Genomic DNA, 54,851 nt, shown 5'->3' on the forward strand with positions numbered 1-54,851 from the left:
CTCTCCATATGAAAAACCCTCTACCGGCGGCGTCAGCCGGCAGTCACCGCGAGGCCCCGCCATTGGCATTCAGTGGGGCCTCGCGCGGCATCAGAGCCGTGTCAAACAAGCGCGCTATTCGCCGCGGGTCGGCAATTCACGGCCACCTTCTTGCAAGCGCTGCAAAAACCTGTCCCGGCAGTCATAGCTGCAAAAACGGTAGACCTTTTCGCCGTCACGCACGGAAATATTGCCATCAACCGAAACATATGTGCCGCATTCGGGGTCTTTGACCATTTCACCCGCGGCCACCTTCCGTTCCAGATCAGCGGCGCTTTCTTCCTTGCTTGTCTTTTTTTTCTTGAGCACGTCATTGGCAAAAAGGCGGTACAGCACATAAACCGCCACAATCAGCACAAGCCATTTCAACATCCGTCATGCTCCTTCACCGTTGCCGGCCGCTTGCGCCTCAACAGAATGGCGCGTAATTCGCACAAACCCGGTGTGCGCCGGCCTTCGCGGAAGATGCCGCCCGAGGCCGCCTGTCAACGTAGCATAGAGGCCGGGGCGCGTCACTGAAAAATTCTGCGACCGTCCAGCCTGTAATCAAGGCGCGCCAGCCAGCGCGCCGCGTCCACTCCGTCAATAAGAACATGGGGCGCAATATCCAGCAGGGGCACCAGCGCAAAAGCCCGCTGAACCAGACGGGGGTGAGGCACACGGCAGGCCGGGTCGGAGCAGCATTCCTCGCCAAAAAGCAGCAGATCCGCATCAATGACGCGCGGGCCATAGCGCAGGGCCGGATCGGGGCTGCGCACGCGACCGAGGGAGCTTTCCAGATGGAGCATGGCCGCCAGCAAACTTTGCGGACGCCAGAACGGCGCAAGCAGAAGCTCCACAACCTGATTCAGAAACCAGGGCTGATGCGCATAGCCTTGAGGCTCTGTGCTGTAAAGAGGAGATGCCGCGCCCAGGCGCGCATCCGGCAGGCGGGAAAGGCCCTCGCGCGCCCGCGCCAGCATGTTTTCCGCATCGGAACAGTTGGACCCCAGGCCCACAAAGGCTTGAATATCCGCCTGTGAAGACACGCACCCTCCCTGGCCTCGCCTGATCGCCGCAAAGCGGCTTTGCCCTGTCCACGCGCCTTGCCGCGGCTGTCAGCTCTCGCCGGCGGCAGAGCGTTTTCACTGTGAAAATGCTTCAGGGGAGAGCATAACGCTTTTGCCGTCGCGAGAAAAGCCCGTCTGGCCGTATGAAAGTCTTTCACCTCCGGCACTTGCCCGGTGGCCGCAAGACGGCTAGCATGACGGCTATGAAAAAAAAGCAAGCTTCCCCTCCCCTTTCCAGCCAGCTTCCGCTCTGGCGTGACTATCTGCTGGCGCAGCGCGGGCTTTCGCCGCATACGGTGGAGTCCTATGGTCAGGATATGGAAAGCTTTTTTCTCTTTGAGGAAGAGCTCAGGCAGCGCGGCAGCCTTGAAACCGCCCCGGACGAGCAGGAAATTTTCCTTTATTTGTCCTGGCTGCGGGCCAAGGGCAATACCGGGCGCACTCTGGCCCGGCGGCTCTCCGCCCTGAGAGCCTTTTTTGCCTTTGCCGTGGAAGAGGGCGCGCTAAAAAAAAACCCGGCGCTTTTGCTGGAAAACCCCAAATTGCCCCAGTATCTGCCGGAGGTGCTCAGCCGTGAAGAGATGGAAAGGCTGCTGGCCCTGCCGGATATGGACGACAAAAGCGGCCGGCGCGACCGTTGCATGCTGGAGTTGCTGTACGCCGCCGGCCTGCGCGTTTCCGAGCTTTGCAATCTGAGCGTGGCTGACCTTGATCTGCAACGAGGCCTGGTGCGCATCTTCGGCAAGGGAGCCAAGGAGCGCCTGGCGCCCCTGCACGACATGATTCAGTCGCTGCTGGCCGACTATTTGCGCGCCTGGCGGCCGCTGTTTTCGCCCGGCGGCGATCAGCTTTTCGTCAACCGTTCGGGCCGCGCGCTGAGCAGGCAGTATATCTGGAAAATGGTAAAAAAATACGCCATACTGGCGGGCATCCGGCGTCCCATCTCGCCTCACACCTTCCGGCATTCCTTTGCCACCCACCTGCTGGAAGGCGGAGCGGATCTGCGCGCGGTGCAATTGCTGCTTGGGCATGCGGATATCAGCGCCACCGAAATTTATACCCATATTCAGGCGGAGCGCCTGCGCGGCATACACCGTCAATTTCATCCCCGGAGCCAGTTGTGAGCGCCGCCGCGACCACCCTGATCACCTGTCACGCCAATGCCGATTTTGACGCCTTCGCGGCCATGCTGGCCGCGCGTCATCTCTATGCGCCCTGTATGTTGCTTTTTCCCGGCAGCCAGGAGCGGGGCCTGCAAAAAATTTATGCCAGCCTGGATCGCGCAGCCTACGGATTTGTCGATATAGCCGACCTGCGCTGGGAGAATTTCAACCGCCTGGTGCTGGTGGATACCCGCCAGCGCGGCCGGGTGGGCCATGTGGCTCCCCTGCTGGAGCGCCCCGGCGTGCGGATAGAGGTCTGGGATCACCACCCTGACTCGCCGGACGACATGAAGGCGGATGCTGTGCAACTGGCCCATGTGGGCGCTGTGACCAGCCTGCTGGTTCAGGAATTGCGGACACGCGGCACGCGTCTTCCCCCCGCTGAAGCAACGCTGCTGGGGCTGGGCATTTACGGCGATACAGGCTCGTTCACCTATTCTTCCACCACGCCCGAAGACTTTCAGGCTGTCGCCTGGCTGCTGGGCCAGGGCATGGACGTCAATCAGATCAACGAAATGGCCGCCCACGAACTGACCAGCCTGCATGTTCAGGCCCTGAACAGCCTGCTGGAGTCGGCGCGCGCATACACGATCAATAACACGCAGGTTGTTCTGGCTGAAGCCTCTATGGAGCACTACCTGGGGGATTTCGCCTACCTGGCCCACCGGCTGATGGAAATGGAGAAGTTTTCCGCGCTTTTTGCCATCGGCATCATGGGAGATCGCATTCAGGTGGTGGCGCGCAGCCGCAGCGATACGGTGAATGTGGGGGATATCTGCGCCGAACTGGGCGGCGGCGGGCACGCCTACGCGGCCTCGGCCTCCATCCGTTCCATGACTATCAACGAAGTGCGTGAAACCATTCTGCGCCGCCTGTACGACCAGGCCAACCCTGACAAAACGGCGCGCGAATACATGTCGTCGCCGGCGGTGGGCATTGAATCCTCCTCCAGCATCCGCGAAGCTGACGAACTCATGCTCCATTTCGGTCTCAAAGCCGTGCCCGTGTTCCGGCCGGGCACGCGCGCCTGCGTGGGGCTGCTGGACGCGCAGACCGCGTCGCGGGCCAGCGCGCACGGTCTGGATTCTTCACTGGTGGAAGACTACATGCAGCGCCGTGTTCATGTGCTGCCGCCTGACGCCAGTCTGAAGGATCTCACCTCCATTATTGTGGACGCGCGTCAACGCTTGGTGCCCATTGTGGAAGGCGAAAAGGTGGTGGGCGTGGTCACCCGCACTGACCTGATCAATGTTTTTGCCGATGAGCCGGGCAGCCTGCTGGACAGAAAAAGCCAGAAAAGCATGGCGCGAAATGTGGGCAAGCTCATTCAGGATCGCCTACCGGCTGAAATTCGCAACCTCCTGCACCTGGCCGGGCAACTGGGCAGCAAGCTGGGCCTGCCCGTTTATGCCGTGGGCGGCTTTGTGCGCGACCTGCTGCTGAACAGGCCCAATCAGGACATTGATCTGGTGGTGGAGGGCAACGGCATCGCCCTGGCCAAAGCTCTGGCCGAAAAACTGCACGGACGGGTACGCGAACACCAAAAGTTTCTGACCTCGGTTGTGATCTTTCACGACGCCAGGGGGGCTGAATCGCGTATAGATGTGGCCACCGCACGTCTGGAATACTACGAATATCCGGCGGCTCTGCCCACGGTGGAACTCTCTTCCATCAAGATGGATCTTTTTCGGCGCGATTTTACCATCAATGCCCTGGCGGTGCGTCTGGACAGCATGCCTTTCGGCCAGTTGGTGGACTTTTTCGGCGGACAGCGCGACGTCAAGGAACGCGTCATCCGCGTGCTGCATACCCTGAGCTTTGTGGAAGACCCCACCCGCTGCCTCCGCGCGGTGCGTTTCGAGCAGCGCTACAACTTCCATATCGGCGCTGGCGCGGAAAAACTGATCAAGAACGTCCTCTCTCTCAAGCTTATGGACCGCCTTTCCGGATCGCGTCTGTTCAATGAGTACCAACATATCTGCGATGAAGACGACCCGCCGGCCTGCTTTTTTCGACTGGACGAACTGGGCGTTCTGCGGGCCATTTCTCCCACTCTCGCCCTGACGCCCGCCAAGCGATCTCTGCTGTGCCGCCTGCGGGAAATGCTCACATGGTATCGCCTGCTCTACTTTGATGAACCGGCGCAAGCCTGGCTGCTCTATTTTCTGGGGCTCAGTTTCAACCTGAACTATGCTGATACCCTGACCCATTTTCACCGCCTGGGGCTACCGGAAGTCAAAAAAGCCGACATTCTGGGACAACGCGAGCAAATGCGCGCGGTGCGCGGCAAATTGGAGGCATGGCAACGGCAGAATGATGCCGGCCGCCAGAGCAGGGTCAGCGCTTTGTGCGGCCTGCTGCGCTCCATTTCGCTGGAATGCCTGCTTTACATCATGGCTTCAACGGATAATCCGGGCCTTCAGAAAAATCTTTCGAGATACATCACGCAATGGCGAAGGGAAAAGGCCGATATTCGCGGGACCGACCTGCGCCGCCTGGGCATTGCCCCCGGCCCGCTTTACGGGCGCATTCTGAAAGCCGCGCTGGCGGCCAAGCTGGACGGCGAAGCGCCTGACGCCCAAAGTCAGCTCAAACTGGCCCGCGCGCTGCGGGAAAAGGCTGCGAGCGTGGCGGAAAAAACCTGACCGGATGCCGGCAATCAATGCTTGCCCCCCGACTTCATACACTATATGATACTTGAGTCATGAAACAACTTTGGGCGCCCTGGCGCATTGAGTACATTCTCGGTCCCAAACCTGACGCCTGCGTGTTCTGTCTGCCTGCCGGCACGGAAGAAGACGAAGAGCGCCTGGTGTTGCATCGCGGCGCGCGGGCATTTGTGATCATGAACAAATACCCCTATAATAACGGCCATATCATGGTCTGTCCGTATCGGCATGTCATGAATCTCGCCGACCTGCCCATTGAGGACTGCCATGAAATCATGGATCTGATCCGGCGCTGTACCGTGATCCTCAAGGAACACTTTAACTGCGAAGGCATCAACGTGGGCCTCAACCAGGGGCAAGCCGCCGGCGCGGGTGTGCGAGAGCACCTGCACTTTCATCTGGTGCCGCGCTGGAACGGCGATTCCTCGTTCATGGCCGTGTTTGACGAGGTGCGCACCATGCCGGAGCACCTCCGCAAAACGTATGCGGCATTGCGACCGCATTTCTCTTGTGGAGGGGACACAGCCTGAGCGCCCGTGTCGTTCCCGCGCAGGGCAACGCGGCTGGCGGAACTGCCGCATCCGCTCCACTGACGATGTGCTTAGCGTTTTACTTTCCGGGTAAAGCGATTTCTGAAACGCCTTGGAAATTTTGGGACAGCTTGTAGCCTCGAGGAGTACATTTATGCGGTATGTCAAGGTTCTGTTACTCGCCATTCTTTTCTTTCTTGCGCTGGTCTTCTTTTTCCAGAACCAGAACGCCCTTTCCCAGGATCTGGTGTTGACGCTCAATCTTTTCTTCCTGCCTCCCATGGCCTCCATTCCCCTGCCCTTCTATTTCATGATTCTGGCGGCCTTTTTTGTGGGGGCCGTGCTGGCGCTCGTCTTCCTTGTCTGGGATAAGGTCAATCTTTCCGCCCGTCTGATGAAAAGCAAATGGCGCGTCAGCAGCCTTGAACGCGAGGTGGAAAAACTGCGCAAGCAGCTGGGCGCGGAGGCGTCCCGCGGCTCATTTTTGCGCAAGACGCGCGCCACCCCCTCCGATGCCAGACAAAACGGCGAAAACAAATCAGCCGCCCTGCCGGAAGACGTGCTGGCGCCCGATCCCGACAAAGCCTGATTATTGACCCCGCCGAGCCGCGCCTGTTGCCGCCCGCGACGGGCGCGGCTCTTTCCATACGGTTTACGCGATGGCGCTCATGGGGTATCGTTTACTCTTAAACGATTTCATAACCCTTTAGCATAGCGCACTCCCATGGCCGACACTCACGCCAAACTGACGCCCATGTTTGAGCAGTACATGCGCATCAAGGCTGATTACCCTGATGCTCTGCTTTTTTACAGGATGGGCGATTTCTACGAACTTTTCTTTGACGACGCCGTTACCGCCGCGCGCGAACTTCAGATTGCGCTGACCAGCCGCAGCAAGGACAGCGAAAATCCCGTGCCCATGTGCGGCGTGCCCTGGCATGCCGTGCAGAGTTATGTGGCCCAACTCATTGACAGAGGCTTTCATGTGGCCATCTGTGACCAGACCGAAGACCCCAGGGCAGCCAAGGGGCTGGTCAAGCGGGCCGTCACCTGCGTGATTACGCCGGGTACGGTGCTGGAAGACGCCAATCTGAATACCAAGAGCCATAACTATCTGGGCGCTCTTTGTTACGATGCCGGACAGGGACGGGGCGGCTTCGCCTGGGCTGATATTTCCACCGGTCAGTGGTCGGGCGTTGAATTCAAACGTCAGGCCGAACTCTGGCAGTGGGCGCAAAAGCTCGCCCCGCGTGAGCTTCTGACGCCCGAAGGGCTGGATCTGCCGCCTCACTGTCTCTTGGAAGGCGTGCGCCTGGTGCGTATGCCCGCGGCGCATTTTGAACTCAGACGCGCCACGGAGCGGGTGCTCAGGGCGCAGGGCGTGCAGGAGGCCGCAGCTCTGGGCCTGCAGGACAAGAATGAGCTGATGCGCTCCTGCGGGGCGCTGCTGGCGTATCTGGATCAGACGCAGAAGCGCAACCCCGACCACCTCATGCCGTTCAGGCCACTGGACTTGAGTCGTCGCTTGCTGATCGACGAAGTGACCGAACGCAACCTTGAAATTTTCACCCGCCTTAATGGTCGCAAGGGCAAAGGCACATTGAGGCATGTGCTTGATGACACCATGACGCCCATGGGCGGACGTTTTCTGGAAGACATGCTGCGCCATCCCTGGCGCGAAGCCGGCCCCATCGCCCAAATTCAGGAAGCCGTGGCCTTTTTTCATGACGATGACCAACGACGGGCCGCGGTAAGGGAAAGCCTGCGAGCAGTGTATGATCTGGAGCGCCTCTCCACACGAATCAGCCTCAATCGCGGCGGCCCGCGCGATTTCATAGCCCTGCGCAACAGTCTTGTAGCCTTGCCCGGCGTGTATGCCGCCCTGATTAAAAATTCGGATCAGTCTTATACCACGGAAGCGCAGGCTTTGGGCCATGAACTGCCCCAAAGCCTCTGCCGCATTCTCAAAACCTGGGATCACCTTGAGGATTGCGCCGCCCTGCTGAACGCCGCTCTGGTCGACAGCCCGCCTGCCGTCATTACTGACGGCGGCCTGTTCAAAAGCGGTTACAATGATGAACTGGACAAACTGCTTGACCTGGTGGAGCACGGCGAACAAAAACTTCAAGCATTGCTTGAGGAAGAACAGCGAGAAACCGGCATCGCCAAGCTGAAAATGGGCTATAACCGTGTGTTCGGCTATTATTATGAGGTATCGCGCGCATCACATGCCGGCCCCATGCCTGAGCGCTTCATCCGTCGTCAAAGCCTGGCCAATGCCGAACGTTTTACCACGACCGCGCTCAAGGAACTGGAAGAAGAGCTGCTCTCCGCCGCGGACAGGCGCAAGAGCCTGGAGTACAAGATGTTCCAGGAACTGCGCGAGCACATGGCCCAGCAGCGGGAACGTATTGTGCACATGGCGGATCTGGTGGCTCAGCTGGATTACTGGCAAAGCCTTGCCCATGTGGGCCGTCAGAACAACTGGCGTCGCCCCCGCCTTACGGACGACGCGCATCTGGAGATTCGCGACGGCCGTCATCCTGTGGTGGAAGCCATGCTGGGCAGCGCCAATTTTGTGCCCAATAATTTCCGTCTGGATCACAAGCGCCGCCTCTGTCTGCTCACTGGTCCCAATATGGCGGGCAAATCCACAGTGCTGCGTCAGGTGGCCATTATCTGCCTGCTGGCGCAGATGGGCTCCATGGTGCCGGCTGCCGAAGCGACACTGGGTCTGGTGGATCGCCTTTTCTCCCGCGTGGGGGCTTCGGACAACCTGGCCCAGGGGCAGAGCACTTTCATGGTGGAAATGATGGAAACCGCGCGCATTCTGCGGCAGGCGACCCGGCGCAGCCTGGTTATTCTGGACGAGATCGGACGCGGAACCAGCACCTATGACGGTGTGGCTCTGGCATGGGCCGTGGTGGAAGACCTTGCCCAACGCGCGGGCGGCGATGTGCGCACGCTTTTCGCCACGCACTACCACGAGCTTACGGCGCTGGAGGGGCGCATTCCCGGCGTATTCACCATGAATATCGCCATTCGCGAATACAATAACGACATCCTTTTTCTGCACAAGCTGGTGCCCGGTCCGGCAGACCGGAGCTACGGCGTGGAGGTGGCGCGTCTGGCCGGTGTGCCTGTTCCCGTGGTGCAGCGGGCCAGAGCCATTCTGGCCGGTCTGGAGCGTGGTCGCGAAGGCGCGCGAAAAGCCGCGGCAGCGGCATCCATGCCGCTGCCGGGCCTGGACTTGCCGAAAAGCGGCAATAAAAACGCCACTGCGGACGCATTGCCGGAAATCAGCGCCGCACCACCCGCAGCGGAGCATCCCCTGGTTCTTCTGCTGCGTGACCTCGCGCCCGAAACGCTCAGCCCGCTGGACGCGCTCAAGCTTTTGATGGAATGGAAGCGGCTTTGGGGCGTCAATTCGGACGGCGACAGCGGCAAAACACGGATTGAAGAAACATGAGCGACGCCAATCCCTGGTCCGCCATTCAGTTCATTGCCGAAAAGCGTATCGAAGAGGCGCAGGCCAGGGGTGAGTTTGACAACCTCCCCGGTCGTGGCCGCCCGCTGGAACTGGAAGACATGAGCCATGTGCCCGAAGAACTGCGCATGGCCTATAAAATTCTGCGCAATGCGGGTTGTTTGCCGCCAGAACTGGCTGAGCGGAAAGAAATCAACCGTCTTGCGGATCTTCTGGAACAGTGCGAGGACGAGCAGGAGCGCGTCCGTCAGATGCAAAAGCTGCGCTTTATGACCCAGCGCGCGCAAATGCGGCATCAGCGTCCCATCCGCATTGAACAGGATGATCCCTATTACGCGCGTCTGCTGGAACGCCTGAGCGTTCTGGACAAACGCCGCTAAAGGCCCGTCGGAGTACTTTTACATGAAGTGGTCTGCTGACCGCCGCCGCGAGGCGCAAGCGCTGCTTGCTGGCGCGTTAAGCGCCCATGCTGACTGCCCCTGAATCTTGGCGTTATCAAAATTCAAAACTTCTAGTACAAGTCCGCGTCTGCGGGCATGCGTTCCCAGTGGATACGGCCCTTTTTACGGTACTTGCGCAACAGCACATAGACGCTGCCCGGCCCGCCGTCATGCGGCTGCGCAGTGCAGAAAGCAAGCACCACACGCTTGAAGGGCTCCTGGGTCAGCCAGCTTTGCAGTTTTTCCCGCAGCACTCCCATGCCGTCGGGCGAGTTGCGCCCACGCCCAGGCACCACCAGCACGGCACGCAAGCCCTTGTACCAGCAACCGCGCATGAAGCCGCGCAGAGCCTCAAAAGCCTGTACGGCATTGAGCCCGTGCAGGTCAAGATGCGCCTCCGGGCTCAGGCCGCCGGCGCGCAGTTTGTTCATGATCATCTGGTCCAGCCCCACCACATGGCCTTCCAGGTATTCGTCCGTAAAAGAAAGAGCGAACTCCAGCTTGCCGTCCATAAAATCCTGCAAACTCAGTTCCCCCTGAGGCGGCGGCGTGCCAGGCTGCGGCTCCGGGCTGACCTGTCGCCCCCGAACCCGCAAGGGACGCACCTGCCCCATGGCGCGCAAAAAGGCCGCGGCTTCTGCATCCTCAGGGCTGTCGCCTTTTTCGCAACGCGCAAGCGCCGCTTCGCCCTGCTGGGGCAGGGCATCACCCTCTTTCTCGTCACGCGACAAGGAATGGGCGTTTTTTTTCGAGCCGTCTTGTACGGCGGTCTGGCCCACGGCACGCTTTTTTTTACGTTCAACCGCTCCGGGCAAATCGCACTGTTCTTCCAGGCGAAAGCCACACGCACGGGCTTTTTGCTTTCCGCCGTTTTGCTGAACGTGACTCATGGCCCGCAGAAAAAGCGCGGAATCCTCGGGGGGCAACACAGCAGCATCAGCCTCAGGCTGAATGGCGGAAGCGCGCCTTTGTTTCCCGCTCTTTTCCTGTCGCGGTGCAGTTTCCTCCGCCGCGTTCTTCTTTTTGTCAGGGAAGGACTTGATGTCCAGCCCGCGAAACGGATTTTCAACAAAAGCATGATTGTCAGACATGGCGTTAAAACCGGACAGGTTTTCATAATGGTAAAAAAAGCCGCGGCAATGCCGCGGCTCAGCAAAAAACGACGGACAAAAAACTATGGCTTTGGAGTCGCGACCGGGGGCTGCGCATCCGGCGTCGCGGCAGGCCGCTGCGGCGCGGGTGTGGCCTGACCGGCTTTCGCATCCTGCGAGGGCGCTGGAACCACGGGCACAGGCGCCGAAGCGGCGGGTTCTTCGATCTTGACGTTAAGAATCGTGGATTCGCCGCTGGGGCGGGAGCTCGTCACATAGGTATAGCTCAGGGAAGTGATCACGAAGATGACGGCCATCAGCGTGGTGAGCTTGGCCAGAATGCCGCCCGCGCCGCCGCTGCCGAACACCGAGGTGTTGCCGCCGCCAAAAATGACGCCCATGCCTTCTTTGCCCGCCTGAAGCAGAACCAGAATGACCAGCAATACGCATACAATAATATGCAGCGTAAGAATAAGAGTCTGCACGAATTCCTCCTCGCCATCCGGCTCAACCCGGCGACGCGCCCAACAAGGATATGCCGAACGCCTTGCATACAATTACGAGGCAAGCCCGGCTGTCGCGGATATTCCATCCCCAATCGGCGACCGACCAAACCGCGTTCACCCGCCGCCTCATCCGCAAACGGCGAGACGCGGAACAGGCGTTTGCTACGATCCGATAATCTGTAGGAAACTTTGCGCCTCTAAAGAAGCGCCTCCTACCAGAAGACCATCCACATTGTCAAGCCCGACCAGGGTGGAGGCGTTGGTCGGCTTGACGCTGCCGCCATACAGAATGGGCAGCTCCGCCGCGGCATCACCCAGCATGCTTGCAAGCAGAGCGCGCAGGGTCGCGTGCGCCTCCTGCACCTCCACCGGACCGGCCACCTTGCCCGTGCCGATAGCCCAGACAGGCTCGTAGGCAATGGCCAGCCGCCCCGCAAGCGTTTCTCTCTGGGCGTCCGACAGATGCTCCAGGGCAGTGGAAAGCTGACGGGACAGCACGTCGCTGAGTTGACCATTTTCACGCTCATGCAGCATTTCACCCACGCAGAGCATGACCTTGAACCCCTGCTCCAGGGCAAAGACAGTCTTGCGGGCCACAAGTTCATCGCTTTCGCTGAAAACGTGGCGACGCTCGGAATGGCCGGCCAGAACCCAGGTCGCGCCCGCGTCATGCAGCATTGCCGTCGAAATTTCTCCGGTAAAGGCGCCCTGTTCGGCGGGGTAAAAATTCTGCCCGCCCGTCGCCAGATTCTCCTTGCCGGCAAAAGCCGCCGCCACGACATCCATAGCCGTAAACGGCGGAAAAACCAGCACCAGACGGTCATGCGGCGTGCCGTCAGCCAGTGCCGTCGACAATTCGGCGGCGGTTTGCGCGGCTTCACCGCAGGTTTTATACATCTTCCAGTTGGCGGCAATGATTTTTCGCATAACAGCACCTTTGGCCGGGGATCATTTTTGCAGGGAGCAGGCGTAAATCAGCGCGTCTTCGCCACTGTCCGCATAGTAGCGGGGGCGCACGCCAATCTGACGGAAACCGCAGCTCCGGTAGAGGGCAATGGCCGCGTGGTTGCCCACGCGCACTTCAAGCAAGGCCTTTTGCATACCCATTTTACGGGCCACTTGCAAGGCCGCGTCCAGAAGGCCGCGCCCAAAGCCTTTGCGGCGCTCTTCGGGCGTCACGGCCAGATTGAGTATTTCCAGCTCGTCAAGGGCATGATATACGGAAATATAGGCCAGCAGCTCCGGCCCCCGAAAAAGGCCGAATGCCGCAAAGGCCGGCTGCGCAAAGGCCGCGCGGCACTGCTCTTCAGTCCAGGGCAGGGAAAAGCAGCGCCGCTCAAGCGTGTGCACAAGCGCCGCATGGCTCGCGTCAAGACGCTGAAAAAACTGTGCCGAAGATGACGGAGTGGGAACGGAACCGCGCATGGATCAACGCCTCTACCCGGAATTGAAAAACGCCGCCTCTTTTCTGGAGGTGGTGGACAAGCGCAACACCCCGCTCTGCGTCATGGCTGAAAGGGATGTGCTGCGTCAGCGCCTGCGTCATCGGGCCGTCGCCCTGCTGATTCGCGACAGCGTGGGCCGGGCCTTGCTGACCTTTCGCGCGGGGCTGGGCTGGGGCTTCTCGTCATTTGCCCTGGTCAGCGCGGGGCAGGCCGCTGAAACACTGGCGCGCGGCATGCTGCGCGAGGAATGGCGCGAGGAAGGCGGCCGCCTGTCGCCCCTGGGCCTTTGCCCGCCCCGCCCGGAAAGCCGTCAGGCCTTTGTGGCCCTGTTTGAAGCGCGCCTGCCCGCCGCCCTGGCCGCGCAAAAAGCCCTTGATCCGGAACGGAACATGCTGCTTGATTATGACGAGCTCAAAGGTCTGCGCGCGCATTTCGCCGACCTGCTCTCTCCCTTCATGCGGGTGGCCATACAGGGCGGTTATGTGCGTCCGCGCTGAGGCAAGAAACGCCGAAAGCGAATTCAGGCCGTTTTTGCCAGCAGAGCCGTCATGGCGTCGTGCAGGCGACCGTTGCTTGCCAGCAGAGCCTCTCCAAAGCGCAGGGGCTCATTACGCAAATTGCTGACCTTCCCGCCCGCCTCCTCCACCAGAAGCCAGCCCGCCGCCAGATCCCAGGGTTTCAGCCCCGCCTCGTAAAACGCATCCAGACGTCCGCAGGCCAGATAGGCCAGATCCACAGATGCGGCCCCGATGCGTCGCACCCCCTGGCTGACAGGCAGAACAGCCGCGAGCCGTTCCAGCACTTCAGGCAGACGCTCTGCCACATCATAGGGAAACCCCGTGCCAACCAGGGCCCCGGCAAGCGTGTCGGCCCTGGATACGGCAATGGGCTGATTATTGCAAAAAGCCCCCTGTCCGCGCGCGGCCCAGAAGCATTCCTCAAGCATGGGCGTATTGACGACGCCCAGAACCACCCGTCCTTCCCGCCAGAGCGCCACGGAAGTGCCCACCTGGGGGATGCGGTGCACAAAGTTGGTTGTGCCGTCCACCGGATCAATAATCCAGCAGAGCGCGCCCGGTTCCTGATCCGCAACGCAGCTCTCCTCGGCCATGAAAGAAGCTTCGGGCAGCAGACCGGCCAGATTTTTCTTGAGAAAGGCCTCTACTTCCAGATCCGTTTCCGTTACCAGATCAATGCCGCCCTTGTGTCGCACATGGCGCGGGCCGGCCCAGCGCGCGCGGATGATCTCCCCGCTTCGGCGCACAATATTCACACATTCCCGCAAGATGGAAGCCGCCTGGAACATGGCGCAACCCCGCTAGTTGATGAAAACAGACTGATAGGCGCGCCGGTTGAGCATGGCCTTGGCTGTGCCGCGCAGAACCGTGGTCAGGGGGTCTTTATCCACAAAAACCTTGAGGCGGGTTTCACGGGCGATGAACTGATCTAGCCCCTTGAGCAGCGAACCGCCGCCGGCCATAAGCATGCCGTTACGGTAAATATCGGCGGAAAGCTCAGGCGGCGTTTTTTCCAGGGCGCGCAGCACAGTCTCAAGAATGGCATATATGGGCTCACGCAATGCCTCGCGGATGTGCCCCTCACCCACAGTGACCACTTTGGGCGTGCCCTGCACCAGATCCTTGCCGGAAACCTCCAGAGACGGCGCATTGGGCTGCGGCATGGCCGAACCCAGAATCTTCTTGACGTTCTCCGCCGTGTTTTCGCCCAGTTCCATGTGAAAAACGTCGCGCATATAGCGCTGCACAGCCATGTTCATGGCGTCGCCGGCCACGCGGATGGACTGAGCGGTGGCGATGCCCGCCAGAGATATGACAGCCACCTCGCTGGTGCCTCCCCCAATGTCCAGCACCAGATTGCCCAGCGGCTCATGGATGGGCAGATCAGCCCCGATGGCGGCGGCCATAGGCTCCTCCACCAGACTCACCTCAGCCGCGCCGGCCAGCAGGGCGGAGTCGATAACCGCCCTCTTTTCCACCTGCGTGATGCCCGTGGGAATGCAGATAACCATGGAGGGCTTGAGCAGGCGCAGTCCGTCAATGGCCTTGCGCACAAAATAGGCGATCATTTCGCGGGTGATGTCAAAGTCAGCGATGACGCCATTTTTCATGGGCCGGATGGTGCGAATGCGCCGGGGCGTGCGGCCCTGAAACTCCTTGGCGGCGGCGCCCACGGCCAACACGGCTTTTTTCTGCACATCAATGGCCACCACCGAAGGCTCATTGAGCACAATGCCGTGGGATCTGGTATAGAGCAGGGTGTTGGCCGTGCCCAGATCCATGGCGATATCCTTGGAGAAAAAGCGGAAAAAGCGCTGCAGAAACATGCTTACAGCTCTTTGTCGGGCGTCAGGGGCGCGCTGTCCGGATCATAGGCTTGCGGGCCGTCGCTGTGCACCCTGGCCTTGGGCAGCAGGGTTCTCAGGCGGGTTTTGAGGTACAGATTTTCCAGAAAAAGCGCCAGGTGATCCACTGACTGCCGCACGAAGCTGCGCATGCTCTCGTCAATCTGGCGGGGGCTGGTGTGCGCCAGACAAAGCACGCCGCGCGTGCTTTTGTTGACCATCACCGGCATGCACATGGCGGCCTGAAAATCAGGCATGTCCGGCAGTTTGCCAAACAGCACAGAAGCCGGAGCCCCATCCGCGCCTTCGGCCACCACAGGCTGGTCGTTGCGAAAGACCCAGCCGGTGATGCCGCTGCCCATAGGCAGGATCAGCGGTTCGCCCTCCGTCAGCAGCAGGCGGGCCGACTCGCATTCCACACAGTAGGTTTCGCCGGGCGCATCCACCGAAGCAAAGGCGCAGTAGTCGAAACCCGTAGCGTCGGCCAGAGTGCGCAGATAATTCTGCAAAAACTGCGGCCAGCGCCTGTAGCGAAAGCGCAAATCCTGAATAACGCCCAATTGCGCAAAATAACGCGGAATATCGCCGGCCAGCTCCTGCCGCCCCCGGCTGCTCTGCTGCCGGGAAATCAATTCCGCGAAGAGCTGGAGAATTTTATGATCCTTGTCTGAAAACGAGTACTGCCGCTTGCTGTCCACGCACAGCGCGCCGCCAGTGGGTACGGGGCAGCCCATAAAGGCTTTGATGCTGGCCTCCTCGCCGCCGGCGTAATAGCCCAGATTGCTCTGCCGCTGATCAAAATTGGGCGCCAGCAAGGGCTGCCGGTTGCGGATGATCCAGCCTACCAGCCCTCTGCCCGGCAATATGGCCGTATCAGAAGAAATCTTGTCGCCCAGGCTGAAAAAGGCGGCGAGATGGTGGGCCTCGCCATCCTCGTCGGGCAGAAAGAGCACGGCCGAATAGGCGTCAAAAACGCTGCAAACAATGCTTAAAATATGTTTTTCAAGGGAATGTGCGGTCATGGCGCGTGGGGTTGAAGGTGACGGGGAGCGGCCGTCGGGGCAAGAGGCCGCATGCGCAAACTTGTTGTAGCAAAGGGTTTCCGGCGTCGCAACTGCTTTCCCGCCCGGGGCCGGCCCTGTTTTGCAGGAGAAGCGATTGGGAAAATTTTCAAAGCCGCGCCGTGAGCACTAGAAATATTTTAGAAAAAAGGATAAAATATAAAAAAATGGCATCAGGACTTGTGGGATGATGAAATGGCAAGAGGTTTTCAGCAAAGACGGGCTGCCGTGGCGCGATGCGGCGAGATTGTCCGAGCCTGTTGCCGTCAGAGAACTGGACGAGCTCAAGCGCTTTCTGGACGCGGTGCACATCCGCTTCTGCCTGGCCAAACCCTATCAGGAAAACAAGAACTACCCGCTGGTGGAAGCGCGCGAACTGCTGCCGTCTTTTGACAATGACATGTTCGAGTATAAGGATCTGCCAGGCTTCGCCCTGGTGGCCTTTGCCCGCCAGCTCGACTACTTTTCCGAGATTTTTCAGTACGACAAGCTGCACCCGGTCATCACCGAGGCGGACGGGGCCTGCTGCCCTCTGGAAAACCAGGTCATTGAGCAGAACATTCAGACCCTGGCTTCCCGTCTGCCGCGCATTCATCAGGATGTTTTTCGCCAGCAGTTCCGTTATGCGGATACAGTGCTGCTGGATACCTATCCGGCCCTGATTCCCTATCTGCTGAATATGGACCGAGCGCAGGTTCTGGCCTGGGATGCGGACAAGTTTTTCCATCTGGCCGGGGTATTCGCCTCCTTTCCTTCCGACATTGACAGCGAACTCAAGCGCTTCGGCATTCGCATTGGCAAATTCGTTTATGGCGACAGCGATATGTACGAACGCAACCGCATGTTCGTCTATCAGTATCTGATGGAGCTGTACGGCTTTCCCATCGTGTCCGAGCGGCGCACCTCCAGCGCGCTTTTCGCCCGCAAGCTGCACAAGATGGGGGAGCGCTTTCTGCTGCGCGTCATGGGGCAGACCGACCGCACGTTGACCACCTACCTTTCCAATGGTGAAAACCGGCGCTATCCCCTGCTGGAAAAAATTGCTCTGGTGGCCGTGGATGAAGACCAGGAAGAAGCCCTGGGCATCATCGACCGGGATGGCTTTTTTCTGGACAAGGCCCGGCGTGTGGTCATCATGCGCGTCACCTACCGCCAGCACCGCTTCAACTCCAGCAACGTGCGTCAGGATCGCGCCCTTTCCGTGGCTCATCAGGAAGTGCTGCACCCGCTCACCGGCGAACCCCTGCGCGGCCTGAACATCATCAAGGACGCCAGCAATATGTTTTTGCGCCTCAACGACATCGTTCGGGGCGAATTTACGGGCCGCATTGTTTATAAGCGTACCGAAGTGGTGGAAAATACCGATACGGACGGAAAGCGCCTCAAATTCCTGTACACCTGGCTGACCAAGCACCAACGCCGGATGATCAGTTACAGCGACGAATTTTTCGCCAATGTCAGCAAGGTGCTGTCCGGCTATCTTTTCGATCCGGACAATGTGGAAATTTTCGACGGCATGCGTGATCTGTACCAGGAGGTATGCACGCGCTTCAGCTACATTCAGCAGGCCCGCCGGGTACGCATTTTGGAGGACATCTGCCAGCGAACCTTCAAGGGCGCGCGCATCACCTACCGGCAAATGATGCTTGAGGCCGTGGAGCTGCTCAATGAGCTTAAATTTGAAATCGTGAACTTTTTCCCGGCGCTGGTGGATGATATCATCAAGTGTGTGGAAAGAATTCTGCGCGACCGGTATTTGCAGCGCAATTATCTGGAAGCGCCTGAAAGCGCGCTGACCAAAGCCGGGCTGGAGATACGCAAGAATTACGGCAGACTGGTTTCTCTGCAGGATGGTTTCAAGGCGGTGCGCAAGGCGCGCCTTGGCACGGAAAGTAAAGTGATGAAGGATGTGACTGTGGCATGAGTGGACCTTTTTTTTATCTGCCGCCCGAAGCCTGGGGCCATGAGGTGAGCCTGGAAGGTCAGGAGGCCAGACATGTGGAGCGGGCGCTGCGCCTCGGGCCGGGGGCGGAAGTGGGCCTGCTGGATGGCTGTGGCCGCGCGGGGCGCTTTGTCATTCGCGCGACCTGCAAAAAAAACGTGCGTCTGGAATGCCTGGAAGAATCTTTCACCCCACAGCCCGCATCGCTCGCCGTTATGGCGCTGGCCTTCAGCAAGGCCGTGCGGCGCGGCTTTTTTATGGAAAAAGCCGCGGAACTGGGCGCGCATGCGGTCTGGCTCTGGCAGGGCGACCACAGCCAGGGCAAATTGCCGGCCGGCGCGCGCGAGTCGTGCCTGGGGCAGATGATCGCCGGCATCAAACAAAGCGGAAATCCCTGGCTGCCGGAAGTGCGCGTCCTGGGCCGCGGCGTTGAAGAGCTTGCCGAACTTTCCCGCGCCGCCGACCAGCGCATCCTGCCATGGGAAATGCAGAAAGACCTGCCCATGCTCACGCCGGATATGGCGGGCAGGCCGGGCCTTTCCGTCTATGCCATCGGGCCGGAGGGCGGTTTTTCCGGAAGAGAGCTGGATATACTGCGCGCGGCGGGCTTTAGCGCGGTCAGTCTGGGGGCCCGTGTGCTGCGGTGCGAAACGGCCGCCACCCTCTGTCTGGGCATCCACTGGTGGGCATCGCAACTGCCGGGCCGGGGCGTCGCCCGCGCGGAGGGCTGATCATGGCCGTCAGCAAACCCCTGCCGGAGCGCATGCGCCCGGACGACGTGGCGCAATTTCTGGGTCAGACCCATCTGACGGATCGCCTGCGCTCACTGATGCAGGCCAGGCGACTGCCCAGCCTGCTTTTCTTTGGCCCTCCCGGCTGCGGCAAGTCCACTCTGGCTTTGCTGCTTGCCAAATCCACGGGCAGAAAATACCTGCGTCTCAGCGCCCCGGAAGCGGGTCTGCAGCACTTGCGTCGCTCCCTGGCCGGCGTTGAAATTCTGGTGCTGGACGAACTGCACCGCTTTTCCAAGGCGCAGCAGGATTTTTTTCTGCCTCTGGTAGAGTCAGGCGAACTGACGCTGCTGGCCACCACCACGGAAAATCCCTCTTTCAGCGTCACCCGCCAACTGCTCTCCCGGCTGCATGTGCTGCGTCTGCGCCCCCTGGGGCGCTCCGAACTGATGCAGTTGGCGCGACGCGGCGCGCAGGCTCTTCAGGCGCAACTGGCCGACGATGTGCTGGACATGCTGGCGGGGGTGGCCCATGGCGACGCCCGCAGCCTGCTCAATCTGGTGGAATATGTGGCCGAACTGCCCGAAGACAGACAAAATCTGGAGCAAATCAAGACGGCATTGCCGGAAATGCTGCTTCGCCACGACAAGGATGGCGACAGCCATTATGAGCTGGCCTCGGCTTTGATCAAATCCATTCGCGGCAGCGATGTGGACGCGGCGCTCTATTACCTGGCCTGCCTGCTGGAAGGCGGCGAAGATCCGCGTTTTGTCTGTCGCCGCCTGATTCTTTCCGCCTCGGAGGATGTGGGCCTGGCCGATCCAAACGCCCTGCCCCTGGCTGTCTCCTGCCAGCAGGCTGTGGAATTTGTAGGCATGCCCGAAGGCTTTATTCCCCTGGCCGAAACAGTGGTCTATCTGGCTCTGGCCCGCAAAAGCAACGCTTCATACGCGGCCTATCTCAGCGCCGCGCGTGAGGTGAAGCTCAACGGCGCGCGCGCCGTGCCATTGCATCTGCGCAATCCGTCCACGCAATTGCAAAGGGAATGGGGCTACGGCAAGGAGTACAAATACCCGCACAACTTTCCTGACTCCTGGGTGGCGCAATCCTATCTGCCGCCGGAACTGGAAGGCAGACGTTTTTACCAGCCGCGCGACAATGGCGAAGAGCCTCGGCTTTCGCAGTGGTGGCGCAAGATTCACAAAATCAAAAAAACGGATGCTCAGTAATGATTCCCCAGCATATTGACGGCGTTTTTCTTGAAAAATTTCTCACCGGCGACACATATCGCAGCCCCGCGATGCGGGCGGGCATGCTCAGCCGGGCGCTGCCCTCGCTTTCTTTCTACAGCCGCCTTTTTCTCGGGCCGGTGCGCTGGCTTTGCCGCCGCGCCGCGCGTGGACAGTGCGACGACGCCGCATGGGTTTACGCCAGCATCTGGACGGCTGATCTTATGGAACGCATGGGCTGCCCCATTGAGGTGGAGGGCATGGACGCCATTACCGCCGAGGACGCCCCCTGCCTCTTTGTGGCCAATCACATGAGCACTCTGGAAACCTTCATGCTGCCGGGCATCATCCGCCCGCGCAGGCCCGTGACCTTTGTGGTCAAGAAAAGCCTGACCACCATGCCTTTTTTCGGCGCTGTGATGCGTTCGCGCGACCCCATCGTGGTGGGTCGGGTCAATCCCCGCGAAGATCTTGCCGCGGTTCTGGACGGCGGCCTGGAGCGACTCAAAAAAGGCATTTCCATCATCGTCTTTCCGCAGAGCACACGCTCCAGCGTGTTTGACGCGCGCCATTTCAACAGCATTGGCGTCAAACTGGCCCGAAAAGCCGGTGTGCCCATTGTGCCCGTCGCCCTCAAAACGGACGCCTGGGGGCAGGGGAAAAAAATCAAGGAGCTGGGACCGGTCAAGGCCGGCATGCCTGTGCGCTACCGCTTCGCTCCCCCCCTGCATATCCGCAATCAGGGCAAGGAAGAACAGGCCGCCATCTGCGAATATATCGGCGGCACGCTGGCGGCCTGGCAGGCGCAGGACGGCATGAACCCTTGATGCGCACAATGCCGGACGGCCATAATGAGAAAGGGCTTGCGCATCGCAAGCCCTGAATTTCCTGGTCGGGATGGCGCGATTTGAACGCGCGGCCTCAGCGTCCCGAACGCTGCGCTCTAGCCAAGCTGAGCCACATCCCGTCAAGAAGCGCACTTTATGCCAACAGCGCGTTTTTGGCAAGGCTTTTTTTTATTTGTCAAATTATCCCGCCTGGAGTATTGTGACCCTCCGAACGCGGGGAAATTTATTCTGGAGTGAAGGCTTCTATGATCCGTGTCCTTGTTGTGGATGATTCGACTTTCATGCGGCATGCCCTGGTTTCTCTTCTGGAACAGGATCCAGATATCAAAGTGGCCGGTACGGCGCGGGATGGACAGGATGCGCTGCAAAAAGCCGCGGAGCTGGATGCCGATGTCATGACTCTGGATGTGGAAATGCCGCGCCTTGACGGCCTGGCTGCCCTTCAGAAGCTCATGAAAACCTATCCCATGCCGGTGCTGATGGTCAGCTCACTCACGGAAGACGGCGCGGAAAGCACGCTCAAGGCCATGGAATATGGCGCGCTGGATTTCATCCTCAAGACCATGAGCAACGACCGCGACGCTTTCGGCGATGAACTGCGCCGCAAGGTCAAGGCCATTGCCCGTAAAAAAGCCATCATCAAACTGAAATACCGCCGCATCAATCATATCACGCCGCCCGCCCCTCCCGGCAATCAGCCGTCGCAGCCTGCGAACTATGTGCAAACACCGTGTCACGGCCCGCGCGATCTGGTCGTCATCGGCGTTTCCACCGGCGGCCCGCCGGTGGTGCAGAAGATCCTTTCCGCCTTGCCGGCGGACCTTCCGGCCTGCATTCTCATTGCCCAGCATATGCCGTCCACCTTTACCGGCCCTTTTGCCAAGCGTCTGGACAATGTGTGCAAGATTTCGGTTTCAGAGGCGGCCAATGGCGACAGGTTCAAGAACGGGCACGCCTATGTGTGCCCCGGCGGCAAGCATATCGGCGTGCGCATGCGCGGCCCCCTGCCTGAAGTGGCCGTGACCGAGGAACCGCGGGACGCGTTGTACAAGCCAACAGTCAATGTGCTCATGGAAACCGCGGGACGCTACATGGGGCGACGCACCCTGGGCGTCATGCTGACGGGCATGGGATCCGACGGTTGCGACGGAGCCCGTATTCTCAAAGAAAAAGGCGGTTGTCTCATAGCCCAGAATGAGGCTTCCTGCGTGGTTTACGGCATGCCCAAGGCCGTGGTGGACGCAAAACTCGCCAACCTGATTCTGGATGCAGATGACATAGCCCAGGCCATCATCACAACGGTTAAAGGCTGACACATAGTCCTACACCAGGGAAAAGCAGTATGAGTATGGAAAATTCGCAAGACAGCGCGGCGCAGATACTTGAAGCCCTTCAATCCGGCAATAGCGAAGCCATGCGTGACGCGGCTTTCAGCGCGGGCGACATGGGGCTGAAAGAGGCCATTCCCCTGCTCTGTGAATGCATCAAAAGCGAAAATATCGGCGTGCAGGAAGCTGCGGAATACGGCCTGCGTAAAATACGCGGCGCCGAGGCCATCACGGCGCTGCTGCCCTTGCTGGGCAGCGATGAAGCGCCGGTACGTAATGTCGCCATGGATATTCTGCGTGAAATCGGGGTGGACAGCATTGAAAGCATGCAGCCCTGCCTTCGCGGCGATGATTCGGATCTGCGCATTTTTATCACGGATATTCTGGGCTACTGCCGCAGCCACCAGTCCGCCCTGCTGCTGGCTGATGCCTTGCTCAAAGACCCCGAGGTCAACGTTCGCTATCAGGCGGCCGTCAGCCTGGGCAATCTTGCTTTTCCCGAATCCGTGAATGACCTCTGCCAGGCCATGCACGACGAGGAGTGGGTGCAGTTCGCTGTGGTGGAAGCCCTGGCCAAAATCAAAGACCCGTCGGCCATCAACGCTCTGGTGCAGCTGCTGCCGCAATCTTCCACGCTGGTCAGCTCGGCTATCATTGACGCATTGGGTGACCTGGGCGACATCAAGACAATTCCCCTGCTGTTCAACTCGCTGGAGAATGTCAGCGTGACGCTGCGTCACAAGATAGTCAAGGCTATCGTACAGATTTTGGGAGGCCGCTCAATTTCCCTTTTGGCCGGCAAATCGCAGGAACGCCTGTACTCCTATCTGCTGGACGCTCTTTCCGACAATGACGAGGAAATTCAGATAGCGGCCCTGCAAGGGCTCAGCGCCATCGGAAAGGAGGAGGCCAGCAGCGCCATCCTGTCTCTGGCCGCCGAACTGAACCCGGAGCGCGATGCCGGGCTGTATGAGGCCGCCATTCAGGCCATCGCCTCCATAGGCTACAACAATATTGTGCGTGACGCCCTGCGCAGCGAGGATGAAAACCTCGTCATGATTGCCATGGAAGCCTGCCAGCTTATGAACGACAACCGCTCGGTGGAAGAAATCAAAAATCTTTTCTGGCGGGTCAGCCCTGAGCTGCAGCGCGCCGCCGTGGCGGAAGTGGCCCAGCTGGGCAGTTGCGACGACATGCCTTTTTTTCTTTCCATTATTGACGAATCCGAAGACGCGGAAGTGCTCAAAAGCGCCCTGGTCTTTTTCGGCAATCAGCATACCTGCCCGGATGTGGAAGATGTGGTGTTCAGCCAACTCGACCACCGCTATGTGGATGTAAAGGAAATGGCGCTGGAAGCCTGCATCAACCTGCACAGCCCCAACCTGAATGAGCGATTCAAAAAGCGTTTCCACAGTGATAACGCCATGCAGCGCATGATGGCGGTATATGCGCTGGGCCGCTACAGCGTTTCCGAAAATCTTGCGGAAATCACGGAGGCCCTGGAGGACGCGGACCCCGCCATCCGCCGTGTGGCGGTGGAGGCTTTTCTGAATCTGGGCGGCGCGGCGGAGCGCTACCTTCCCCGCCTGCTGCCTCGTCTGTTTGATGAAGACAAAGATGTGCGTGTTGCCCTGGTGGATCTCCTGGGGCAGATCGGCACCTCGTCTGTTATGCCGCATTTGATCACCGCCCTCAGGGATGAAAACGAATGGGTGCGCATTCGCGCCATTGAAGCTCTGGGCGTGAATAAAAATGCCGAAGCCGTGCCCTCCCTGGCGCAAATGCTGGAACACGCGAGCCCCATGGTTGCGTTCAAAATCATTGAAGCGCTGGGCAGGATCGGCGGCAATGTCGCTTTCAGTATACTGCTGGGCATGATGGATCACGACGATCCTGAAATTCAGCATGCCGCCGCTGACGCCGTGGCCGCCATCCAGGCGGAACAGGAGTAACTATGGCGACCCCTCCCACTTTTTTCCCCAAAACACCCCAGTTCAAGAACGGCGAGGCGGATTCCAAATCGTCGTCCACCGACAAGCCCGCGCAACCCGCCGCCGCAAGCGTTGCGGAATGCCCCACCTCGCTCTACAAACCCCGGCAGCCTTCCGCCTTTTCCGGCGTCGGGCAAAGCCGGCCGGGTTCCGCCTTCGGTGCTCCCGCTCCGGCTGCCGATAGCGCAAGATCACCGTTCAGCAGAACCACAACGCCAAACGCGGCGACTGCCAAAACAGATGACGCGCGGCCGTTTTCGTCTTTCAGATCGGTCGTTCAGACGCCCTCCGGCGCGCAGAATGCGGCCATGCCGTCCCTGCGAAGCTTCACCAGGCCCGCCGGCGCGGCGGACGGAAGCGGCCCGTCAGCCTTCGGCACAACCGGCGCGCGTCCTTCCGCATTCAGCAGGCAACCCGCCAGCCAGCGCCCGCCCTTGCAGCCCGGCGCCGCCTTTCGCCCTCAGGCCCAGACCGCGCCTTCCTTTCGGACGGCATCTCCCTTCCGCAAGGATTTGCAGATTACTGACGAGGAATTTGTGCTGCTGCGTGATTTCATCTATCAGCAATGCGGCATATTTATTGCCGAAAATCGCAAATACCTTGTGGAAAACCGGCTTTCCAACCGTATTAAGGAATTAAACCTCAAAAGTTACAACGAATATTACAACTTTCTGCGTTTCGACGCCAACCGACGCACAGAGCTGAACAAGCTTTTTGAAGTGGTAACCACCAATGAAACCAGCTTCTTTCGCAATCCGCCGCAGTTGGAAGTATTTCAAAACTCCGTGCTGGCTGAAACGCTGGAGCGGTGCAGAAAATCCGGCCAGAAAAAGCTGAGAATATGGTCCGCCGGCTGTTCCACCGGCGAAGAGCCATATACGCTGGCCATCATTCTGCATGAGGTGCTCAAAAGCGATATCCGCACATGGGATATCAAGATTACGGCCAACGACCTCTCGGAAGCCGTGCTGGGCGCGGCGCGGCGCGGCGTGTACAATGAATACGCCTTGCGCACGACCCCCAAGGAGATTGTCTCTTCCTACTTCACCCAGGAAGGCAATCTCTACAAGGTGGACCCCGCGCTCAAGCGAATAATTTCCTTCGGCCAGATTAACCTGAGCGACAAGGAACAACTGCGCCGGGTCGAAAAATCGCAGATCGTTTTCTGCCGCAATGTGATTATCTACTTTGATGATGAAATGAAGCGAAAAGTCATCAATGCGTTTTATGATAATCTGGAACCAAACGGCGTGTTGCTCATTGGTCATTCTGAATCTCTGCACAACATCAGTCGTTCATTCCAGCTTGAGCATCACAAAGGCACCATCGTCTATCGCAAGCTGAGTTGACGCCATGACGTTATGTGCGCAAAAATTCTGGCTATAGCCAATCAAAAAGGAGGCGTGGGCAAAACCACCACTTCCTTGACATTAGGCAGCGCCCTGTCGCGGCGTGGTAAAAAGGTGCTGCTTCTGGATCTTGATCCGCATGCCTGCGCCACGCTGCATGCCAGGATTTATCCAGAAGAGCTGCGCGCCAGTCTGTACGACGTTTTTTTGGCGCAAGACGGCGTATGGCCGGGCATCTGGCCGGACATCATTCACCCTGCGGCCCTGCAGGGCATGGATATCGCCCCCGGCAGCATACGCCTTTCGGAACTGGAAGTGGACTTCCGGGAGCGCAGCGCCAAGGGCAGTATTCTGGCGCGTAGTTTAGAGACGTTGACGCCTCTGTATGATTTTGTGGTACTGGACTGTCCGCCGCATGTGGGTATTTTGCTGGTCAATGCGCTGGTGGCGGCTGATCTGCTGATCATTCCCATTCAGACTGATTTTTTGGCCTTGCACGGCCTGAAGCTGCTGTTTGACACGGTGCACACGTTGAACAAGGTATTGCCGAGCCCCATCCGTTACCGGGCAGTGCCCACTATGTATGACAAAAGGGCCAAGGCATGCACGCGGGTGCTGAATTTGATGCGCCACAAGATGGGGCATGCCATGTTTGCCACCATTATCGGCGTGGATACGCATTTTCGGGAAGCCAGCGCGCTGGGCTGCACCATTTATGATATTGACGTTCAATCCAGAGGCGCGCTTAGCTACGACTCCCTGGCCGAGGAAGTGCTCAGTTTATGGTAAAAACGCCGGAAGAATATTTTGCCGACCAGTGCTTTGAAACGCCAGATGCCCGCCGCGCGTCGGGGGGCGGGCTCAGTGAGGCGGAGCAGGCGTTTGTTCAGAAATATCTCGGCGCTGACGCCTTGGCGGGCTTGCCCGTGCTGGAACCGGATGCGGCCCTGTCGGTCGCTGAAACGGAGCATGAAGCGGAAGCCCGGATTTCGCTCAAAGACTGGCTACACGGCGAACCCCGCGTACAAATGGTTTCCTTTTTCGTGCGCGGGCAGGTATTTCTTTTGCCTGTGGCGGCGATTCAGGAAGTGCTGCGCTATGTTCCCACAGTCAGGCTGCCTTTGGCTCCGCCTTTTGTGGCGGGGGTCATCAATCTGCGCGGGCGGGTGACCCCTTTGCTCCATCTGGACGCCCTGCTCACCCAGGAGCAGAATTACCGGTATACGGCGCAAAGCTTCATTATTGTTCATGCTTCAGAACAAATGCAATTAGGTTTGATTATCGACAAAATCCAGAGCATGCACATTGTTGAACAAAATAGAATAACGTGGAACGCTGAAATCCAGCTGGGAGCCAGCGCCGATTTTTTATGCGGCATAGCCGATATTAATGATCGCGTATGCGGCATTCTTGATCCCGACATGATTGTTAAAAAAATGTTTGCGACCTGATATGACTGATTTGTAATAATAAAGCGCGCGCATAATCAGACTATCTCTTGCAAAAACGGCGCAGACTCACTAAGATATGGAAATAGGCCGGATTTGACAGCCACAAGATAACAGGCAGGAACAAAATTATGACTAAACACATCATGGTCGTCGATGATTCCAAGACCATTCGCAACCTTGTGGCCTTTGTGCTCAAATCCGAAGGCTTCAGGGTCAGCACCGCCGAAGATGGCCTGGACGCCATTGAAAAACTGTACAGTCTCGACCCGGTGGACCTGATCGTCTCCGACGTCAACATGCCGCGCATGGACGGTTTTACTTTTATCAAGACCATCCGCATGCAGGATGCCTACAAGGACATTCCCATCATTGTCCTCTCCACTGAAGGGCAGGAGCAGGACATCCAAACCGGCATGAGCCTGGGCGCCAACCTCTATATGGTCAAACCCGCCCAGCCGGAAAAAATGGTTCGAAATATAAAGATGCTTCTTGGCTAGCCGATAAAGAGAACAGTATGCGCCCCTGTGGGGCATTGCTGCTCTTTCAGCCAAACGAAGGTATGGGTTATGAGCCAGGAATTTTTTGATCCGGAACTTTTTGCGGATTTTATCGCTGAAGCCAAGGAACACCTTGAAACCATTGAGCCTAATCTGCTGGAACTTGAAAAAACTCCGGACAATCTGGCTTTACTCAACGATATCTTTCGCCCCATGCACTCCCTGAAGGGAGCTTCCGGCTTTTTGGGCCTGAACCGGATCAATCAGCTGGCGCACAAATCTGAAAATATTCTGGACGAGCTGCGCAAAGGCGCCATGGTGGTGACCTCGGAGATCATGGATGTGATCCTGGCCTCCACAGACGCCCTGCGCCAGATGATCGACAATCTTGAAGCCTCCAACGCCGAAGGCGACGTTGAAATTGAGCACATCATGGCGCAGATTGACGCCATCATGGCTGGTGAAAACGCGCCGGGCGCGCCGGAGCCTGAGCCCGCCGCCCCGACAGAAGAAGCCGCCTCATCTCAGGCAGCCCCGCCGGATCAGGCTGCGCAGGATGACACCGCCCCGGCGGCTGAAGCCGCGCCCCAGGACGGGGAAGAAAACTCGCAAGATATTGATATTGTCCAGCCCATGAGCACCAAAGAATGGGTTGCCTCCCTGCCCTGCGGCGAGCCGTACGCGCTCACGGCTTTTGGCGAAGGGCATCTCAAAGATTTTATTGATGAATCCTATGAGATTATCGCCAGCCTGAATGACGGCCTGCTGGAACTGGAAGAGAACCCCACCGGTCGGGAAGACCTGGTCAACGATCTTTTCCGTTTTTTCCATAATATGAAGGGCAACAGCGGGATCATCGGCTACAATGATCTGAACGCCCTGACTCACGAGGCCGAAACGCTGCTCAATAATGTGCGGCAGGGCAAAATTACGCCCAGTCACGAACTTATAGACCTGCTTTTGCTGGTCGTGGACGTGATGGAAGGTCTGGTGCAGAGAATTGATATCGCCAGCGGTCGGACCACGCCTTTTGATACGAGCCCGGTTATCAAGCAATTGCAGCAGGCTTTGGCCGGCGGCCCCATTTCCCTGCCCGAAGAACTTCTGGCAGCCCAGAACGGCGGTTCGCGGACCAGGAAGAGTGAACCGGCTGACGACACCGGACAAGCCGAGCCGGTATCCGCTGAAAGCGCGCCGGTAGAGGTGGTCAATCCCACCATCATTGCGGTGGGTTCTGAGGGCGATGACGCAGATGTGTTTCGGGTGACAGTGCGCCAGCAGATTGAAATCATTCGCGCCGCCCTGGCGACGCTGCAAAAAGACGGCAGTCACAAAGACTCCATTGACGCCGTGTACCGTTGCCTCATCGCCATCAAAAACGCCTGCAGCTTTATGGGGCAGGACGAAATCAAGGTCTATGCCGAGCGCACGGCGGGCATCGTGGATCAGGGGCGCAACAGCGGCATTGATTTCGGTTTGATGGTGGATTTGCTGAGTCAGGAAGTGGGCATCATTGATGATATGGTGCAAAAAGCCCTGAATGAAGGCAAGGTCGCCGACAGCGCCGAAAGCGAAACACCGCCTTCGCAGACGGAGGCCAAGCCTGTGCCCGCGAAAGAGCAATCGGCTCCCGCTGCTCCGGCGCCGGCCAAGGCTGAAGCGGCCAAGCCGCAGCCAGCTCCCGCGCCAGCGGCCCCAACCAGGCCGACGCCCGCCGCGCAGGCTTCCAAACCGGCTCCCGCGCCCACCCCGCCTGCGGCCGCGCCCAAAAAAGCCGCCGCTGCCCCCGCCGCCAAGCCGGCAGCCGCTCCGGCCAATGACGCGCACAAAAGTTCCTCCACCATCCGTGTGGATCATGAACGCCTGGATCACCTGATGAATCTCATCGGTGAACTGATTATCAACCGCAACCGCTATACCATGATTGCCCGCTCTCTTGAGGGCGGCGACAACGTCAATATTTCGGAAGTGGCTCAAAGTCTCTCCGAAACCACCTATGCCATGGCCCGCATTTCCGATGACTTGCAGGACACCATCATGAAAGTCCGCATGGTGCCCGTCTCTTCTGTCTTTTCGCGTTTCCCCCGTCTTGTTCGCGATCTGTCGCGCAAGAGCGGCAAGGAAGTTGATCTGATCATGGAAGGCGAGGAAACCGAACTGGACAAAAGCGTGGTGGAAGTCATCGGCGACCCTCTGGTGCATCTGATCCGTAACTCCGTGGATCACGGCATTGAACCGGAAGATGTGCGCATTGCCGCCGGCAAGCCGCCCAAGGGCAAAGTCACCCTGCGCGCCTTTCATAAAGGCAATTCCGTCGCCATTGAAATTGAGGACGACGGCAAGGGCATTGATCCTGAAAAAATGCGTGAAGTCGCCATTCGCAAGGGCATTATAACGCCGGAGGAAGCGGCGCAGCTGGACGACCGCGAGGCTATGGAGCTCATTTTTGCCCCCGGCTTTTCCTCCGCTGAAAAAATTACCGATATTTCTGGACGCGGCGTGGGCATGGATGTGGTGCGAACCAACATTAAAAACCTGAAAGGCAGCGTCAACACCTATTCAGAAGTGGGCAAGGGCACGCGCTTCACCTTGAGCCTGCCGCTGACCCTGGCCATCATTGATGCCCTGATGGTCAACGTGTCGGGCCAGATGTACGCCATCCCGCTGGATGCCGTGTCGGAAACAACCAAGATTGAAGCTGAGCGCCTCACCGACGTCAAAGGCCGCAAGGCTGTTACACTGCGCGGTGAGGTGCTGGGCATTGTGGAACTGTCTGAAATGCTCGGCCTCCCGCGCACGGATCCGTTGCCGGAAGTGCTGTCTGTCGTTGTCATTCACGATAACGAGCGCCGTCTGGGCCTGGTGGTGGATCAACTTCTTGAACGCCAGGAAATCGTCATCAAGCCTTTGGGCGCGTATCTGGGCGACCTCAAGGGCATTTCCGGGGCCACCATTATGGGCGACGGCTCAGTGATTCTGATTCTTGACCCGCATGAGATATACCTCATGTCCACATCCAAGGCTTCCATGGTGCCAGGCGTTGATCAAAGCAAACAGCCGGCAGCTGTCGCGGCAAAACAGTAGAAAAAAAGGGGGGCGCAAGCCCCCTTTTTCATCGTATGAAAAAACTTCCCGGTTTTTTTCACGCTTCCATCAAAATGGCGTTCCCCTAGCGCCAGCGCGCCAGAAAATCCGCCGCGCTTTTTCCGGCGTCCAGATGCGCAAGCAGGGCACTGCCGAAAACCACGGCATCCGGCCTGGCGTCAGCGGGCAGCTTCGCCAGTTGTGAAGGTTCGCTCAGGCCAAAGCCCAAAGCCAGCGGCAGGGAAAAAACCCCGCGCGCACGCTTTATGGTTTCCGCCACCTGCGGGGCCAGGCCGGATCGTTCACCCGTGATGCCCATAACCGAGACGACATACACATAGCCCTGCCCTTCGGCGGCATAGAGCGCCATGCGTTTTTCGCTGGTATTGGGCCCCACCAGAGGGATCAGCGCAATGCCGCACTTGTTCAGGGCGGAACGCATGGGGCCGGACTCTTCATGCGGCAAATCCGGCACAATCAGACCATGCACCCCGGCTTTTTCCGCGTCACGGGCCAGTTCTTGCAAACCATACTGCAAAAAGGGGTTGAAATAGCCCATCAGCACCACGCCCGCCCTGATCAGGCCCTTGCGCCGGGCCATTTCTTTCAGAATTCCGCGTAAGTTCACGCCGTCGCTCAAGGCCCGGCGCGAAGCCTCTTCCACCACCGGGCCATCGGCCACGGGGTCGGAAAAGGGCACGCCGATTTCAATAACGTCCGCGCCGTTCTCGTCCAGTTCCATCAGCGTGGGCCAGAAGCGCGCGCTGTCGGGAAAACCGGCCGTCAGAAAGGGAATCAGCGCCGGACGCCCGGCGGCCATTGTCTTGCGAATTTTTTCTTCAAGAAAATGCATGGTTACACCTCTTTTTCGGCAAGCGCCGCGCGAATAATATCCATATCCTTGTCGCCCCGGCCAGAGAGGTTGACCACCACATGACTGCCGGGCGCGAACTCCCGCGGATGATCCAGCACCCAGGCCAGCGCGTGCGACGACTCCAGAGCGGGCAGAATGCCTTCCGTCCGGCAGAGACGCATCAGGGCGGCGAGAGCGTTGGCGTCCCTGACCATGCCGTAGCGCACCCGGCCGCTCTTGTGCAGAAAGGCATGCTCCGGCCCCACGCCGGGATAATCCAGACCGGCTGAAATGGAGTGCGAAGGCTCAATCTGGCCGTCATCATTCTGCAAAAGCATACTGTAATTGCCGTGCAGCACGCCGGGAGCGCCCAGGTTCAGGGGAGCGGAATTGAAGCAGCCAGGCTCGCCGCTGCCCGCCGCCTCCACGCCAATAAGTCGCACCTGCGCATCCTTCAGAAAGGGGTGAAACATGCCTATGGCGTTGGAACCGCCCCCCACGCAGGCCACCACGGCATCCGGCAGCCTGCCGGTTTTTTCCAGCATCCGGGCGCGGGTTTCCCGACCTATGACGCTTTGCAGATTGCGCACCAGGGTGGGAAAGGGGTGCGGACCGGCGGCGGTTCCGAAACAGTAATGCGTGGTCCGCTGGCTGGCTGTCCAGGCCCGCAGCGCCTCGTTAATGGCGTCCTTGAGCGTGCGCGAACCGCTTTGCACGGCATGCACCTCAGCGCCCATCAGCTTCATTCGACGGACATTGGCGGACTGACGCTCCACATCCTCGCCGCCCATGTAAATAACGCAGCTCATGCCCAGGCGCGCGGCGGCCGCCGCCGTGGCCACGCCGTGCTGGCCAGCGCCGGTTTCAGCCACCAGAGACGTTTTGCCCATGTGCCTGGCCAGCAGGGCCTGGCCCAGAGTATTGTTGATCTTGTGCGCGCCGGTGTGCAGCAGGTCCTCGCGCTTGAGCCAGAGGTTGAACCCCAGCTCCTCCGAAAGCCTGGGGCAATGGGTCAGCGGCGTGGCCCGCCCGGCATAGTTGCACAACAGATCGTCCAGTTCCGCCTGAAATTCGGGCGTCGGCATGATTTCACGCATGGCCGCCTCAACTTCCAGCAGTGGCGGCATGAGCAGCTCGGGCACAAAGCAGCCCCCAAATTCACCGAAATAGCTATCTTTCATCTTGTCTCCCCATTGCCTTGGCTTGTGCGACGGCAGCCACGGCCGCCGCCATTTCACACGCATTTTTTTGTCCCGGCGCGTCCTCAATGCCGGAATTGAAATCCACACCGTCAGGCGCGCACTGCGACAAGGCCTGCCGCACATTGTCCGCAGTCAGCCCGCCGACCAGCAGCCAGGGGGCCGGCGCTTTGAACTCGCCCAGTTTCCGCCAGTCCAGACGCCTGCCGCTGCCGCCGCCTGCGACGCCCGCATCCAGCAGAAAGCAGGCGCAGGCGTCAGCATGTCTTTGCAGTTCGGCATGCAGCTGTGCCCGATGCGGATGGCGGTGCGGCCAGATTGCCCTAATTACCCGTTCCGCGCCCACGGCACGCGCACAGGCTACGCTCTGCCCGCCGTGCAGCTGGGCAAAATCCAGACGCGCCTCGCGCATGACGCGCAGGATTTCATCAGCCTCCTGCTCCACAAAAACGCCCACCCGCCGCATGGAGCCGCTTTTCAGGCGCGCCGCCTGTTCCGGAGCGATATGGCGCGGACTTCCGGAATGAAAAACGAAGCCGCAAAAATCCGCACCCAGGCGCGCGGCCTCGTCCACATCTTCCTGCCGGGTCAGCCCGCAGATTTTAATCAGCATGGTCATGCCCCCCCCACAGCCGGCTTGCCGCCCAGCAGCGCCGCCAAAGCCGCGCCGGGCCGGGCCTGCTCCATCAGGGCCGTGCCCACCAAGGCCGCCCCATAACCCGCCGACGCGGCCTGGACCAGATGCGCCGGCGCGCTGATGCCGCTGGCCGCCACCCATATTTCGCCATTCTCCGGCGGATGGGCCTCGGCCAGCGCCAGACAGGCCGCGCGGTTCACGGCAAGGGTCTGCAAGTCTCTGGCGTTGACCTGGATGACGCGCGCCCCGCTTTCGCGGGCCAGACGAAGATCAGCCGCGTTGAAAACCTCCACCACGGCGCTCATGCCAAAAGACTCGGCCTCTTCCCGCAGACGCCGCAGCACGGCAACATCAGGCGTGAGCCGCACAATCAGCAGCAGGGCCGATGCAGGGGTGGCCGCCGTGGCGCGCACCTGCAGCGAATCAAAAATGAAATCCTTGCGCAGCAGCGGCAAAGGCGCGGCTGGGTAAAGGCCAGGCGCGGCGGCCCGGCGCAGGTAATCCAGATTGCCGTGAAAATATGCCGCCTCCGTGAGAATGGACAGGGCGGCGGCCCCGGCCGCCGCATACTGGCTGACCACCTCTTCCGCCTCAAGGTCTGCGCGAATGACGCCGCGCGACGGCGAAGCCCGCTTGTATTCCGCAACCACAGCCAGAGGCGCGCGCCTCGCGGGCGCGCTCAGGGCCGCAGCAAAGTCAGGGCGGGGCGTCGCCAAAGGCGCGGGCAGGCTTCCCCGCTCCGCCGCCAGCCGCAGGGCCGCCACTTCAGCCCGCTTGGCCTGGTAAAAACGTTCAAGCGGCATGCAGCACCTTCCTGCCCAGACCGGCGCCGACCGCCTCGCGGGCGCGAGCCATACACAGGACCATATCCATGCGCTCTTCCAGCGGGTAAACGGCCAGCCCCACATTGAGCGTCACCATGTCAAGCATGGGACGCGAGCCGTTGCCTTTCAGCAATTCCTTGAGCACGGCCACAGCCTCATCCTTGCTGTGCACGCTCAGGTCATCGGGTGCGCAGGGTTGGATGCCAAAATCGGCCGGATCCAGAGGCAGGGCTTTGGCCGTGCCGTTATGCAGCAGGATGATTTGCGCCGGGCCTATGGGCGTCAGTTCGTCATAACCGCCCGCGCCGCAAACCACAGCGGCCCGATAGAGCGGCGACTGCAAAAGAGTTTCCGCCACCAGGGGAACCAGCTCTGGACGGGCCACGCCCATAAGCAGATGGCTGGGCCTGGCCGGGTTGATCATGGGCCCCAGGATATTGAAAAGCGTGCGCACGCCCAATTCTTTGCGCAACGGGCCGATGCTTTTGAATGCCGGATGAAAATGCGGCGCGAATAAAAAGGCGAAGTTGCGCCGCCGCACCATTTCGGCCACGGAAGCCGGGTTCTTGTCCAGGGCTATGCCCAGGGCCTCCAGAGCGTCGGCGCTGCCGCATTTGGAGGATACGGCCCGATTGCCGTGCTTGACCACCTTGTACCCCATGCCGGCCAGCACCAGAGAGGTGATCGTGGAGCAGTTGAAAGAATTGCGGCCGTCGCCGCCTGTGCCCACCACATCAATGCTGACGCCTGAAATGCCGTCAACGCGCACGGCGCGCGCCAGGGCCGCGCGGGTGGCGTGGGCCAGCTCCAGCGCGCTTTCCCCTTTCATGCGCAGCCCCATGAGAAAGCCGCCCGCCTGGGCGGGTGTCATCCTGCCGTCCATGAGCGAAGCGAAGCCGGCGGCGGCCATTTCCGCCGTGAGATCTTCCCCGCGGGCCAGGCGTTCCAGAATGGCGGTCAGGCTGGCGGATTCGTTATCCTTGCTCATGACGGCCCGCGGGAAATTGCCCAGCAGGCGCAGCCCCTCAGGCGTAAGCACCGATTCGGGATGAAACTGCACGCCCACCCAAGGCCGGTCATTGTAGCGCAGGGCCATGACCTCGCCTTCAGGGGCGCGGGCGGTCACAGTAAAACGGGGATTGGCCGCATCCTCGTCTGCTCGCACCACCAGGGAATGGTAGCGTCCCACCTTCATGGGATTGGGCAACCCACTGAACAGGCCCGTGCCGTCGTGCACGATTTCCGACTGCTTGCCGTGCATGATGCATGGCCCCACTTCCACCCCCGCCCCGGCGTGCAGCCCCAGAAGCTGATGCCCCAGACAGACGCCCAGCACGGGAATGCCCGGATCAAGACGATTCAGAAATTCCGGGCAGTAGCCGGCATGGGCGGGATGACCGGGGCCGGGCGAGATGCAGACCATGCTCAGCTCCGGATCGACCGCCGCATCCAGCACGGCGGGATCATCGTTGCGCAGAACGCGCGGCGTGTGCCCCAGAGCGTAAAATGCCTGCACCAGATTATAGGTAAAGGAGTCGTAATTATCTATGAGCAGAAACATATTCTTCGTCCTCCGCGCGCAAGACCAGGCGCATGATGGCTGATTTGTTGCACACTTCCTTCCACTCCTGTTCCGGGTCGGAATCATGCACAATGCCGCCGCCCGCTTGCCAGAAAAGCCGACCGTCGCGCACCCACATGCTGCGGATGGTGATGCCCGTATCCAGATTGACGCCGCTCCGATCCAGCCCCAGCCAGCCGATGCAGCCCGCGTAAGGGCCGCGCGCGCGGCCTTCCAGCTCACGAATGATCTCCATAGCCCGCACCTTGGGCGCGCCGGAAACAGTGCCCGCCGGGAAGGCGGCGGCCAGCACGTCCAGAGCGTCCATGCCGTCGGCCAGACGCGCCGTGACCCTGCTGGTCAGGTGCATGACGTGGGAATAGCGCTCCACCTCCATGTAACGCTCCAGATTGACGCTGCCAGGCCGGGCCACGCGGCCCAGATCGTTGCGGCCGAGATCCACCAGCATAACATGCTCGGCCCGCTCCTTGGGGTCGTCGCGCAACTCGGCGGCCAGTCGGGCGTCCTCCAGATCGTCCCTGCCCCGCCGCCGCGTGCCCGCGATGGGCGAAAGCTGCAAGCGCCCCTCCTCACAGCGAACCATGACCTCCGGCGAGGAGCCGAACAGGGTCATACCCGGAAAGCGCATGTAAAACATGTAAGGCGATGCGTTGAAACGGCGCATGCGCCGGTAAAGCTCAAAGGGATTGCCCGCAAAGGGCGTGGAGAAACGCACCGAAGGCACCACCTGAATGGCCTCGCCCTGGCGCAGCATCTCCCTGATGCGCTCCACATGGGCCTTGTAGCCGGCTTCGTCGGGTTCAGCGACGACATTTCCCTCATCAAGGGCGACGGCGCCGTCCTTGATGAGGGCGGAAGCCGCCGCATGGGCGCCGCGCAGGGCGCGGTGCTCGCCCAGGCTGATCTGGCAGAGACGGTTGTAAAGATGGTCAAAAACCAGCGCCGTGCCGGGCAGGGCAAGCAGGCAGTCCGCCTCGTCGGGCGGCATGAGCGCGGCCAGCTTGGCGTTAAACAAACCGGCCATGCCAAAGCCCAGATAACCGTACAGGGCGCGGGTGATGGGCGGCAGGTCGGGAATGTTTTCCGGCGGCGCGATTTCCAGACGCGCCATGACCTCGCGCAGCCCTTCCACAAAAGGGCGCCCTTCCAGCTCAGCCAGCGGCGCGAAACGCTGATCTTCCACCCGCAGGGCCAGCCTGCCGTCGCGGCAGAAAATAAACAGAGCCATGTCGCAGGCTAGAATGCTGTAACGGCCCCAGCGACCGTCCACCTCGGCGCTTTCAAGCAAAATGCCGTTGCCCGCGCCCACCATGCCCATAAACAGGCTGATGGGCGTATCCATGTCCGCCGGGAGCCAGCGGGCGGATTGCCGCACTGTCAGCGGCGCTGACGCAGTACCATTGTTTTTCATCTTCGCTGTCCTCGTGTGTGATGGAAACAAAAAAGCGCCGTCTCGCGGGGAGACGGCGCTTGACAATAGCTGACCGGAACGAACGGAACCCTGTTTATGCCCGCACGTCTCCCCCCCGCATGTTGATGCGCCACCAGCCCTTGAAGCTGTCAGCAAAGAAGGTGATCGGGAAAGCGTGCATGGCAAATCCTTATTCAGTCTGGTACGCGAAAAGAGTTTAGGTAATGCTCAAAACCTTGTCAATTATTTTCCAAAAAGAATTTCCTGATAGTTGGGCAAGGCCCACAAATCGTCGGCCACACGTGTTTCCAGCAGGTCGGCGTAGTGGCGCGCCTCAACCATCAGGGGCAGCACCTCTTCACAGTAGCGCCGGGCGGCGTCCAGACCTTCGCCCAGTTGCCCCACATCGGCCAGCGTGTCTTCCAGACGGGCCGTGGCTGTTTGCAGGCCGCGCAGATGCGCCGTTACCTCGTCCAGAGTCATGGTTTTATAATCCTTGCCAATGGACTGCATATGGGCGGCGGCGGCGGCCAGTTCACCCTGATAGCGCATGCCCGCCGGGAAAATAATGGTGCGGGCCATGCGGATGACCAGATTGGCCTCGGTGCGCACTGTCTTGCAGTACTGTTCCAGATAAATGTCCTGCCGCGCCTTGAGTTCGGCCCGGTTGAGAACGCCCTGGCTTTCATACAGCGCGATGACTTCGGGCCGGGTGAACTCCGGCAGAGCCTCGGGCGTATTGCGCAGATCCGGCAGGCCGCGCCGTCTGGCCTCATTGTGCCAGACCTCCGAATAGCCGTCGCCGTTGAAAATCACGGCGCTGTGCTCTTCAATGACATGGCTGATGAAGGATTCCACAGCGGCGTTAAAGTCTTTGCCCTCCCCGAGTTCCCGTTCCAGCCAGTCGGCGGCGAAGCCCAGGGAGTCGGCCATCATGGCGTTGAGCGCCGTGATGGATCCGGCGGCGGACTGGCTGGAGCCCACGGCGCGAAATTCAAAGCGGTTGCCGGTAAAGGCCACGGGGCTGGTACGGTTGCGGTCGCCCGGGTCTGTGGGCAGGGGCGGCAGGGTATCCACCCCCACATTCAGGGCGCGACCGCCTTTGCCGCTGGCGGCGTCCTCCGCGCGCCCGGCCCGGAATGCCTCGAAAACCTCGGTAAGCTGATCCCCCAGAAAAATGGACATGATGGCCGGCGGGGCCTCATGCGCGCCCAGCCGATGGTCATTGCTGGCGCTGGCCACAGTGGCCCGCAGCAGGCCGCCGAATTTGTGCACCGCCCGAATCATGGCCGCGCAGAACACCAGAAACTTGGCATTGGCATGCGGCGTCTCGCCGGGGTCAAACAATGTGCCCAGTTCGGCGTTGCCGATGGAATAGTTGACATGCTTGCCCGAACCGTTGATGCCGCTGAAGGGCTTTTCATGCAGCAGGCACTTCAGGCCGTAGCGCTTGGCCACATTGCGCAGGGTGGACATGATGATGTGGTTATGGTCCACGGCCAGATTGCTGGCCTCGTAGAGCGGCGCGATCTCGTACTGGCTGGGGGCCGCCTCATTGTGGCGGGTGCGCACGGGCACGCCCAGCTTGTAAAGTTCGCGCTCCACTTCCATCATGCAGGAAAGCACGCGCTGCGGGATAACCCCGAAGTACTGATCGCTGAACTCCTGCCCCTTGGCCGGACGCGCCCCGAACAGCGAACGTCCGGCAATTTGCAGATCGGGCCTGGCAAAATTGAAATTGTGGTCAATGAGAAAATATTCCTGCTCCAGACCGGCATAAGAAATCACCGGCAGTTCCGTATGAATATTGAACAGGGCCAGCACCCGCTGCGCCTCGCGGTTCAGGGCCTGGCCGGAGCGCAGCAACGGCGTTTTCTTGTCCAGCGCGACGCCTGTCCACGACAGGAACATGGTGGGAATGCACAAAAAAGTGCCATTGGGATTTTCCATGATATAGGCCGGGCTGGTCACGTCCCAGGCCGTATAACCGCGCGCCTCGAAGGTGGAGCGCAGCCCCCCGGAGGGGAAGGAGGACGCGTCGGGCTCGCCCCGAATCAGCATGGAGCCGGAAAATTCGGCAATGACGCCGCCCGCGCCGTCAGGCATCAGAAAGCTGTCGTGCTTTTCGGCCGTCTGGCCGGTGAGGGGATAAAACACATGGGTGAAATGGGTGGCCCCCTTTTCAATGGCCCAGTCCTTCATCACCGCGGCCACGGTATCGGCTATGGAAGGGTCCATGCGTTCGCCGAAGGCAATGGTCTTGTGCAGCGATTTGTAAACAGCCTTGGGCAGGCGCTCACGCATGATCCGGTCATTGAAAACATTGCAGCCGAAAATATCCGTGGGCCTGGTGTCCGCAAAATTGAGCGGAGCCACGTCGGGCTTGTAGGTGGTGATGGCCTGGATGGCGCTGTGACGGGCGGTATTACTGCTCATGCATGCTCCTTCAATACGCGCGGTATCGCCCGGCTTCGCGCGGGCAAGCCCGTGCCAGGGCAAAAAGGCTATTTTACTTCAAGAATTTCGATTTCAAAAGTCAGTTCCTTGCCGGCCAGCGGATGATTGGCGTCCAGCGTGACTTCATCCGCGCCCACCTCGGTGATGGTCACATCCATCTGGCCTTGCTCGTTGGAAAGCTGCAGGGGCACGCCCACTTCCAGCGGAATATGCGAAGGCACCTGGGCGCGCGCCACAGTGAATACCAGCTCCGGGTCGGCATCGCCATAGGCCTGATCCGGGGGAATGGTCACAGTGACGGTTTCACCGGCCTCATGCCCTTCCACCGCCGCTTCAAAACCAGGAATCAGCATCCCCTTGCCCAGCGTGAACTCCAGTGGGTCGCGCTCTCTGGAAGAATCAAAAACCGTGCCGTCAGCCAGCGTTCCGGTGTAGTGCGCCCGTATCGTATCGCCTTTTTTAATGGGCATGAAAAACTCCGTTAACACCCGCCCGGCGGGCGTTTTTGGTTGCATTGCGATTGCGGCTTGGCCCCTCCGGCGTCAGATCGGGGGGGGGGGGGAAGAAAGTCTGCCACATAAAAGAGGAGCAAAACACGGCACGGGTTTGATGTCAATGCGTCGCTGGCCGATTCTGCGCTTGCGCGGGCATGCGCGCGAAGATATATCCCCTCCCGTTTTTCCGTCTCTGCGCCACAGACGCATTCAGCGCGCGCGGGGCTGTCGGCAAGCGCTGCCGGTCATTATGCGCAGAGAGGACGGACGCGGCTTTCCCCCGTGTGCGCACCCTGGCTGAATATAGTCATCTGTATAAATTTTATACTAATCCAAAGCATATATGCCTAAAAAACATACATCACTTTTCGGGGTTACACTTAAAATAACTTTAAATTTTAGTATATTATCAATACAATTCGAGTTTGGCACGAGCCTTGCTATATAAGAGGGCAAGAGCGCCCGGAATAACGGACGACAAAAATATCCGCCGACAGGTGGTCAACATATACGGAAAAGGACAAATTTCCGCGCCGCTCCAGCCCCCCATCAGGGGCGGCGCGGCCCCCCTCCAAAAACCTCCTCCCTTGACAGACCCTCTGGCCATCATGGCATCCCTCTCTCCTGCGACCGCCGGAATCAACCGGCGGTCGCCCCTTGCTTGGGCGCGGGCCGGCTTGACAGCTCCGGCTTTGCCAAGGATAATTAAAAACTGTTCCCTGACCAGGGAACACAGTGCCCAGCCAACGGGCCGCCGCCCGTCATCATGGCGATTCCGCAACCATTGGCTTTTACGCGGCAAAGACCGCGGCAATTCCATGCAGAGGTGCATATGCCCGATATCCGTTCCGCTTATACCGACAGTCTCAATTTTTATGGCAATCACAGCCCTCGTGAACTGGCCGAAACCTACGGCACACCGCTCTATGTGTATAATGAAAATATTCTGCGCCGGCGTTGCCGCGACCTGATGGCCCTTTCCAGCCAGCCGGGCTTCGGGGTCAATTATTCTGTGAAAGCCAACGCCAGCCCCGTATTGCTGAAAATCATCCGCGAGGAAGGTCTGGTGGTGGACGCCATGAGCCCCGGCGAACTGTTCATGGACAGCCTTGCGGGGTTCACGCCGCATGAAATCCTGTATATTTCCAACAACAATTCCGAGACGGAGCTGCAAAACGCGCTGGAGCACGGCCTGCTGATCAGCGTTGATTCCCTTTCCCAGCTGGATACGCTGGGCCGCCTCAATCACGGCGGGAAGGTCATGGTGCGCTTCAATCCCGGCATCGGGGCCGGCCATCACGCCAAGGTGGTCACGGCGGGCAAGGAAACCAAGTTCGGCGTCACGCCGGACAAGATGAGCGACGTATTTTCCCTGCTGAGCAGGCACGAGCTGACGCTGGCCGGCATCAACCAGCATATCGGCTCGCTGTTCATGGAGCCGGACGGCTATCTTGACGCCGCGCAAATACTGCTTGAACTGGCCGAAACCCTGCCCGCCGGAGCGCTGGACACGCTGGAAATCATCGACTTCGGCGGCGGCTTCGGCATTCCCTACCGCAAATATGAAGGGGAAGCCCGTCTGAATATGGACGATCTGGGTCGCCGCCTGCATGCCATGATCAGCGCCTGGGCCGCTAAAAACGCCTACAAGGGACGCTTTCTGGTGGAGCCGGGCCGCTATGTGGCCGCCGAATGCGGTGTGCTGCTGGGGCGGGTTCATGCCGTGAAAAACAACGGCGACAAGCGTTATGTGGGCACAAACCTGGGCTTCAATGTGCTGGTGCGCCCGGCCATGTATGACTCTTTCCACGATGTGGAAATCTACCGTGGTCAAAGCGGCGCGGGAGAAGAGGCTCCCATGCTCCAGACCATTGTGGGCAACATCTGCGAAAGCGGCGACATTCTCGCCAAAAATCGCCTGCTGCCGCGCATGCGCGAGGGAGATGTGCTGGGCATACTTGACGCCGGCGCATACGGCTTTACCATGTCCTCCAATTACAATCAGCGCCGCCGCCCCGCTGAAGTGCTGATTCAGAGCGACGGCACGGCCCGCCTGATTCGTCGCCGCGAAACTCTGGAAGATATGGCCCGCTGCTTTGACGACTTGCTGTAGCCCGCAACTCGCCATGCGGCGCACGGGCGGTTTGCATGCCCACGCCTGACCTGAGCGATTCTCCGCGCGCGATCTGGCGACTGATCTGGCCCCAGATGCTCATGATGTACCTTGTGTTCTTCATGGGCTTCATCACGGTCTGGGTCGCGGGGCAGATCAGCGCCGAAGTGCAGGCCGCCCTGGGCATGGTGACCCAGTGCTCCATTTTTCTGATGGTGGTGATCATGGCCGTGTCCAGCGGGGCCACGGCCGCGGTCAGCCAGTCTCTGGGCGCGCTCAGGATGCGCCGCGCGCAACGCTACATCGGCGCCGCCGTGCTGGGCAGCCTTGGTCTGGGGCTGCTGGTGGCCGCGGGCGGCTGGCTTTTCGGCGACGGCATCCTGCGTCTGCTCATGATTCCGGAAAGCATTTTGCCCATCGCCCGCGAACTCTGGCTGGTCACTCTGCTGGCCCTGCCAGCCCAGTACGTCTACTCCGCCACCGGGGTCATGTTTCGCGCCACGCGTCAGGTGCTGCCGCCGCTCTGGGTTGCCGCCCTGGTCTGCGGAGCCAACCTGCTGGCCTGTCTGGGCTTTGGCCTGGGCTGGTTCGGGCTGCCCGCCTTCGGCTATATGGGCCTGATCTGGGCCAATCTGGGCGCGCAGTGTCTGGGCGCTGTCTGCAACTGTCTGCTGCTGGCCCGTTCCGGCTATCTGCAACGCCGTTCGCTGCCCAGCCCCCGCTGGCTCAAAGCGGGTCTGCCCTATCTGCTGAAAGTGGCCCTGCCGGCGGGCGCGGCACAGATCGTCTGGCAATCCGGCTATCTTACCCTGTTTGTGCTGGTGGCCTCGCTGCCTCTGGACAGCGTCAACGCTCTGGCCGGACTCACCGCCGGGCTCAGGGTGGAGGCGCTGCTCTTTCTGCCGGGCATGGCCTTCAATATGACCGTGGCCGTGCTGGTGGGCAACAGCCTTGGCGCCGGCAAACCGCAGGAAGCCAAACGCGTGGCCCTGAACATGGTGGGGCTGGCCGCCCTGGCCCTGAGCCTGGTGGCGGCCCTGCTCTGGCCGTTTCGCCAGGAAATCGCCATGCTGCTCTCTCAGGAGCCGGGCACCCAGGCCCAGATCGTCAGCTATCTGACCTATAATCTGCTTTCCACGCCTTTTTCCATCGCCAGTACGGTCATGGGGGGCATCATGGTGGGAGCCGGGGCCACGCAATACAATCTGATGGTTTACGGCGGCACATTCTGGCTGGTGCGCCTGCCCCTGGGCTGGCTGCTTGGGCATGTCCTCTGGGGCACAGCTTCGGGCGTTTTCGCGGCCATGCTCTTCTCACAATGTCTGCAAACCTGCATCATGCTCCATGTGGTGCGTTACCGGGACTGGGCCCGTTTTGCCATGAAGAGCCGGGCGCGGCATCACGCGGAGCGCAAGCCCGCCTGACGGGCGGGGCGGCCCGGCCGGCGCTTGCGCGCCACTGCCCCGAAAAGGAGAAAAAACATTATGAACAAAGATTTTACGCCGGTAAGCCTGGACGGCAGCCGCGATTTTTATGATCTCTGGCAGCGCACGCCGCGCCGCTCCCTGGACTATACTTTGCCCAACCTCTGGGGCTGGCAGAAATATTACGGTCTGGAGTGGCGCTTTGACGACAACCTCTGCTGGATTCGCCAGACCCTCCCCCGCACGGTTTGCTGGGCGCCGGTGGGCGACTGGAATGCCGTGGACTGGGGCCGCGTGCTCTCCAACGCCTTCAGCGACGCCACGCACGACTTTGTGCGCGTACCCGATGAATTGCTGCATATCTGGCAGCAGGCCCTGCCCGGCCTTGTGGATGCCGAGGAAGACCGCGGCCAGTGGGAATATCTCTACACCCAGGCGGACCTGGCCAAACTGCCCGGCAATCGCTTTCACAAAAAAAAGAATCATTGCAACAGTTATGTTAAAGCCTACGGCGAACCGGACTACCGCTCTCTGGACGACATCATGGTGGAGGATGTGCTGGCTGTGCAGGACGACTGGTGCCAATGGCATGAGTGCGAGGATTCTCCCTCATTGCGGGCGGAAAACGAGGCCATCAACCGGGTGCTTTCGCACTGGGACAGATTCAGCGGACTTGACGGCGGTTCGCTCTATGTGGACGGGCAGATGGTGGCTTTCAGCGTCGGAGAAAAGCTGGACGATCTGAGCCTGGGCGTGCACTACGAAAAAGGCCTCAACGGTTTTCGCGGCGTGTACCAGACCATCAACCGCGAGTTCGCGCGCCATGCCGGCGAGGGCTTCATGTATATCAACCGCGCGCAGGATCTGGACGAGGAAGGTCTGCGTCAGGCCAAAATGACGTACCTGCCCGCGGACTTTCTGCGCAAATGCAAGGTGCGCGTGCGCAAGGGCCGACAAGGCTGAGGATGCTCCTCGGCATGCGAAAGCTCCGCGCCGGCTGACGCGGAGCTTTCAAATTTGGCGTCAACCCTTCTGCGATACCGCCCCACCCCAACCCGCCCAGGAAGAAGTCAGGCGAAGCCGGGCGCCTGTCCTGTGTTTTTCAACGCCAAAGCTCTTCCAACCGTCGCCGTTGCGCCGCTTCTTCATCCAGGCGAATGCGCTCCAGATCGTTCAGCAGTGCGCGGGCCGCGTTTTCCAGAGCTTCTGGCGGGCCGCTATTGTCCACCAGCAGATCACACGCCGCTTCCTTGCGGCTTTCCGGCCATTGCCAGGCTTCCAGAGCGGCGGCTTTTTCCTCGTTCCATCCTCTGCTGTCCATGATCCGTTGCAGGCGTAGCGACAGGGGGCAATGCACGCCAACGGTAAGCGGCGTCGGGCTGAACGCGTTTTGCCAGCCGCATTCAAAATACAGCGGCACTTCGGCCACGGCCAGGGGGGCGTTCGCCGACTCCTGCTCATACCAGAAGTTTTCGATGGCTATCCGCACAAGGGCGTGAACCGTTTCTTCCACATCGCGGCGCAAAAGCGGGTCCGCGCGCATGGCCGTCAGCAGGGCGGTCTTGTCCACGCCGCCATCTTTTGCGGAAACTCGCCCTCCGCAACGTCGCTCCAACCAGGCGGCGGCCTCGCCGCCCGGCGCGTACAGATCAGCCACCACGGCATCGGCGCTGACCGTGGGCAGGCCCTGGGCCGCCAAAAGCCCGGTGAGCGCCGATTTGCCGCTGCCCGGATTGCCGGTAATCACCACTCGCCGCATGCGGCGGCAGGCCGCCAGGGCCGCCAGCGGCATATCCTCTGGAGGCGGACAGACGAATTGCATTTCTTCGCCGCTGCCTGGATGGATAAAGGCCAGACGCCAGGCGTGCAGCATCTGGCGCGGGGCCAGATCACGCGCCGGTGAGGGCGCATAAAGCCTGTCGCCCAGCAGGGGATGCCCCAGATGGGCCAGGTGTACGCGGATCTGATGGGTGCGCCCGGTATGGATGCGAACCGCCAGCAGCGAAACCCGCTTGTCAGGGGCATGCCAGAGCCGCCTCCAGGTGGTGTGGGCGGCTTTGCCGCCGCGCGCCTCAGGCAGCACGGTCATTTTGACCTTGGCCGTGGGGTGACGGCCCAGCGCTTCGCGGCATTCGCCCCGCTCCGGCGGCAGGCCGCTGACCAGAGCCAGGTACTCCTTGCGAACCTCACGCCGGGCGAAAGCCGCGCTGAGAGCCAGTCGCGCGGCTTCGTTCAGGGCCACCAGCAAAAGTCCGCTGGTGTCTTTATCCAGGCGGTGCACAATGCCGGGACGCAGGCCGTCCAGACGCGCCAACTGCGGAAAGCGCCCAAGCAGACGCTGCACCAGGGTGTGTTCCTGACAGGAAGGGCAGGGATGCACGGTGAGCCCGGCGGGCTTGTTGCAGACTACCAGGCTGGCGTCCTGCCAGATCAGTTCAAGATGCCCTTCCTCGGCGGCAAGCGTGTTTTCCGTGCGCGGCAGGCACAGAAGCACGCGCTGGCCAGATTTCACTCTGGCGTCGGGCCGCGTCGCGGGCAGCCCATCCACCTGGCAGCGCCCCGCCAAAACCGCTTTTTGCAAGGCCGCGCGAGACATGTCCGGCAGGGCATCCCGCAATGCCCGATCCAGGCGTAACCCGGCGGTTTTCGCTGTAATCAGCAGTTCGATATGGTTCACGGACGCGATACCGCCGGAGTGGAGAGAGTGCGCAACCGGTCGACAAAGCGTACGGGCCGGTAGAGATTTTTCAACTCCGCGCCGGGGGTGATGGAGGTAACCACGGCCCGGCCAAGGATGAAGCGCGCGTTGTCGTCGCCGTTTTCAATAATCCGCACTCCCCAGACATTGTGAAAGATGGCGGCTCTGCCCTTGTAGTTGCCCACATAAAGGGTAATGTGCCCGCGCATGCCCACCAAGCTCAAAAAGGGTATGCCGTTGGCCAGGATCAGGGCTTCCTTTTCTTCGGCGCTCAGGCCATCTAGGGGCTGCACCACGCCGGAGCGCGCCTGGGCGGCGGAGTTGCGCGGCAACCAGATGCCAAAGGGCGTGAACAGCTCACGAGTCAGGGCGGAGCAGTCCCGTTCGCCAAACATGCCGCCCCAGCCGTAGCGCTGGCCCATCATCGCATTGCCGACTCTGGCCACATTGCCGGCGGTCAGCGGCAATGGCTTGGGCGCGGCATCGCCCCCGCGTAAGGTAATCTCGGCGCTGCGGGCCATGCCGTCAGCGCCCCTGATGGGGGCCAGCACACGCAAGCCGCCGTCCGAATTCTCGCCCGCCAAAGGCAGTATCGCGCCTATATTGGCCTGGCTGTCGTCGCCGTTGCGACCGGTTCCGGGCAAAATCACCTTGTCGCGCAGCAAAGCCGCGTATCGGCTGTTGCGCCAGAGGCTTTTGAAATTTTCGTCCACCAGGGCCACATCCTCGGCATCCACCCAGCCGCCGGCCACCGGGCATTCCACGAAATGCCAACGACCGTCCAGACTGGTATGGGCGACAAACACAGGCGTGCCTGGCGGCAGCAGGGAATATTGAAAATAGTCAAATGGGTTGGCCCTGGGGTCGGGCGTGGGTTCGGAAAAGCGGGCCTCATGCGTGGGCATTTCGCGCAGATCAGCATTCCGCACGATGATGGCGGCCTGCGCCCGCGAGGGAAAGGCGCTCAGATGGGCGTTGCGGCTTATGGCGTCCCATTCGTTCTGGTTCCAGCGTACATTGCCGTATTTAAAACCGCGCGCCTTGTGAAAAATGGCCGCCACATCGCGTTTGCGCATGGAGGTTTTGCCCATCTCCCAAGGGCCAAAGAAAATCCGGTTAAAGCGCGCGTCCTGGGCAGCCTGTTGCCAAGCGTCAAGCAGCGGTTTGTCCGAACCGACAGCGGCGGCATAGGCGTTCAGGTCTTGCGGAAAATGGCACACATCCGCCACAGTGCCCATCCAGGGCGGCAAATCTCCTTCACGAGTGGGCGTCTGCCTGCCGCCGCAAGCCGTGAGCAGCAGCAGACAGAAAACGGGCAGGATGAAACGAAAGCATGGTTGCATAGGCTTTTCCTTCTCTGACGGAAAACGCGCCGTATCGCGCCGGCGCAATGGCGCGCCTGTGCGGTATATAACATCAGCTGGCCTGTTCCGGCAATGTTCTGTTTTCAGTCTGGATATCTTGACTGCATGAATGATGCAAAAATATGTAATCAATTCATCATACCATCTAGCATTTACCAGAATGGCAGCTAATGTCAGGCGGCGGTTCAATTTAATTTTCATAAAGCTGTATTATACGCTAAAAAATAAATTTATATCCTGAAAAAAAATATTTTTGTATATTTGTATTATAATAGTTATATACTTATAATTGTATATATTAAATACTTTATAAATACAAAATTTGTTTTTTGAACATTCCTCATATTGAAAACGCAATACAATCTAATGATATATTTGAACTATTTTTAGATTTTTGCTCAAACAATTTATTGCATTGAGAGATAATGATGCCGGCCAAGGAAAAAAAGCAGGCGCAATTTTGCTGCTTTGCAACATATTGCGCTGAATATGCTGAAAAATCCGCTCGTCACGAAACGCGTGAGGCTCAGGAAGAAACGGACGGGCCGGGCGACGCTTTTCTTTGTGCGACCCTTCGCGCGGCCCCTGCCTCCTGAAGTTTTCATACGATTGCCCTATTGCGGATACACCCGCCGCAAGGTACAAAGCGGCCCATGCAAGATATCTCGATCTGGACCATCCTTCCGTTATGGTGCGGCGGCCTGCTGGGCATCGGCATGAACGCCGCGGCGGCTCTGCCTCTGATAATCGCGTTGACGCTGCTCATCGGGCGGCGCGGCCAGGCCCGCCTCTGCGCCTATGGCGCGGCCCGGCTGGCCGGGCTGACATTTGGCCTGTCCTGGCTCGCCCTGCCGGGCATGTTTGCCGCCCTCCATTCCCTGCTGTCCGGGCTGAGCGCCGCCGGCCAGCGTATGTCCGCCATCTCTTTAGCCAGCCCGCCCATGCTTGGCTGCAGCCTTCCCCTCCTGCTCTGGCTGGCCGGCATTCTGTGCGCCGCTCTGCTGCGCCGCGCCTGCGTCGGCGCGCCCCTGCCTCCGCGCCGCCGGCCGGAGGAAGACCGTCACGCCACAGCCGCCATCAAAGGAAGGCTGCTGCTCTGCGCTCTGACGGCCCTGTGCTTTTTCTCCACCTATGTTCTCCACAACTGGCCGTTCATCGCCCTGCCGCCTGGCATGGATCTCGGTCGGGCGGCAGGGGCGGTGTTCAGCAACGCTCTGCACAAATATTTCATGGCTTTTACCCCGGCAGGCGCCCTGGCCCTGCTTTTTCTGCTGCGAGCGCGGCGCGGCGCGGCCGCGGCCGGTTTCGACGAAAATCAAACGGCTCTGGCCGCGCGCTGGTGCGCTCTCTGGGCCACGGTGGGTTATATTCCTTTCTGTCTGGATCGCTGGGGAATACTGCTGGGTTATCTGCTGCGGGGCGCGACGCCAGACTGGCTTCTGCCGCAGCTCTATGCCCTGATTCCGCTCACGGCGGCCGTGGCCTGCTGGGGCACGCTACTGGGCATGGGCAACCCCCTGCGCCGCTCCTGGCTCATGGGGCTGGGCGTTGCGCTGCTGGCGCTTGGGGAAAGCCTGCCCTTCATCCTGATGCTGGCCTGATGTGGCCGCATGGTTCGCGCAATCCGCATTCCGGGGTACCGCTTGGCCGTCAGCCTGTTTTGCGGCCTGCCTGCGCCTTGCCCGGCGGCGCCTGAAAGCTTATCCTGACGCAAAATCTTCCATTTTACGCCACGGAGGGATCACATGGCGCGTCGCCTTTGTCTGCTTCTGCTTCTGCTTTGCTGCGCAATTCCGGCTCAGGCCGCGCAGCGATCCTTCACCCAGTTCAGCGCGGATCTGCCCGACGGCTGGGACGGACAGGAACGCACGGCCTTCAGCACCGGCAGCCAGGACGAATACATGCTGGTGCTTGGCAAGCAGGATCAGGAACGGGAACGTTTTTTGGCCCAGATCAGCATCTATCTGCTGCCCAACACGCCCAAATCCACTGCCGAAGGCTTCGCCCGCAGCATGACGGAACTGCAGGGCGACGCCACCGAACCCCGCCGCGAGGGGCATTTCTGGACGTTCAGCGGCGTGCCGCGCAACCAGACGGTGAAAGGACAGGCCGTCACCAGAGTCGCCGCCACGCCGGAATGGCTTCTGATCATTATTGCCCAGGATCCGGAGCAGATGGGCGCGGACAAGATTGTGGACAGCCTCAGGGGCGTGACGCCTGAGGCCAGGGCCATACTGGGCCGATAGAGGAGAGCGAGCCGGCAAGCCAGCCGCGGGATGTGGAAAACAGACATGCGGAGCGCGGAAGCCCCCGGCGCGACCGCGCCCCGCATGTTTATGCGTTGTGCCAGCCCAGAAACATCCTGTAGGCCGGGTTGTCCGACTCGTCCACATGCGGGTAGCCCATGCGCTCCACCCGCGTCAGAAATTCCTCAAACGCCTCCCGCTGTTCGCCCGGCACGTCAAAGCCCATCAGCACCCGCCCGAAGTCAGCCCCATGATAGCGGTACTGGAAAAGGGTGATATTGAATTCCACGCGCATGGCGTCCATAAGATCCAGCAAGGTGCCGGGCCGCTCTGGAAAAGAAAAGCGCAGCAATCGCTCGTTGCTCACCTGCGGCGCGTTGCCGCCCACCATGTGCCGCAGGTGCAGCTTGGCAAGCTCGTTGTCGCCGAGGTCAAGAACCGTGAAGCCCTGCTCGCGCAGATCGGCCAGCACTTCGGCCGCGTCCCCGCGCCCCTTGATTTTGATGCCCACCAGCACCCGCGCCTTTTCCGGGTCCGCGAAGCGGGTGCACAGTTCGGTAATGCTGCGCTTGCCGATGGCCGAACAGAGATGGCGGAAGCTGCCCACCTTTTCCGGAATGGTCACGGCCAGCAGCGCCTCGCGTTCCGCGCCGATTTCCGAGCGATCCACCACATGGCTGAGGCGGTCAAAATTCATGTTTGCGCCGCTGACAATGGCGGCCAGAGTGGCGTCCCTGATGCCGCTGGCGGCGACATAGGCGCGCAGCCCGGCCAGGGACAAGGCCCCGGCGGGCTCCGCCACCACGCGGGTATCCTCGAAAATATCCTTGATGGCCCCGCAGATGGCGTCTGTATCCACGGTGATGATGTCGTCCAGCAAATCACGACAGAGGGCGAAGGTTTCCTCCCCCACCAGCTTCACGGCCACGCCGTCGGCAAACAGGCCCACTTCGCTGAGTTCCACCGGGTAACCGGCCATGATGGAACGGCGCATGGCGTCGGAATCCACAGGTTCCACGCCAATGAGCCGGATGTCCGGGCGCAGGTGCTTGATGTAGGCGGCCACCCCCGCGGCCAGACCGCCGCCGCCGATGGGCACGAAGACCGCATGGATGTCGTCCGGGTGCTGCCGCAGAATTTCCATGCCGATGGTGCCCTGCCCGGCTATCACGTCCAGGTCTTCAAAGGGCGGGATGAACACCGCGCCGCTCTGACGGATGAGTTCCTGAGTGTGCCGCCAGGCGTCGCTGAAAGACTCGCCGGAAAGCACCACTTGCCCGCCCAGCCGCCGCACCGCCGAAATTTTGATGGCCGGGGTTGTCACAGGCATGACAATGGTGGCTTCACAGCCCAAACGCTGGGCGGAAAGGGCCACGCCCTGAGCATGGTTGCCCGCCGAAGCGGCAATGACGCCGCGCCGCAGCTCATCGGGCGAAAGACGGGCCATCTTGTTGTACGCGCCACGCAGCTTGAAAGAAAAGACCGGCTGCAAATCCTCGCGCTTGAGCAACACCTTGTTGCCCAGTCGCCGCGACAGGCTCACGGCCTCGTCCAGAGGGGTTTCCACCGCCACATCATAGACGCGGCTCAAAAGAATGCGGTTCAGATACTCGCTGTGATCGTGCATGAATATGTCCTCGACTGGGTAAAAACCGCGCCCAAGGGCCTAAAGTCGCGCCGGATAGGCGGCGCGCCTGACCTTGCGCGTAATCCTTTTTGTGTACACCCGGCGAGCGCGCTTCTCAAGCCTCAATCATGCCTCCGGCACGCCCAAAAGGCGAAGCGCCAACGGCATGCCAGCCCGCGCGGCACTCGCAAACAGAGGCTTATGGAAAAAAGTGGATTTCCCGTAGAAAAACTGTATGCTCCGCATCAGCCGCAATGGGCGCGGAACCGCTGGCCGCCATTTCGCTGCCGGCGATCTGGCTGGCATGCCGCTTCTAGTGTCTCATTGCAAAAATTCCGCGCGGAATTCCGCGAAGAACTTTTGCGGGATCGTTGGCGAAAAAACGTGGTTTTCGCAAATGAACCCGGCCACGCCGTCACTCCCGCGCGTATTCGAAAAAGCCGGCGCATGCCTGATGCGTAACCCTCCGGAGAAAAAAATACTGATTTTGGGCGCGGCCCTGCCCGCTGCGTCAGATGCCGGGCTGCGTTCTCTGTGCCAAAGTTGGGAAGCGATGCTGATCCCCTGGCTTATGCCGGAGCAACTGTGTCATATCCGGCGCTTTGCACCGAAGGGGGCGGCCCTCTCCGCGCGCGCCTCCCGCCTGCTGGCGCGTCTGCTGCTGCTGCGCGGGCTTCAGGTTCTGGAAGGCCCGTCGCGACCCGGCATCCGTCTTGGCGGAGACGCATGGGGCCGCCCGCTGCTTCCAGGCTGGCGCGTATGCTTCAGCCATAGCGGGCAGGCCGCCTTCTGCGCCCTGTGCCGTGGACGGGGGCCAGGCAACTTTCAGAAACGAAAAAAAGAGCGGCCTGAGACCGGACATGCCGCGTGTTCCGTCTGGGAAAAGGGCCTGGGGCTGGACGCCGAAGCCCTGAACGCTTCTCCCCCGGCGGCGCGCGCCTTCACCGCAAGCCCCGTGCAATGTCTCGCTGCCCGCGACGCATTGCGCCGCTGGACCATCAAGGAAGCCGCGCTCAAAGCGCTGGGCACGGGCCTGAGGCTTGATCCGGCTCTGATTCAGAGCGGCCTGCGCGGCCAGCGCGCGGGCCTGTTGCGCATTCAGGGCCAGAGTCTGTTCTGGCGGGTTCTGGCCTGCCCCGGTCACTGGCTCTGCCTGGCATGCGACGAGGAGGCGCCTCCGTCAATCCGCCTGCGCTGGCTGAATACCGCCGGAACAGGGGATGCCTGAACACCGGAGAACCTTCATTGGCCTTCGACTCTCAAGGGCTGCGGCATCTTTATGCGCATGGGGCTGCTGCCGGGGCAAAACCTGGGGCATGCGTCGCGCGGCACGACGTTTTCCGGGCCTGCGGACGGCATCCACCCCGAACATTTTGACAAAAAACGGACACTTGTTATGCTGCGTCCGCATCACGAATGTGTAACAGCCCTTGACCGGCAGGAGAGCCATGTCTTTCACATCCTGGCTGCAACGTATTTTCAGCCCCCCCACCACCTCCGGCGGCGATGCCGACCTGGAGGACGAAACCTCCGGCTTTGAATGGAACCAGAACGTTCGCATTGTTCTGGCCCTGATTGTCGTTTTTGTCTCGGCCCTGGTGGTCTGGTGGATAGTCTCATGAGCGCGCGACACTGCTGGCGTCTCACCGTGCGCGACGAATTTTCGGCAGGACACGCCCTGAGGCACTACCAGGGCAAATGCGAGCGCCCGCACGGTCACAATTTCGGGGTGGAACTTTGCGTGGAAGGCCATGAACTCACGCCGGACACCGAATTGCTGTTGGATTTCAAAGTATTGAAAACCGTGCTCAAGGATGTGCTGCGCGATCTGGATCATTGCGTGCTTAACGAAACGCCGCCCTTTGACCGCATCAACCCCTCTTCGGAAAACCTTTCCCGCCATATCTGGCGCGGGGTGGCCGACCGCCTGGCCGCAAACCCGGATCCGCAGGCCCGCGCCGTGCGGCTAGTCAGCGTGAGCGTGTCTGAAAAAGGCAGCCAGAGCGCCACCTATCTGGAACTGACCTAACGCATGCCCCAGGCGCTCTGCCTTCTCCACGCCAACTGCCAGGGCGACGCTCTGCGGCCCCTGCTGGAAAATACGCCGGACTTCGCACGGCATTTTCACATCCGGCAGTACGTGAACTATACCCGCCAGAGCATCGCCGAGGCGGATCTGGAGCAATGTGCGCTCTTCCTGTACCAACGCCTGGCCCCGCACTGGGGCGCGCTGTCCACGGAGCAAATGCTGCCGCGCCTGCCAACAGGCTGCCAACGCATTGAAATTCCAAATCTTTTCTTCAAAGGTTACTGGCCGTTCTGGACCAATGCCGTCCAGAGCATCGACTTTGCCGACAGCCTGCTGGAACGCCTGCTGGCCCAGGGGCTTGCGCCGGAAGAAACGCTGAATCTCTACCTGCGTGGCGAACCGGCCCTGCTGGGCGATGTGGCCGCCGTGGCTGAGGCGTCCCTGGCACGGGAGGAAGAGAAAGAGACGAATTGTCCCATCCGTTGCGCGCCGCTGCTGCGGGAACGCTGGCGGGAAGAGCAGTTGTTCATCACCGTCAATCATCCGGGCAGAACCTTGCTCTTTCATCTGGCGGACAGCCTGCTGCGCCTGCTGGACCTGGGCGGCCTGCCGGAAGAGGCGCGCCGCGCCTACGTTCATCCGCAGGAAGACTTCTGGCTGCCCCTCCACCCCGCTCTGGGTCAGCTGCTGGGCCTGCCCTTTGCCTACCGCGAACGGCGTTACCCGGTGTTTGCCGCCCGGCTTACCCATCGGGAATATACATCCTGTTACCTGGCCTGCCGACGGCACGGCGTGGACGATTTGCTGACCCTGTTGAGCAACCTGCCGCCCAGCGGCGCGTGCCCGACAGGCTGACAGAAGCCGCCACGCCCCTGGCTTGTGGCGCGTTGCGCACGCGCCCCGACGCTTGTCCCCCGCCACGCCATTCCGTACACTGAGCGGAATTCATATCCGCCATAACATAACAAACAAGGAGAATCTCATGAATGTGCTTTTAATCAACGGAAGCCCGCACCTCAAGGGCTGCACGTATACAGCCCTGCGCACCGTGGCGGACCAGCTGGAAAAAAACGGTCTGGACACGCACATTCTGCAAATGGGCGGCAAAGCCGTACGCGGCTGTATTGCCTGTCGCAAGTGCGTCGATACCGGGCACTGCGTGTTTACGGACGACCCGGTCAACGAGGCTGTTGACCGACTGCGCGAAGCCGACGCGCTGGTGGTGGGTTCGCCAGTCTATTATGCCGGGCCCAACGGTTCCATCTGCGCTTTTCTGGATCGCATGTTCTATATGAAATCCGCGCCCTACGCCCTCAAACCGGCCGCCGCCGTGGTCAGTTGCCGCCGGGGCGGGGCCAGCGCCTCTTTCGACCGACTGAACAAGTACTTCACCATTGCGCGCATGCCCGTGGTGGCGTCCCAGTACTGGAATTCCGTGCATGGCAATACGCCCTCGGAGGTGCTTCAGGACAAGGAGGGCTTGCAGACCATGCGCACCCTGGGCGACAATATGGCCTGGCTGCTCAAGTGCATCGCCGCAGGCCAGGCCGCCGGGGTGGAGCGTCCCACGCCTGAACCCTGGGAAGGCACCAACTTCATCC

Annotated in this window: 49 protein-coding genes and 1 tRNA gene; 29 read left to right on the forward strand and 21 right to left on the reverse strand. The window is 60.4% G+C overall.

The genetic code is table 11. The features are described from left to right. Positions 1-114: 114 nt before the first annotated feature. Together ACQRA4_RS09420 and folK are read right to left on the reverse strand one after the other, a co-directional pair. A complete protein-coding gene (locus tag ACQRA4_RS09420) occupies positions 115-411 on the reverse strand; it encodes a transcriptional regulator (RefSeq protein WP_427822822.1) in 297 nt (98 codons plus the stop codon). A gap of 140 nt (positions 412-551) precedes the next feature. Beyond that, positions 552-1,067 carry a 2-amino-4-hydroxy-6-hydroxymethyldihydropteridine diphosphokinase gene (gene folK / locus ACQRA4_RS09425; protein WP_427822823.1) on the reverse strand — a complete coding sequence of 172 codons (516 nt, stop codon included), beginning with the start codon at positions 1,065-1,067 and terminating at the stop codon, positions 552-554. 215 nt (positions 1,068-1,282) lie between these two features. On the opposite strand from folK, the gene xerD reads away from it, so the two are divergent. The 6 genes from xerD to ACQRA4_RS09455 all read left to right on the forward strand — a co-directional run bounded on the left by xerD (position 1,283) and on the right by ACQRA4_RS09455 (position 9,317). Continuing rightward, positions 1,283-2,212: a site-specific tyrosine recombinase XerD gene (gene xerD / locus ACQRA4_RS09430; protein WP_427822824.1), complete on the forward strand. Its 930-nt coding sequence runs from the start codon at positions 1,283-1,285 to the stop codon at positions 2,210-2,212. Next, positions 2,209-4,896: a CBS domain-containing protein gene (locus tag ACQRA4_RS09435; protein ID WP_427822825.1), complete on the forward strand. Its 2,688-nt coding sequence runs from the start codon at positions 2,209-2,211 to the stop codon at positions 4,894-4,896. The genes xerD and ACQRA4_RS09435 overlap by 4 nt, the downstream gene beginning before the upstream one ends. Before the next feature lie 59 nt (positions 4,897-4,955). Beyond that, positions 4,956-5,450, forward strand: a complete 495-nt coding sequence (locus tag ACQRA4_RS09440; RefSeq protein WP_427822826.1) for an HIT family protein — start codon at positions 4,956-4,958, stop codon at positions 5,448-5,450. 154 nt (positions 5,451-5,604) lie between these two features. Continuing rightward, positions 5,605-6,039, forward strand: coding sequence for a LapA family protein (locus ACQRA4_RS09445; protein WP_427822827.1), 435 nt, complete (start codon positions 5,605-5,607; stop codon positions 6,037-6,039). Between the two features lie 135 nt (positions 6,040-6,174). Beyond that, positions 6,175-8,919 carry a DNA mismatch repair protein MutS gene (gene mutS, locus ACQRA4_RS09450; protein WP_427822828.1) on the forward strand — a complete coding sequence of 915 codons (2,745 nt, stop codon included), beginning with the start codon at positions 6,175-6,177 and terminating at the stop codon, positions 8,917-8,919. Continuing rightward, positions 8,916-9,317, forward strand: a complete 402-nt coding sequence (locus ACQRA4_RS09455) for a DnaJ family domain-containing protein (RefSeq protein ID WP_427822829.1) — start codon at positions 8,916-8,918, stop codon at positions 9,315-9,317. The genes mutS and ACQRA4_RS09455 overlap by 4 nt, the downstream gene beginning before the upstream one ends. Before the next feature lie 131 nt (positions 9,318-9,448). Here the strand turns inward: ACQRA4_RS09455 and ACQRA4_RS09460 are convergent, their stop codons facing one another. After that, complete coding sequence (locus ACQRA4_RS09460; RefSeq protein ID WP_427822830.1) at positions 9,449-10,156, reverse strand: Smr/MutS family protein; 708 nt, start codon at positions 10,154-10,156, stop codon at positions 9,449-9,451. Here ACQRA4_RS09460 and ACQRA4_RS09465 point away from each other — a divergent pair. Next, positions 10,136-10,627: a hypothetical protein gene (locus ACQRA4_RS09465; RefSeq protein ID WP_427822831.1), complete on the forward strand. Its 492-nt coding sequence runs from the start codon at positions 10,136-10,138 to the stop codon at positions 10,625-10,627. The genes ACQRA4_RS09460 and ACQRA4_RS09465 overlap by 21 nt on opposite strands. Here ACQRA4_RS09465 and secG read toward each other — a convergent pair. The 3 genes from secG to rimI form a co-directional block, all read right to left on the reverse strand. Then, positions 10,552-10,953: a preprotein translocase subunit SecG gene (gene secG / locus ACQRA4_RS09470; protein WP_427822832.1), complete on the reverse strand. Its 402-nt coding sequence runs from the start codon at positions 10,951-10,953 to the stop codon at positions 10,552-10,554. The two genes, ACQRA4_RS09465 and secG, sit on opposite strands and share 76 nt — an antisense overlap. Before the next feature lie 183 nt (positions 10,954-11,136). Next, the gene (gene tpiA, locus ACQRA4_RS09475; RefSeq protein WP_427822833.1) at positions 11,137-11,901 is read right to left on the reverse strand and encodes a triose-phosphate isomerase; all 765 of its coding nucleotides are present in this window, start codon (positions 11,899-11,901) and stop codon (positions 11,137-11,139) included. A 21-nt stretch (positions 11,902-11,922) separates the two neighbouring features. Beyond that, positions 11,923-12,399: a ribosomal protein S18-alanine N-acetyltransferase gene (gene rimI, locus ACQRA4_RS09480; RefSeq protein ID WP_427822834.1), complete on the reverse strand. Its 477-nt coding sequence runs from the start codon at positions 12,397-12,399 to the stop codon at positions 11,923-11,925. On the opposite strand from rimI, the gene ACQRA4_RS09485 reads away from it, so the two are divergent. Next, entirely contained in the window at positions 12,398-12,916 is a 519-nt protein-coding gene (locus ACQRA4_RS09485) for an NUDIX hydrolase (protein WP_427822835.1), read from the forward strand. The genes rimI and ACQRA4_RS09485 overlap by 2 nt on opposite strands. A 23-nt stretch (positions 12,917-12,939) precedes the next feature. Here ACQRA4_RS09485 and ACQRA4_RS09490 read toward each other — a convergent pair whose 3' ends face one another. From ACQRA4_RS09490 to ACQRA4_RS09500, 3 genes are read right to left on the reverse strand one after another with little or no spacing between them, the layout of a single operon-like run. Then, a complete protein-coding gene (locus ACQRA4_RS09490) occupies positions 12,940-13,725 on the reverse strand; it encodes an inositol monophosphatase family protein (RefSeq protein WP_427822836.1) in 786 nt (261 codons plus the stop codon). A gap of 12 nt (positions 13,726-13,737) precedes the next feature. After that, entirely contained in the window at positions 13,738-14,763 is a 1,026-nt protein-coding gene (locus ACQRA4_RS09495; RefSeq protein WP_427822837.1) for a rod shape-determining protein, read from the reverse strand. Positions 14,764-14,765: 2 nt separating this feature from the next. After that, the gene (locus ACQRA4_RS09500; RefSeq protein WP_427822838.1) at positions 14,766-15,803 is read right to left on the reverse strand and encodes a GAF domain-containing protein; all 1,038 of its coding nucleotides are present in this window, start codon (positions 15,801-15,803) and stop codon (positions 14,766-14,768) included. A gap of 226 nt (positions 15,804-16,029) precedes the next feature. Between ACQRA4_RS09500 and ACQRA4_RS09505 the strand changes: the two genes are divergently transcribed. The 4 genes from ACQRA4_RS09505 to ACQRA4_RS09520 are packed head-to-tail and all read left to right on the forward strand — an operon-like array spanning position 16,030 to position 20,571. Beyond that, positions 16,030-17,766: a hypothetical protein gene (locus tag ACQRA4_RS09505; protein WP_427822839.1), complete on the forward strand. Its 1,737-nt coding sequence runs from the start codon at positions 16,030-16,032 to the stop codon at positions 17,764-17,766. Then, positions 17,763-18,515, forward strand: a complete 753-nt coding sequence (locus tag ACQRA4_RS09510) for a 16S rRNA (uracil(1498)-N(3))-methyltransferase (RefSeq protein WP_427822840.1) — start codon at positions 17,763-17,765, stop codon at positions 18,513-18,515. Before ACQRA4_RS09505 ends, ACQRA4_RS09510 begins: the two co-directional genes overlap by 4 nt. Before the next feature lie 2 nt (positions 18,516-18,517). Beyond that, entirely contained in the window at positions 18,518-19,744 is a 1,227-nt protein-coding gene (locus ACQRA4_RS09515) for a replication-associated recombination protein A (RefSeq protein WP_427822841.1), read from the forward strand. After that, positions 19,744-20,571 (forward strand): lysophospholipid acyltransferase family protein, encoded by an 828-nt coding sequence (locus ACQRA4_RS09520; protein WP_427822842.1) that lies wholly within the window; start codon positions 19,744-19,746, stop codon positions 20,569-20,571. Before ACQRA4_RS09515 ends, ACQRA4_RS09520 begins: the two co-directional genes overlap by 1 nt. Before the next feature lie 62 nt (positions 20,572-20,633). Here the strand turns inward: ACQRA4_RS09520 and ACQRA4_RS09525 are convergent. Further along, a tRNA-Pro gene (locus ACQRA4_RS09525) sits at positions 20,634-20,711 on the reverse strand. 126 nt (positions 20,712-20,837) lie between these two features. Between ACQRA4_RS09525 and ACQRA4_RS09530 the strand changes: the two genes are divergently transcribed. The 7 genes from ACQRA4_RS09530 (at position 20,838) to ACQRA4_RS09560 (ending at position 30,292) form a co-directional block, all read left to right on the forward strand. Further along, the gene (locus ACQRA4_RS09530) at positions 20,838-21,905 is read left to right on the forward strand and encodes a protein-glutamate methylesterase/protein-glutamine glutaminase (RefSeq protein ID WP_427822843.1); all 1,068 of its coding nucleotides are present in this window, start codon (positions 20,838-20,840) and stop codon (positions 21,903-21,905) included. Between the two features lie 29 nt (positions 21,906-21,934). Then, on the forward strand, positions 21,935-23,872 hold the full coding sequence (locus ACQRA4_RS09535) for a HEAT repeat domain-containing protein (RefSeq protein ID WP_427822844.1): 1,938 nt from the start codon (positions 21,935-21,937) through the stop codon (positions 23,870-23,872). A 347-nt stretch (positions 23,873-24,219) separates the two neighbouring features. Next, a complete protein-coding gene (locus ACQRA4_RS09540; protein WP_427822845.1) occupies positions 24,220-25,260 on the forward strand; it encodes a CheR family methyltransferase in 1,041 nt (346 codons plus the stop codon). 12 nt (positions 25,261-25,272) lie between these two features. Further along, positions 25,273-26,049: a ParA family protein gene (locus ACQRA4_RS09545; protein WP_427822846.1), complete on the forward strand. Its 777-nt coding sequence runs from the start codon at positions 25,273-25,275 to the stop codon at positions 26,047-26,049. Between the two features lie 137 nt (positions 26,050-26,186). Continuing rightward, positions 26,187-26,711 (forward strand): chemotaxis protein CheW, encoded by a 525-nt coding sequence (locus ACQRA4_RS09550; protein ID WP_427822847.1) that lies wholly within the window; start codon positions 26,187-26,189, stop codon positions 26,709-26,711. A gap of 128 nt (positions 26,712-26,839) precedes the next feature. Next, positions 26,840-27,208 carry a response regulator gene (locus ACQRA4_RS09555; protein WP_427822848.1) on the forward strand — a complete coding sequence of 123 codons (369 nt, stop codon included), beginning with the start codon at positions 26,840-26,842 and terminating at the stop codon, positions 27,206-27,208. Positions 27,209-27,277: 69 nt separating this feature from the next. Beyond that, positions 27,278-30,292, forward strand: coding sequence for an Hpt domain-containing protein (locus ACQRA4_RS09560; protein WP_427822849.1), 3,015 nt, complete (start codon positions 27,278-27,280; stop codon positions 30,290-30,292). 85 nt (positions 30,293-30,377) lie between these two features. On the opposite strand, the gene trpA is transcribed toward ACQRA4_RS09560, so the two are convergent. From trpA to ACQRA4_RS09600, 8 genes are all read right to left on the reverse strand, one after another. Further along, positions 30,378-31,145 (reverse strand): tryptophan synthase subunit alpha, encoded by a 768-nt coding sequence (trpA, locus tag ACQRA4_RS09565; RefSeq protein ID WP_427822850.1) that lies wholly within the window; start codon positions 31,143-31,145, stop codon positions 30,378-30,380. 2 nt (positions 31,146-31,147) lie between these two features. After that, positions 31,148-32,326: a tryptophan synthase subunit beta gene (gene trpB / locus ACQRA4_RS09570; RefSeq protein WP_427822851.1), complete on the reverse strand. Its 1,179-nt coding sequence runs from the start codon at positions 32,324-32,326 to the stop codon at positions 31,148-31,150. After that, positions 32,316-32,957, reverse strand: coding sequence for a phosphoribosylanthranilate isomerase (locus tag ACQRA4_RS09575; RefSeq protein ID WP_427822870.1), 642 nt, complete (start codon positions 32,955-32,957; stop codon positions 32,316-32,318). Before ACQRA4_RS09575 ends, trpB begins: the two co-directional genes overlap by 11 nt. Positions 32,958-32,959: 2 nt before the next feature. Then, a complete protein-coding gene (locus tag ACQRA4_RS09580; RefSeq protein WP_427822852.1) occupies positions 32,960-33,784 on the reverse strand; it encodes an indole-3-glycerol phosphate synthase TrpC in 825 nt (274 codons plus the stop codon). After that, the gene (trpD, locus tag ACQRA4_RS09585; RefSeq protein WP_427822853.1) at positions 33,774-35,366 is read right to left on the reverse strand and encodes an anthranilate phosphoribosyltransferase; all 1,593 of its coding nucleotides are present in this window, start codon (positions 35,364-35,366) and stop codon (positions 33,774-33,776) included. The genes ACQRA4_RS09580 and trpD overlap by 11 nt, the downstream gene beginning before the upstream one ends. Next, complete coding sequence (locus tag ACQRA4_RS09590; RefSeq protein ID WP_427822854.1) at positions 35,347-36,798, reverse strand: anthranilate synthase component I family protein; 1,452 nt, start codon at positions 36,796-36,798, stop codon at positions 35,347-35,349. The genes trpD and ACQRA4_RS09590 overlap by 20 nt, the downstream gene beginning before the upstream one ends. Before the next feature lie 243 nt (positions 36,799-37,041). After that, positions 37,042-39,234: a glutamine synthetase III gene (locus ACQRA4_RS09595; protein WP_427822855.1), complete on the reverse strand. Its 2,193-nt coding sequence runs from the start codon at positions 39,232-39,234 to the stop codon at positions 37,042-37,044. Positions 39,235-39,302: 68 nt separating this feature from the next. After that, positions 39,303-39,725 (reverse strand): FKBP-type peptidyl-prolyl cis-trans isomerase, encoded by a 423-nt coding sequence (locus ACQRA4_RS09600; protein ID WP_427822856.1) that lies wholly within the window; start codon positions 39,723-39,725, stop codon positions 39,303-39,305. A gap of 856 nt (positions 39,726-40,581) precedes the next feature. On the opposite strand from ACQRA4_RS09600, the gene lysA reads away from it, so the two are divergent. Genes lysA through ACQRA4_RS09615 form a run of 3 tightly spaced genes read left to right on the forward strand, consistent with a single transcriptional unit; the run spans position 40,582 to position 44,249 of the window. After that, positions 40,582-41,862, forward strand: a complete 1,281-nt coding sequence (gene lysA / locus ACQRA4_RS09605) for a diaminopimelate decarboxylase (protein ID WP_427822857.1) — start codon at positions 40,582-40,584, stop codon at positions 41,860-41,862. A gap of 35 nt (positions 41,863-41,897) precedes the next feature. Further along, positions 41,898-43,286 (forward strand): MATE family efflux transporter, encoded by a 1,389-nt coding sequence (locus ACQRA4_RS09610; RefSeq protein ID WP_427822858.1) that lies wholly within the window; start codon positions 41,898-41,900, stop codon positions 43,284-43,286. A 60-nt stretch (positions 43,287-43,346) separates the two neighbouring features. Continuing rightward, on the forward strand, positions 43,347-44,249 hold the full coding sequence (locus tag ACQRA4_RS09615; protein WP_427822859.1) for a DUF2156 domain-containing protein: 903 nt from the start codon (positions 43,347-43,349) through the stop codon (positions 44,247-44,249). A 139-nt stretch (positions 44,250-44,388) separates the two neighbouring features. Here ACQRA4_RS09615 and ACQRA4_RS09620 read toward each other — a convergent pair whose 3' ends face one another. Both ACQRA4_RS09620 and ACQRA4_RS09625 read right to left on the reverse strand, forming a co-directional pair. Further along, positions 44,389-45,963: a dephospho-CoA kinase gene (locus ACQRA4_RS09620; protein ID WP_427822860.1), complete on the reverse strand. Its 1,575-nt coding sequence runs from the start codon at positions 45,961-45,963 to the stop codon at positions 44,389-44,391. After that, complete coding sequence (locus tag ACQRA4_RS09625; RefSeq protein ID WP_427822861.1) at positions 45,960-47,327, reverse strand: NlpC/P60 family N-terminal domain-containing protein; 1,368 nt, start codon at positions 47,325-47,327, stop codon at positions 45,960-45,962. Before ACQRA4_RS09625 ends, ACQRA4_RS09620 begins: the two co-directional genes overlap by 4 nt. A gap of 674 nt (positions 47,328-48,001) precedes the next feature. Here ACQRA4_RS09625 and ACQRA4_RS09630 point away from each other — a divergent pair. Together ACQRA4_RS09630 and ACQRA4_RS09635 are read left to right on the forward strand one after the other, a co-directional pair. After that, positions 48,002-48,949, forward strand: coding sequence for a spidroin-2 (locus ACQRA4_RS09630; protein ID WP_427822862.1), 948 nt, complete (start codon positions 48,002-48,004; stop codon positions 48,947-48,949). 144 nt (positions 48,950-49,093) lie between these two features. Further along, a complete protein-coding gene (locus tag ACQRA4_RS09635) occupies positions 49,094-49,594 on the forward strand; it encodes a protoporphyrinogen oxidase (RefSeq protein ID WP_427822863.1) in 501 nt (166 codons plus the stop codon). An 88-nt stretch (positions 49,595-49,682) separates the two neighbouring features. Here the strand turns inward: ACQRA4_RS09635 and ilvA are convergent, their stop codons facing one another. After that, on the reverse strand, positions 49,683-51,221 hold the full coding sequence (ilvA, locus tag ACQRA4_RS09640) for a threonine ammonia-lyase, biosynthetic (RefSeq protein ID WP_427822864.1): 1,539 nt from the start codon (positions 51,219-51,221) through the stop codon (positions 49,683-49,685). Between the two features lie 454 nt (positions 51,222-51,675). On the opposite strand from ilvA, the gene ACQRA4_RS09645 reads away from it, so the two are divergent. From ACQRA4_RS09645 to ACQRA4_RS09665, 5 genes are all read left to right on the forward strand, one after another. Further along, positions 51,676-52,449 carry a 4'-phosphopantetheinyl transferase superfamily protein gene (locus ACQRA4_RS09645; RefSeq protein WP_427822865.1) on the forward strand — a complete coding sequence of 258 codons (774 nt, stop codon included), beginning with the start codon at positions 51,676-51,678 and terminating at the stop codon, positions 52,447-52,449. Between the two features lie 220 nt (positions 52,450-52,669). Next, entirely contained in the window at positions 52,670-52,843 is a 174-nt protein-coding gene (locus ACQRA4_RS09650; RefSeq protein WP_427822866.1) for a hypothetical protein, read from the forward strand. Then, a complete protein-coding gene (locus ACQRA4_RS09655; RefSeq protein WP_427822867.1) occupies positions 52,840-53,250 on the forward strand; it encodes a 6-pyruvoyl trahydropterin synthase family protein in 411 nt (136 codons plus the stop codon). Before ACQRA4_RS09650 ends, ACQRA4_RS09655 begins: the two co-directional genes overlap by 4 nt. 3 nt (positions 53,251-53,253) lie before the next feature. After that, positions 53,254-54,105, forward strand: a complete 852-nt coding sequence (locus tag ACQRA4_RS09660; protein ID WP_427822868.1) for a WcbI family polysaccharide biosynthesis putative acetyltransferase — start codon at positions 53,254-53,256, stop codon at positions 54,103-54,105. Between the two features lie 127 nt (positions 54,106-54,232). Next, the coding region (locus tag ACQRA4_RS09665; protein WP_427822869.1) for a flavodoxin family protein at positions 54,233-54,851 on the forward strand (619 nt) is incomplete at its 3' end.

It is taken from the genome of Desulfovibrio sp. SGI.169 (genome assembly GCF_050313595.1).
Lineage (GTDB): Bacteria > Desulfobacterota > Desulfovibrionia > Desulfovibrionales > Desulfovibrionaceae > Desulfovibrio.

Excerpts from the sequence above, each read along its gene's own strand:
- ACQRA4_RS09420 (WP_427822822.1), bottom strand. The coding sequence starts at position 411 with ATGTTGAAATGGCTTGTGCTGATTGTGGCGGTTTATGTGCTGTACCGC.
- xerD (WP_427822824.1), top strand. The coding sequence starts at position 1,283 with ATGACGGCTATGAAAAAAAAGCAAGCTTCCCCTCCCCTTTCCAGCCAG.
- ACQRA4_RS09440 (WP_427822826.1), top strand. The coding sequence starts at position 4,956 with ATGAAACAACTTTGGGCGCCCTGGCGCATTGAGTACATTCTCGGTCCC.
- ACQRA4_RS09445 (WP_427822827.1), top strand. The coding sequence starts at position 5,605 with ATGCGGTATGTCAAGGTTCTGTTACTCGCCATTCTTTTCTTTCTTGCG.
- mutS (WP_427822828.1), top strand. The coding sequence starts at position 6,175 with ATGGCCGACACTCACGCCAAACTGACGCCCATGTTTGAGCAGTACATG.
- ACQRA4_RS09455 (WP_427822829.1), top strand. The coding sequence starts at position 8,916 with ATGAGCGACGCCAATCCCTGGTCCGCCATTCAGTTCATTGCCGAAAAG.
- tpiA (WP_427822833.1), bottom strand. The coding sequence starts at position 11,901 with ATGCGAAAAATCATTGCCGCCAACTGGAAGATGTATAAAACCTGCGGT.
- ACQRA4_RS09485 (WP_427822835.1), top strand. The coding sequence starts at position 12,398 with ATGGATCAACGCCTCTACCCGGAATTGAAAAACGCCGCCTCTTTTCTG.
- rimI (WP_427822834.1), bottom strand. The coding sequence starts at position 12,399 with ATGCGCGGTTCCGTTCCCACTCCGTCATCTTCGGCACAGTTTTTTCAG.
- ACQRA4_RS09490 (WP_427822836.1), bottom strand. The coding sequence starts at position 13,725 with ATGTTCCAGGCGGCTTCCATCTTGCGGGAATGTGTGAATATTGTGCGC.
- ACQRA4_RS09495 (WP_427822837.1), bottom strand. The coding sequence starts at position 14,763 with ATGTTTCTGCAGCGCTTTTTCCGCTTTTTCTCCAAGGATATCGCCATG.
- ACQRA4_RS09500 (WP_427822838.1), bottom strand. The coding sequence starts at position 15,803 with ATGACCGCACATTCCCTTGAAAAACATATTTTAAGCATTGTTTGCAGC.
- ACQRA4_RS09505 (WP_427822839.1), top strand. The coding sequence starts at position 16,030 with ATGATGAAATGGCAAGAGGTTTTCAGCAAAGACGGGCTGCCGTGGCGC.
- ACQRA4_RS09510 (WP_427822840.1), top strand. The coding sequence starts at position 17,763 with ATGAGTGGACCTTTTTTTTATCTGCCGCCCGAAGCCTGGGGCCATGAG.
- ACQRA4_RS09515 (WP_427822841.1), top strand. The coding sequence starts at position 18,518 with ATGGCCGTCAGCAAACCCCTGCCGGAGCGCATGCGCCCGGACGACGTG.
- ACQRA4_RS09520 (WP_427822842.1), top strand. The coding sequence starts at position 19,744 with ATGATTCCCCAGCATATTGACGGCGTTTTTCTTGAAAAATTTCTCACC.
- ACQRA4_RS09530 (WP_427822843.1), top strand. The coding sequence starts at position 20,838 with ATGATCCGTGTCCTTGTTGTGGATGATTCGACTTTCATGCGGCATGCC.
- ACQRA4_RS09535 (WP_427822844.1), top strand. The coding sequence starts at position 21,935 with ATGAGTATGGAAAATTCGCAAGACAGCGCGGCGCAGATACTTGAAGCC.
- ACQRA4_RS09540 (WP_427822845.1), top strand. The coding sequence starts at position 24,220 with ATGCCGTCCCTGCGAAGCTTCACCAGGCCCGCCGGCGCGGCGGACGGA.
- ACQRA4_RS09545 (WP_427822846.1), top strand. The coding sequence starts at position 25,273 with ATGTGCGCAAAAATTCTGGCTATAGCCAATCAAAAAGGAGGCGTGGGC.
- ACQRA4_RS09555 (WP_427822848.1), top strand. The coding sequence starts at position 26,840 with ATGACTAAACACATCATGGTCGTCGATGATTCCAAGACCATTCGCAAC.
- ACQRA4_RS09560 (WP_427822849.1), top strand. The coding sequence starts at position 27,278 with ATGAGCCAGGAATTTTTTGATCCGGAACTTTTTGCGGATTTTATCGCT.
- trpA (WP_427822850.1), bottom strand. The coding sequence starts at position 31,145 with ATGCATTTTCTTGAAGAAAAAATTCGCAAGACAATGGCCGCCGGGCGT.
- trpB (WP_427822851.1), bottom strand. The coding sequence starts at position 32,326 with ATGAAAGATAGCTATTTCGGTGAATTTGGGGGCTGCTTTGTGCCCGAG.
- ACQRA4_RS09575 (WP_427822870.1), bottom strand. The coding sequence starts at position 32,957 with ATGCTGATTAAAATCTGCGGGCTGACCCGGCAGGAAGATGTGGACGAG.
- ACQRA4_RS09580 (WP_427822852.1), bottom strand. The coding sequence starts at position 33,784 with ATGCCGCTTGAACGTTTTTACCAGGCCAAGCGGGCTGAAGTGGCGGCC.
- trpD (WP_427822853.1), bottom strand. The coding sequence starts at position 35,366 with ATGTTTCTGCTCATAGATAATTACGACTCCTTTACCTATAATCTGGTG.
- ACQRA4_RS09590 (WP_427822854.1), bottom strand. The coding sequence starts at position 36,798 with ATGAAAAACAATGGTACTGCGTCAGCGCCGCTGACAGTGCGGCAATCC.
- ACQRA4_RS09595 (WP_427822855.1), bottom strand. The coding sequence starts at position 39,234 with ATGAGCAGTAATACCGCCCGTCACAGCGCCATCCAGGCCATCACCACC.
- ACQRA4_RS09600 (WP_427822856.1), bottom strand. The coding sequence starts at position 39,725 with ATGCCCATTAAAAAAGGCGATACGATACGGGCGCACTACACCGGAACG.
- lysA (WP_427822857.1), top strand. The coding sequence starts at position 40,582 with ATGCCCGATATCCGTTCCGCTTATACCGACAGTCTCAATTTTTATGGC.
- ACQRA4_RS09610 (WP_427822858.1), top strand. The coding sequence starts at position 41,898 with ATGCCCACGCCTGACCTGAGCGATTCTCCGCGCGCGATCTGGCGACTG.
- ACQRA4_RS09615 (WP_427822859.1), top strand. The coding sequence starts at position 43,347 with ATGAACAAAGATTTTACGCCGGTAAGCCTGGACGGCAGCCGCGATTTT.
- ACQRA4_RS09625 (WP_427822861.1), bottom strand. The coding sequence starts at position 47,327 with ATGCAACCATGCTTTCGTTTCATCCTGCCCGTTTTCTGTCTGCTGCTG.
- ACQRA4_RS09630 (WP_427822862.1), top strand. The coding sequence starts at position 48,002 with ATGCAAGATATCTCGATCTGGACCATCCTTCCGTTATGGTGCGGCGGC.
- ACQRA4_RS09635 (WP_427822863.1), top strand. The coding sequence starts at position 49,094 with ATGGCGCGTCGCCTTTGTCTGCTTCTGCTTCTGCTTTGCTGCGCAATT.
- ilvA (WP_427822864.1), bottom strand. The coding sequence starts at position 51,221 with ATGCACGATCACAGCGAGTATCTGAACCGCATTCTTTTGAGCCGCGTC.
- ACQRA4_RS09645 (WP_427822865.1), top strand. The coding sequence starts at position 51,676 with ATGCGTAACCCTCCGGAGAAAAAAATACTGATTTTGGGCGCGGCCCTG.
- ACQRA4_RS09650 (WP_427822866.1), top strand. The coding sequence starts at position 52,670 with ATGTCTTTCACATCCTGGCTGCAACGTATTTTCAGCCCCCCCACCACC.
- ACQRA4_RS09655 (WP_427822867.1), top strand. The coding sequence starts at position 52,840 with ATGAGCGCGCGACACTGCTGGCGTCTCACCGTGCGCGACGAATTTTCG.
- ACQRA4_RS09660 (WP_427822868.1), top strand. The coding sequence starts at position 53,254 with ATGCCCCAGGCGCTCTGCCTTCTCCACGCCAACTGCCAGGGCGACGCT.